60 protein-coding genes and 1 tRNA gene (1 of these 61 running past the window's edge) are annotated in these 55,610 nt (G+C 63.1%); 46 read left to right on the top strand and 15 right to left on the bottom strand.

Annotation, left to right across the window (positions count from 1 at the left end; genetic code table 11):
* Together F3H96_RS14590 and gyrA are read left to right on the top strand one after the other, a co-directional pair.
* Positions 1-104, top strand: the 3' portion of a protein-coding gene (locus F3H96_RS14590) for an AraC family transcriptional regulator (protein WP_149802440.1). It extends 739 nt beyond the left edge of the window; only the last 104 of its 843 coding nucleotides appear in the window; the start codon falls outside the window, past its left edge; its stop codon occupies positions 102-104.
* Between the two features lie 421 nt (positions 105-525).
* Entirely contained in the window at positions 526-3,315 is a 2,790-nt protein-coding gene (gene gyrA / locus F3H96_RS14585) for a DNA gyrase subunit A (protein WP_149802439.1), read from the top strand.
* Between the two features lie 45 nt (positions 3,316-3,360).
* Here gyrA and F3H96_RS14580 read toward each other — a convergent pair whose 3' ends face one another.
* Complete coding sequence (locus tag F3H96_RS14580) at positions 3,361-3,513, bottom strand: hypothetical protein (protein ID WP_149802438.1); 153 nt, start codon at positions 3,511-3,513, stop codon at positions 3,361-3,363.
* 284 nt (positions 3,514-3,797) lie between these two features.
* Here F3H96_RS14580 and coaD point away from each other — a divergent pair, with 284 nt between their 5' ends.
* The 8 genes from coaD to F3H96_RS14540 all read left to right on the top strand — a co-directional run bounded on the left by coaD (position 3,798) and on the right by F3H96_RS14540 (position 9,168).
* The gene (gene coaD, locus F3H96_RS14575; RefSeq protein WP_149802437.1) at positions 3,798-4,298 is read left to right on the top strand and encodes a pantetheine-phosphate adenylyltransferase; all 501 of its coding nucleotides are present in this window, start codon (positions 3,798-3,800) and stop codon (positions 4,296-4,298) included.
* A 111-nt stretch (positions 4,299-4,409) separates the two neighbouring features.
* On the top strand, positions 4,410-4,907 hold the full coding sequence (locus F3H96_RS14570) for a peptidylprolyl isomerase (protein ID WP_244620023.1): 498 nt from the start codon (positions 4,410-4,412) through the stop codon (positions 4,905-4,907).
* 30 nt (positions 4,908-4,937) lie between these two features.
* The gene (locus tag F3H96_RS14565) at positions 4,938-5,450 is read left to right on the top strand and encodes a peptidylprolyl isomerase (protein ID WP_149802435.1); all 513 of its coding nucleotides are present in this window, start codon (positions 4,938-4,940) and stop codon (positions 5,448-5,450) included.
* 10 nt (positions 5,451-5,460) lie between these two features.
* Positions 5,461-5,910, top strand: a complete 450-nt coding sequence (locus F3H96_RS14560) for a DMT family transporter (RefSeq protein ID WP_149802434.1) — start codon at positions 5,461-5,463, stop codon at positions 5,908-5,910.
* Entirely contained in the window at positions 5,910-6,998 is a 1,089-nt protein-coding gene (gene queA, locus F3H96_RS14555; RefSeq protein WP_149802433.1) for a tRNA preQ1(34) S-adenosylmethionine ribosyltransferase-isomerase QueA, read from the top strand. The genes F3H96_RS14560 and queA overlap by 1 nt, the downstream gene beginning before the upstream one ends.
* Positions 6,988-7,257: a hypothetical protein gene (locus F3H96_RS14550; RefSeq protein ID WP_149802432.1), complete on the top strand. Its 270-nt coding sequence runs from the start codon at positions 6,988-6,990 to the stop codon at positions 7,255-7,257. Before queA ends, F3H96_RS14550 begins: the two co-directional genes overlap by 11 nt.
* The gene (gene tgt / locus F3H96_RS14545; RefSeq protein WP_149802431.1) at positions 7,250-8,380 is read left to right on the top strand and encodes a tRNA guanosine(34) transglycosylase Tgt; all 1,131 of its coding nucleotides are present in this window, start codon (positions 7,250-7,252) and stop codon (positions 8,378-8,380) included. The genes F3H96_RS14550 and tgt overlap by 8 nt, the downstream gene beginning before the upstream one ends.
* 62 nt (positions 8,381-8,442) lie before the next feature.
* Complete coding sequence (locus tag F3H96_RS14540) at positions 8,443-9,168, top strand: SDR family NAD(P)-dependent oxidoreductase (RefSeq protein ID WP_149802430.1); 726 nt, start codon at positions 8,443-8,445, stop codon at positions 9,166-9,168.
* Positions 9,169-9,177: 9 nt separating this feature from the next.
* On the opposite strand, the gene F3H96_RS14535 is transcribed toward F3H96_RS14540, so the two are convergent.
* Entirely contained in the window at positions 9,178-9,597 is a 420-nt protein-coding gene (locus F3H96_RS14535; protein WP_149802429.1) for a DUF4864 domain-containing protein, read from the bottom strand.
* A 305-nt stretch (positions 9,598-9,902) separates the two neighbouring features.
* On the opposite strand from F3H96_RS14535, the gene F3H96_RS14530 reads away from it, so the two are divergent.
* The 16 genes from F3H96_RS14530 to F3H96_RS14455 all read left to right on the top strand — a co-directional run bounded on the left by F3H96_RS14530 (position 9,903) and on the right by F3H96_RS14455 (position 26,608).
* Positions 9,903-10,139 (top strand): Lrp/AsnC ligand binding domain-containing protein, encoded by a 237-nt coding sequence (locus tag F3H96_RS14530; RefSeq protein ID WP_112098429.1) that lies wholly within the window; start codon positions 9,903-9,905, stop codon positions 10,137-10,139.
* 169 nt (positions 10,140-10,308) lie between these two features.
* Complete coding sequence (locus tag F3H96_RS14525) at positions 10,309-11,721, top strand: circularly permuted type 2 ATP-grasp protein (protein WP_188131396.1); 1,413 nt, start codon at positions 10,309-10,311, stop codon at positions 11,719-11,721.
* 144 nt (positions 11,722-11,865) lie between these two features.
* Entirely contained in the window at positions 11,866-12,807 is a 942-nt protein-coding gene (locus F3H96_RS14520; RefSeq protein ID WP_149802428.1) for an alpha-E domain-containing protein, read from the top strand.
* A gap of 21 nt (positions 12,808-12,828) precedes the next feature.
* The gene (locus F3H96_RS14515; protein ID WP_149802427.1) at positions 12,829-13,623 is read left to right on the top strand and encodes a transglutaminase family protein; all 795 of its coding nucleotides are present in this window, start codon (positions 12,829-12,831) and stop codon (positions 13,621-13,623) included.
* A 32-nt stretch (positions 13,624-13,655) separates the two neighbouring features.
* Complete coding sequence (locus F3H96_RS14510; protein ID WP_149802426.1) at positions 13,656-14,387, top strand: peptidase; 732 nt, start codon at positions 13,656-13,658, stop codon at positions 14,385-14,387.
* Positions 14,388-14,486: 99 nt separating this feature from the next.
* Entirely contained in the window at positions 14,487-15,899 is a 1,413-nt protein-coding gene (locus F3H96_RS14505; RefSeq protein WP_149802425.1) for an aspartate aminotransferase family protein, read from the top strand.
* A gap of 125 nt (positions 15,900-16,024) precedes the next feature.
* Positions 16,025-16,792 carry a DeoR/GlpR family DNA-binding transcription regulator gene (locus F3H96_RS14500; protein WP_149802424.1) on the top strand — a complete coding sequence of 256 codons (768 nt, stop codon included), beginning with the start codon at positions 16,025-16,027 and terminating at the stop codon, positions 16,790-16,792.
* Positions 16,793-16,919: 127 nt separating this feature from the next.
* Positions 16,920-18,446, top strand: a complete 1,527-nt coding sequence (gene glpD, locus F3H96_RS14495) for a glycerol-3-phosphate dehydrogenase (protein WP_149802423.1) — start codon at positions 16,920-16,922, stop codon at positions 18,444-18,446.
* Positions 18,447-18,485: 39 nt separating this feature from the next.
* The gene (locus tag F3H96_RS14490) at positions 18,486-19,565 is read left to right on the top strand and encodes an ABC transporter ATP-binding protein (protein WP_149802422.1); all 1,080 of its coding nucleotides are present in this window, start codon (positions 18,486-18,488) and stop codon (positions 19,563-19,565) included.
* Positions 19,566-19,575: 10 nt separating this feature from the next.
* Positions 19,576-20,643: an ABC transporter ATP-binding protein gene (locus F3H96_RS14485; protein WP_149802421.1), complete on the top strand. Its 1,068-nt coding sequence runs from the start codon at positions 19,576-19,578 to the stop codon at positions 20,641-20,643.
* On the top strand, positions 20,644-21,510 hold the full coding sequence (locus F3H96_RS14480; RefSeq protein WP_149802420.1) for a sugar ABC transporter permease: 867 nt from the start codon (positions 20,644-20,646) through the stop codon (positions 21,508-21,510).
* Between the two features lies 1 nt (position 21,511).
* Positions 21,512-22,420, top strand: a complete 909-nt coding sequence (locus tag F3H96_RS14475) for a carbohydrate ABC transporter permease (RefSeq protein WP_149802419.1) — start codon at positions 21,512-21,514, stop codon at positions 22,418-22,420.
* Positions 22,421-22,423: 3 nt separating this feature from the next.
* Positions 22,424-22,711 carry a DUF2160 domain-containing protein gene (locus F3H96_RS14470; RefSeq protein WP_149802418.1) on the top strand — a complete coding sequence of 96 codons (288 nt, stop codon included), beginning with the start codon at positions 22,424-22,426 and terminating at the stop codon, positions 22,709-22,711.
* Positions 22,712-22,792: 81 nt separating this feature from the next.
* Positions 22,793-24,520, top strand: a complete 1,728-nt coding sequence (locus tag F3H96_RS14465) for an ABC transporter substrate-binding protein (protein WP_149802417.1) — start codon at positions 22,793-22,795, stop codon at positions 24,518-24,520.
* An 89-nt stretch (positions 24,521-24,609) separates the two neighbouring features.
* Entirely contained in the window at positions 24,610-26,103 is a 1,494-nt protein-coding gene (gene glpK / locus F3H96_RS14460) for a glycerol kinase GlpK (RefSeq protein WP_149802416.1), read from the top strand.
* A 34-nt stretch (positions 26,104-26,137) separates the two neighbouring features.
* Complete coding sequence (locus F3H96_RS14455; protein ID WP_149802415.1) at positions 26,138-26,608, top strand: DUF6882 domain-containing protein; 471 nt, start codon at positions 26,138-26,140, stop codon at positions 26,606-26,608.
* 108 nt (positions 26,609-26,716) lie between these two features.
* Here F3H96_RS14455 and F3H96_RS14450 read toward each other — a convergent pair whose 3' ends face one another.
* Positions 26,717-27,181 (bottom strand): BA14K family protein, encoded by a 465-nt coding sequence (locus F3H96_RS14450; RefSeq protein ID WP_149802414.1) that lies wholly within the window; start codon positions 27,179-27,181, stop codon positions 26,717-26,719.
* Between the two features lie 287 nt (positions 27,182-27,468).
* On the opposite strand from F3H96_RS14450, the gene F3H96_RS14445 reads away from it, so the two are divergent.
* The 3 genes from F3H96_RS14445 to F3H96_RS14435 all read left to right on the top strand — a co-directional run bounded on the left by F3H96_RS14445 (position 27,469) and on the right by F3H96_RS14435 (position 29,103).
* A tRNA-Lys gene (locus F3H96_RS14445) sits at positions 27,469-27,544 on the top strand.
* A gap of 122 nt (positions 27,545-27,666) precedes the next feature.
* On the top strand, positions 27,667-27,873 hold the full coding sequence (locus tag F3H96_RS14440) for a hypothetical protein (protein ID WP_244620014.1): 207 nt from the start codon (positions 27,667-27,669) through the stop codon (positions 27,871-27,873).
* Positions 27,874-27,957: 84 nt separating this feature from the next.
* Complete coding sequence (locus F3H96_RS14435; protein WP_149802412.1) at positions 27,958-29,103, top strand: hypothetical protein; 1,146 nt, start codon at positions 27,958-27,960, stop codon at positions 29,101-29,103.
* Between the two features lie 30 nt (positions 29,104-29,133).
* On the opposite strand, the gene dprA is transcribed toward F3H96_RS14435, so the two are convergent.
* From dprA to F3H96_RS14415, 4 genes are all read right to left on the bottom strand, one after another.
* On the bottom strand, positions 29,134-30,261 hold the full coding sequence (gene dprA, locus F3H96_RS14430) for a DNA-processing protein DprA (protein ID WP_149802411.1): 1,128 nt from the start codon (positions 30,259-30,261) through the stop codon (positions 29,134-29,136).
* Positions 30,258-30,839, bottom strand: a complete 582-nt coding sequence (gene plsY / locus F3H96_RS14425; RefSeq protein WP_149802410.1) for a glycerol-3-phosphate 1-O-acyltransferase PlsY — start codon at positions 30,837-30,839, stop codon at positions 30,258-30,260. The genes dprA and plsY overlap by 4 nt, the downstream gene beginning before the upstream one ends.
* A 67-nt stretch (positions 30,840-30,906) precedes the next feature.
* Positions 30,907-32,193: a dihydroorotase gene (locus F3H96_RS14420; RefSeq protein WP_149802409.1), complete on the bottom strand. Its 1,287-nt coding sequence runs from the start codon at positions 32,191-32,193 to the stop codon at positions 30,907-30,909.
* Complete coding sequence (locus tag F3H96_RS14415; protein ID WP_149802408.1) at positions 32,190-33,155, bottom strand: aspartate carbamoyltransferase catalytic subunit; 966 nt, start codon at positions 33,153-33,155, stop codon at positions 32,190-32,192. The genes F3H96_RS14420 and F3H96_RS14415 overlap by 4 nt, the downstream gene beginning before the upstream one ends.
* Before the next feature lie 178 nt (positions 33,156-33,333).
* Between F3H96_RS14415 and F3H96_RS14410 the strand changes: the two genes are divergently transcribed.
* The 3 genes from F3H96_RS14410 (at position 33,334) to F3H96_RS14400 (ending at position 36,017) form a co-directional block, all read left to right on the top strand.
* On the top strand, positions 33,334-34,962 hold the full coding sequence (locus F3H96_RS14410) for a DNA alkylation response protein (RefSeq protein ID WP_149802407.1): 1,629 nt from the start codon (positions 33,334-33,336) through the stop codon (positions 34,960-34,962).
* 156 nt (positions 34,963-35,118) lie between these two features.
* Entirely contained in the window at positions 35,119-35,676 is a 558-nt protein-coding gene (locus F3H96_RS14405; protein WP_149802615.1) for a hypothetical protein, read from the top strand.
* Positions 35,676-36,017 (top strand): DUF6105 family protein, encoded by a 342-nt coding sequence (locus tag F3H96_RS14400; protein WP_149802406.1) that lies wholly within the window; start codon positions 35,676-35,678, stop codon positions 36,015-36,017. The genes F3H96_RS14405 and F3H96_RS14400 overlap by 1 nt, the downstream gene beginning before the upstream one ends.
* On the opposite strand, the gene ruvX is transcribed toward F3H96_RS14400, so the two are convergent.
* Positions 35,959-36,441 (bottom strand): Holliday junction resolvase RuvX, encoded by a 483-nt coding sequence (ruvX, locus tag F3H96_RS14395; RefSeq protein WP_149802405.1) that lies wholly within the window; start codon positions 36,439-36,441, stop codon positions 35,959-35,961. The two genes, F3H96_RS14400 and ruvX, sit on opposite strands and share 59 nt — an antisense overlap.
* 109 nt (positions 36,442-36,550) lie before the next feature.
* Between ruvX and F3H96_RS14390 the strand changes: the two genes are divergently transcribed.
* From F3H96_RS14390 to F3H96_RS14370, 5 genes are all read left to right on the top strand, one after another.
* Positions 36,551-37,258: a metal-dependent hydrolase gene (locus F3H96_RS14390; RefSeq protein WP_149802404.1), complete on the top strand. Its 708-nt coding sequence runs from the start codon at positions 36,551-36,553 to the stop codon at positions 37,256-37,258.
* Between the two features lie 143 nt (positions 37,259-37,401).
* The gene (gene gatC, locus F3H96_RS14385) at positions 37,402-37,689 is read left to right on the top strand and encodes an Asp-tRNA(Asn)/Glu-tRNA(Gln) amidotransferase subunit GatC (RefSeq protein ID WP_149802403.1); all 288 of its coding nucleotides are present in this window, start codon (positions 37,402-37,404) and stop codon (positions 37,687-37,689) included.
* Positions 37,690-37,692: 3 nt separating this feature from the next.
* Positions 37,693-38,151 carry a GNAT family N-acetyltransferase gene (locus F3H96_RS14380; protein WP_149802402.1) on the top strand — a complete coding sequence of 153 codons (459 nt, stop codon included), beginning with the start codon at positions 37,693-37,695 and terminating at the stop codon, positions 38,149-38,151.
* Positions 38,151-39,716: an amidase family protein gene (locus tag F3H96_RS14375; RefSeq protein WP_149802401.1), complete on the top strand. Its 1,566-nt coding sequence runs from the start codon at positions 38,151-38,153 to the stop codon at positions 39,714-39,716. Before F3H96_RS14380 ends, F3H96_RS14375 begins: the two co-directional genes overlap by 1 nt.
* Positions 39,717-39,746: 30 nt before the next feature.
* On the top strand, positions 39,747-40,544 hold the full coding sequence (locus F3H96_RS14370; protein ID WP_149802400.1) for a YdcF family protein: 798 nt from the start codon (positions 39,747-39,749) through the stop codon (positions 40,542-40,544).
* Here F3H96_RS14370 and F3H96_RS14365 read toward each other — a convergent pair.
* Positions 40,517-41,236: a DUF599 domain-containing protein gene (locus F3H96_RS14365; RefSeq protein WP_149802399.1), complete on the bottom strand. Its 720-nt coding sequence runs from the start codon at positions 41,234-41,236 to the stop codon at positions 40,517-40,519. The two genes, F3H96_RS14370 and F3H96_RS14365, sit on opposite strands and share 28 nt — an antisense overlap.
* Before the next feature lie 172 nt (positions 41,237-41,408).
* Here F3H96_RS14365 and F3H96_RS14360 point away from each other — a divergent pair, with 172 nt between their 5' ends.
* From F3H96_RS14360 to F3H96_RS14350, 3 genes are all read left to right on the top strand, one after another.
* The gene (locus F3H96_RS14360) at positions 41,409-42,812 is read left to right on the top strand and encodes an L-serine ammonia-lyase (protein ID WP_149802398.1); all 1,404 of its coding nucleotides are present in this window, start codon (positions 41,409-41,411) and stop codon (positions 42,810-42,812) included.
* Positions 42,813-42,896: 84 nt separating this feature from the next.
* Positions 42,897-43,334, top strand: coding sequence for a DUF1489 family protein (locus F3H96_RS14355; protein WP_149802397.1), 438 nt, complete (start codon positions 42,897-42,899; stop codon positions 43,332-43,334).
* Positions 43,335-43,454: 120 nt separating this feature from the next.
* Entirely contained in the window at positions 43,455-44,150 is a 696-nt protein-coding gene (locus F3H96_RS14350) for a molecular chaperone DnaJ (protein ID WP_149802396.1), read from the top strand.
* 43 nt (positions 44,151-44,193) lie between these two features.
* On the opposite strand, the gene F3H96_RS14345 is transcribed toward F3H96_RS14350, so the two are convergent.
* Complete coding sequence (locus F3H96_RS14345; protein ID WP_149802395.1) at positions 44,194-45,603, bottom strand: D-alanyl-D-alanine carboxypeptidase; 1,410 nt, start codon at positions 45,601-45,603, stop codon at positions 44,194-44,196.
* Between the two features lie 288 nt (positions 45,604-45,891).
* Here F3H96_RS14345 and F3H96_RS14340 point away from each other — a divergent pair, with 288 nt between their 5' ends.
* From F3H96_RS14340 to clpA, 3 genes are all read left to right on the top strand, one after another.
* Entirely contained in the window at positions 45,892-46,221 is a 330-nt protein-coding gene (locus F3H96_RS14340) for a phasin family protein (protein ID WP_149802394.1), read from the top strand.
* Between the two features lie 277 nt (positions 46,222-46,498).
* A complete protein-coding gene (gene clpS, locus F3H96_RS14335) occupies positions 46,499-46,825 on the top strand; it encodes an ATP-dependent Clp protease adapter ClpS (RefSeq protein ID WP_188131412.1) in 327 nt (108 codons plus the stop codon).
* Positions 46,826-46,831: 6 nt separating this feature from the next.
* Complete coding sequence (gene clpA / locus F3H96_RS14330; protein WP_149802393.1) at positions 46,832-49,297, top strand: ATP-dependent Clp protease ATP-binding subunit ClpA; 2,466 nt, start codon at positions 46,832-46,834, stop codon at positions 49,295-49,297.
* Between the two features lie 296 nt (positions 49,298-49,593).
* Here clpA and F3H96_RS14320 read toward each other — a convergent pair whose 3' ends face one another.
* The 5 genes from F3H96_RS14320 to F3H96_RS14300 all read right to left on the bottom strand — a co-directional run bounded on the left by F3H96_RS14320 (position 49,594) and on the right by F3H96_RS14300 (position 53,881).
* A complete protein-coding gene (locus tag F3H96_RS14320; protein ID WP_149802392.1) occupies positions 49,594-50,736 on the bottom strand; it encodes a phosphatase PAP2 family protein in 1,143 nt (380 codons plus the stop codon).
* Between the two features lie 100 nt (positions 50,737-50,836).
* Positions 50,837-51,274, bottom strand: coding sequence for an HIT family protein (locus F3H96_RS14315; RefSeq protein WP_149802391.1), 438 nt, complete (start codon positions 51,272-51,274; stop codon positions 50,837-50,839).
* A gap of 132 nt (positions 51,275-51,406) precedes the next feature.
* Positions 51,407-52,621, bottom strand: a complete 1,215-nt coding sequence (locus tag F3H96_RS14310; protein ID WP_149802390.1) for a GNAT family N-acetyltransferase — start codon at positions 52,619-52,621, stop codon at positions 51,407-51,409.
* A gap of 55 nt (positions 52,622-52,676) precedes the next feature.
* Complete coding sequence (locus F3H96_RS14305; RefSeq protein ID WP_149802389.1) at positions 52,677-53,405, bottom strand: glycerophosphodiester phosphodiesterase; 729 nt, start codon at positions 53,403-53,405, stop codon at positions 52,677-52,679.
* Positions 53,406-53,416: 11 nt separating this feature from the next.
* Positions 53,417-53,881 carry a RidA family protein gene (locus F3H96_RS14300; protein WP_149802388.1) on the bottom strand — a complete coding sequence of 155 codons (465 nt, stop codon included), beginning with the start codon at positions 53,879-53,881 and terminating at the stop codon, positions 53,417-53,419.
* A 139-nt stretch (positions 53,882-54,020) separates the two neighbouring features.
* Here F3H96_RS14300 and F3H96_RS14295 point away from each other — a divergent pair, with 139 nt between their 5' ends.
* The 3 genes from F3H96_RS14295 to F3H96_RS30545 form a co-directional block, all read left to right on the top strand.
* On the top strand, positions 54,021-54,851 hold the full coding sequence (locus tag F3H96_RS14295; RefSeq protein WP_149802387.1) for a cell envelope integrity EipB family protein: 831 nt from the start codon (positions 54,021-54,023) through the stop codon (positions 54,849-54,851).
* A gap of 83 nt (positions 54,852-54,934) precedes the next feature.
* Positions 54,935-55,213 carry a DUF4031 domain-containing protein gene (locus F3H96_RS14290; protein WP_149802386.1) on the top strand — a complete coding sequence of 93 codons (279 nt, stop codon included), beginning with the start codon at positions 54,935-54,937 and terminating at the stop codon, positions 55,211-55,213.
* A gap of 1 nt (position 55,214) precedes the next feature.
* The coding region (locus tag F3H96_RS30545; protein ID WP_188131395.1) for a hypothetical protein at positions 55,215-55,610 on the top strand (396 nt) is incomplete at its 3' end.

The following is a 55,610-nucleotide window of genomic DNA, read 5'->3' as shown; positions in this document are numbered from 1 at the left end:
TCAGCGACCTGTCGACCTTCAACCGGCGGTTCCGGCGCGAGATGGGCGAAACCCCAGGCGCCTATCGCACCCGCCGAGTCCATGCGGCTCAGAACTTCAGTTAACCACTCTAGCCCTTTGTTTTTGCGCAATTCCTGGCGATGGCCGCGGCGAAGTCGCCGAGCCTGACCGCTACGCACTGAATGCCGTCAATCCGACGTCGGACGGCACCATCCGGGCAGGTGGCGATCGGCGCGAGCGTGACGCGGGCCGTAAGATCGCCGTCGAGGTCCTTGACGCTCCAACCGCTCAGCGCTCGCAAAGGCAGCCATCGGGCTAGGTTCACAGCACGTGCGGCTTTGCCCGATCCATCGCCGACCTTGCCGCTCTGCAGCGAAAATGACCGTGGCCATATCGTCGCAATCAGCGGTATCCATTTGAAATTCCCATCAAAATTGTCTCTGGAAAAATCCGGCCGACATTGGAGTTTCGGCGAGGCTTCCTATATAAGCGGGCAGTGATTCCCGACTGGATTGTGAACCTGATTTGACCGACCAGAAGACACCGCGCGGGCCGGACGGCGGCCCCTCCGGCATCGAGCCGATTTCGATCATCGAGGAGATGCAGCGTTCCTATCTCGATTACGCCATGAGCGTGATCGTCAGCCGCGCGCTGCCCGACGTGCGCGACGGCCTGAAGCCGGTGCATCGCCGCATCCTCTATGCCTCGCATGAGAGCGGCTACCACTGGAACCGCAAATATGTGAAGTCGGCGCGTCCGGTTGCCGACGTGATGGGTAAATACCATCCGCATGGCGACGCCTCGATCTACGATGCCCTGGTGCGCATGGCGCAGGACTGGTCGTTGCGGGTGCCGCTGATCGACGGTCAAGGCAATTTCGGCTCGATCGACGGCGACCCGCCGGCGGCAATGCGCTACACCGAGTCCAGGCTCACCAAGGTCGCGCATGAGCTGCTGGAGGACATCGACAAGGAAACCGTCGATTTCCAGGACACCTACGATGCTTCGGGCAGCGAGCCCAAGGTGCTGCCGGCGCGCTTCCCGAACCTCCTGGTCAACGGCTCCGGCGGCATCGCCGTCGGCATGGCCACCAACATCCCGCCGCACAATCTGACGGAAGTCTGCAACGGCGCCATCGCCATCATCGACAATCCGGCGATCGACCTGCCGTCGTTGATGGAGATCGTGCCGGGCCCGGATTTCCCGACCGGCGGCATCGTGCTTGGCCGTTCCGGCATCTACAGCGCCTATTCGACCGGCCGCGGCTCCATCGTCATGCGTGGCCGCGTCAATATCGAGCAGCGCGGCAATGACCGCGAATCGATCATCATCACCGAGATACCCTACCAGGTGAACAAGGCCTCGATGATCGAGAAGATGGCCGAGCTGGTGCGCGACAAGCGCATCGAGGGCATCTCCGACATCCGCGACGAGAGCGACCGCCAGGGCTATCGCGTCGTCGTCGAACTGAAGCGTGACGCCGTCGCCGACGTCATCCTCAACCAGCTCTACCGCTTCACGCCGCTACAGACCTCCTTCGGCGCCAACATGGTGGCGCTCAACGGCGGCAAGCCGGAAGTGCTGACGCTTATCGACATGCTGAAAGCCTTTGTCGGCTTCCGCGAGGAGGTGATCAGCCGGCGCACGAAGTACCTTTTGCGCAAGGCTCGCGATCGGGCGCATGTGTTGGTCGGTCTGGCGATTGCCGTCGCCAACATCGACGAGGTGATCAAGCTCATCCGCACCGCGCCCGATCCGCAGACGGCGCGCGAACAGTTGATGGTGAGGCGCTGGCCGTCGCACGACGTCGCGCCGCTGATCGAGCTGATCGACGACCCGCGCCACCGCATCAACGAGGACGGCACCTACAACCTTTCCGAGGAACAGGCGCGCGCCATCCTCGACCTGCGCCTGCAGCGCCTGACCGCGCTCGGCCGCGACGAGATCGCCGACGAGTTGAACAAGATCGGCGCTGAGATCGTTGATTTCCTTGATATTTTGTCGTCGCGCGCACGCATCCAGCAGATCGTCAAGGACGAGCTGATCGCCGTCCGCGACGAGTTCGGCACGCCACGCCGCACCGAGCTCGCCGAGGGCGGGGCGGACATGGAAGACGAGGACCTGATCCAGCGCGAGGACATGGTCGTCACCGTCAGCCATTCCGGCTACATCAAGCGCGTGCCCTTGTCGCTCTACCGGGCGCAGCGCCGCGGCGGGAAGGGCCGCTCCGGCATGTCGACGAAGGAAGAGGATTTCGTCACACGGCTGTTCGTCGCCAACACGCACACGCCGGTGCTGTTCTTCTCCTCGCGCGGCATCGTCTACAAGGAAAAGGTCTGGCGCTTGCCGATCGGCAACCCGCAATCGCGCGGCAAAGCCTTGATCAACATGCTACCGCTCGAGCAGGGCGAACGCATCACCACCATCATGCCGCTGCCCGAGGATGAGACCAGCTGGGGCGAGCTTGACGTGATGTTTGCCACAACGCGCGGCACCGTGCGCCGCAACAAGCTGTCCGACTTCGTCCAGGTCAACCGCAACGGCAAGATCGCCATGAAGCTGGAGGAAGAGGGCGACGAGATCCTCGGCGTCGAGACCTGCACCGACAATGACGACGTGCTGCTGACGGCGAATTCCGGCCAGTGCATCCGCTTCTCGGTGAGCGACGTGCGCGTCTTCCAGAGCCGCAATTCCGTCGGCGTGCGCGGCATATCCATGGCCGAGACTGACCGGATCATATCCATGTCGGTGATCGAGCATGTCGATGCTTCGCCGGCAGAGCGCGCCGCTTACCTCAAGCGGGCGGCGGCGGAGCGGCGGCTTGCCCCTGAAACGGGCGGCGAGGAAGAAGAGATCGCGCTCACCAATGAGGAGATTGGCGAGGAGACCGAACTTCCGGACGACCGCTATGAATTCCTCAAGGCGCATGAGCAGCTCGTGCTGACGGTGACCGAATACGGCTATGGCAAACGCTCGTCGTCCTACGATTTCCGCCTGACGGGCCGCGGCGGCAAGGGCATTCGTGCCACCGACGTGTCGAAGACGGCTGAAATCGGCCGCCTGGTCGCGACCTTCCCGGTTGGCAATGACGATCAGATCATGTTGGTTTCGGACGGCGGCACGGTGATCCGCGTGCCGGTCAACGGCATACGTTTCGCCAGCCGCGCCACAAAGGGCGTGACCATCTTCAACACGGCCGAAGGCGAGAAGGTTGTGTCGGTGGAGCGGATTTCGGAGCCGCAGTCAGACGAAGAGGCCGAAGATGTGGCTGCGGACGAGATTGGTGCCGGCGGTGCCGGCGAGAGCGAGACTTGATGTGAATTTTTCACCGGCCCTTGGGCCGGTGCGGTCATGGCGTGATCAGTAGCGACGGTAGACGTTGCGTCGCGCAAAACCATCGAGCCGCTTGGCGTTGGCTTTGACACGCACCCGTTCCGCCTCCTGATGCAACCCCAATGCGGTCGCGATGAGCATCACGATGGTCATTGCAGTGGCAAGCATGTAGATCAGCATTTGCGTTTTCTCCTGCACCTCTAACGATGAGGTGGGGATTTGGTTTCATTCCTTGAAGGGCAACCTAGTGAACGCTGCGTGAAGCGTTCGTGATCGTCGCGTTCATCTGTCGTTCATCGGCGCGAAAAGGTTCACGGCCGGGCAAACGATTGGATTTGCCTTTGCTTGAGAGGCTCGCTAAAGCGTTTCACCGTTAAGAAACGGCGAACCGCTCTATCTTTTTTGTCGCAATTCCGGACGGAAAACCGCTCACACTTTTCCTGGAATTGCTCTAGAAGCCTGCCATGACCGAACGCATCGCCCTTTACGCCGGCTCTTTCGACCCGCTGACCAATGGCCATCTCGACGTGCTGAAGGCGTCGCTGGCGGTCGCTGACATCATTTACGCGGCGATCGGCATTCATCCGGGCAAGAAGCCGTTGTTTTCCTTCGAGGAACGGGTGATGCTGATCGAAGCTGCGACCCAGGCCGAGTTCGGCCGCGATAGCGGTCGCATCAAGGTCGTTGCCTTCGACGGGCTGGTGATCGACGCGGCCCGCAAGCATGGCGCCTCGATCATGATCCGGGGCCTGCGCGACGGCACCGATCTCGACTACGAGATGCAGATGGCCGGCATGAACGAGACGATGGCGCCGGAATTGCAGACGGTTTTTCTGCCTGCCAGCCCTTCGGTGCGCACCATTACCGCCACACTTGTGCGCCAGATTGCCTCGATGGGCGGCGACATCCGCCCATTCGTGCCGGCCGCCGTTGCCGGCGCGCTCACCGCCAAGTTCACCAAATAGGCTTTCCCGGAGATCCCCATGCAGCTGAAGAAGCTCGCTTCGTTCCTAGTCGTGCTTGCCGGCCTTTTCGCGGCTTCCCTGCCGGCCGTGGCCGCCGACAAGGAAAACACCATGGTCATCACGCTGAAGGATGGCGACGTGACCATCGCGCTGCGTCCCGACCTCGCCCCCAAGCACGTCGCGCAGATCAAGAAGCTGGTGCGCGACGGCGCCTATGACAATGTCGCCTTCCACCGCGTCATCGACGGCTTCATGGCCCAGACCGGCGACGTCAAATTCGGCAACATGAAGAAAGGTTTCAACCCGGAGGCCGTGGGCACCGGCGGTTCGGACCTGCCTGACCTTCCGGCCGAATTCTCGCAGAGCGAGCAGTTCGCGCGCGGCGTTGTCGGCATGGCCCGTTCGCAGGACCCGAATTCGGCGAACTCGCAGTTCTTCATCATGTTCGCGCCGGCGCCGAACCTCGACGGCCAGTACACCATCGTCGGCAAGGTCGTCGGCGGCATGGACCTCGTCGACAAGATCAAGAAGGGCGACGAGGCGGACAACGGCACGGTCACCGATCCCGACCGCATGATCAAGGTTCGCATCGCCGCCGACGGCGAATAACACCCTCAATTTTCAACAAGGATTTCTGACATGGCTGAGATCAAGGACCGCGAGAACGCGCTCATCATGGAAACGACCAAGGGCCAGGTCGTCGTCGAGATGTACCCCGAGCTGGCGCCCGGCCACGTCGCTCGCATCAAGGAGCTGGCGCGTGAAGGCGCCTATGACGGCGTGGTTTTCCATCGCGTCATCGACGGCTTCATGGCGCAGACCGGCGACGTCAAATTCGGCAATTCCAGCAAGCCCTCTTTCGCTCCTTCGCGCGCGGGCATGGGCGGCTCCGACAAGCCGGACCTGAAGGCCGAGTTCTCCAACGCCAATCATGGCCGCGGCACCTGCTCGATGGCACGCGCCCAGAATCCGAACTCGGCGAACTCGCAGTTCTTTATCTGCTTCGACGACGCTGCCTTCCTCAACCGCCAGTACACGGTCTGGGGCCAGGTCATCGAAGGCATGGAGAATGTCGACAAGATCAAGCGCGGCGAGCCGGTTCAGGATCCCGACAAGATCGTGTCGCTGAAAGTCGCGGCCGACGTCAAGTAAAGGCAAAACGATGATGGGCGCAGTCTGGTCCCTGCTTGGCATCCTGTCCGGCGCCTTCATCGCCATCCAGGCGCCGATCAATTCGCAATTGGCGCGCGGCCTCGGCCTTCCGGTCGCGGCCGCCGCGTTCTCCTTCCTGTCCGGTGCCATCGTCCTCGGCATCATCTCCATTTCGGTGGTGAAGCTGCAGGGCATCTCGCTCGATTGGAAGGCGCCGGCGCCCTGGCTGTTCATCGCCGGCGGTATGCTGGGCGGCTTCTACGTGACGCTGTCGACGGTACTCACGCCGCGTATCGGCGCCGCAGCGCTGATGGCCTTCCTGGTCGCCGGCCAGCTCATTGCCGGCATGCTGATCGACCGCGCCGGTTTCCTTGGCGTGGCGGTGCGCGAAATCTCGCTTGGCCGCGTCGCCGGCGCCTTGCTGCTGCTTGCCGGGGCGCTGCTCATCCGGCTCTACTGATGCGCGTCGACCTGTTCGACTTCGACCTGCCGGAAGAGCGTATCGCGCTTCGCCCGGCCGAGCCGCGCGACAGCGCCAGGCTGCTCGTCGTCCGGCCGGGCGAAACGCTACAGGACCGCATCGTCAGCGATCTGCCGTCGCTGCTTCGCGAAGGCGACGTGCTGGTGTTCAACGACACCAAGGTCATTCCGGCGCAGCTGAAAGGCATCCGCAGGCGCGGCGAGGCGATGGCGCAGGTCGAGGCGACATTGCACATGCGGGTGGCGCCGGACCGTTGGCAGGCCTTCATGCGGCCAGGGAAACGCATCGCCCCCGGCGACCGCATCCATTTCGGCCATGACCAGAATTCCTGTTTCCTCGGCCAGCTCGACGCGACGGTGATCGAGAAGGGCGAGGCGGGCGAGGTGCTGCTCGGCTTCGATCTTTCCGGCCCCTTCCTCGATGAGGCGCTGCACGCCGTCGGCCACATTCCGCTGCCGCCCTACATCGCCTCGAAGCGCGACGACGATGAGCGCGACCGCGCCGACTATCAGACCATCTATGCCAGGGAAGAGGGCGCGGTCGCGGCACCCACGGCCGGTCTGCATTTCACGCCGGAGCTGTTCGCCGCGCTCGACGCCAAAGGCGTCGAGCGCCGTTTCGTCACGCTGCATGTCGGCGCCGGCACCTTCCTGCCAGTGAAGGCCGACGATACGGCCGATCACAAGATGCACGCCGAGACTGGCTCGGTGAGCCCGGACACGGCGGTGGCGCTCAACGCGGCCAAGGCGCGGGGAGGGCGCATCGTCGCCGTCGGAACGACGTCGCTGCGGCTGCTTGAGAGCGCCGCGCGAGACGACGGCAGGATCGAGCCCTGGTCCGGACCGACCGATATCTTCATCACGCCGGGCTACCGTTTTCGAACGGCCGATATGTTGATGACCAATTTCCATCTGCCGCGCTCGACGCTGTTCATGCTGGTCTCGGCCTTCAGCGGGCTGGAGACGATGCGTTCAGCCTATGCGCACGCCATCGGGAACCGTTACAGGTTCTACTCCTATGGCGACGCCAGCCTGCTTTACCGAGCGGAGACGAGCGATGGACGATGATCTCGACAGCATGGACCGCGATGTCCTGATCGCGGAAGTGAAGAAGCTGCGCGCCGGCATCCGCGCGCACCGCGATACGACCGGCCATGATTTGTGCTGGCATCATCCTGAGCTCTGGAACCTGCTGCCTGAAAAGACCGAGCCGGCGATCGCGGTGCCGCCCTGGCCTAAATTCATGCGCGGCTGCATCCGCTACCGGCAGTCTCTGGACGAGCAGGCACCCGACGCGCCGGTGCACGACAAGGAATTCAATGGCTGAGATTTTTTCTTTCAACGTCCTGGCCACCGATGGCAAGGCCAGGCGCGGCCTGGTATCGATGCCGCGCGGCGAAATCCGTACGCCGGCCTTCATGCCGGTCGGCACCGGCGGCACGGTCAAGGCCATGTATATGGACCAGGTGCGCGGCGTCGGCGCCGACATCATCCTCGGCAACACCTATCATCTGATGCTGCGGCCCGGCGCCGAGCGCGTGGCGCGACTTGGCGGACTGCATGAATTCGCCCGCTGGCCATACCCGATCCTGACCGACAGCGGCGGCTTCCAGGTGATGTCGCTGTCGAAGCTCAGGAAACTGACCGAACAGGGCGTCACCTTCCGCTCGCATATCGACGGCGGGCCTTACGAAATGTCGCCGGAGCGGTCGATCGAGATCCAGGGGCTGCTCGATTCCGACATCCAGATGCAGCTCGACGAATGCACAGCGCTGCCGGCCAAGCCGAAAGAGATCGAGCGCGCCATGGAATTGTCGCTGCGCTGGGCCGAGCGCTGCAAGACGGCGTTCGGCGACCAGCCGGGCAAGGCGATGTTCGGCATTGTCCAGGGCGGCGACAGTGCGCCGATGCGAGTGCGCTCGGCGCAGGCATTGAAGGCGATGGATCTGAAAGGCTATGCCGTGGGCGGCCTGGCGGTCGGCGAGCCGCAATCGGTGATGCTGGAGATGCTCGACATCACCTGCCCGGAACTGCCGGCCGACAGACCGCGCTATTTGATGGGCGTCGGCACGCCGGACGACATCCTGAAATCGGTGGCCCGCGGCATCGACATGTTCGACTGCGTGATGCCGACCCGCGCCGGCCGCCATGGCCTCGCCTACACCCGGCGCGGCAAGGTCAATCTGAGGAACGCCCGTCACGCCGACGATCCGCGGCCGCTCGACGAGGAAAGCGACTGCCCGGCCGCGCGCGACTATTCGCGCGCCTATCTGCATCACCTCGTGCGCTCGCAGGAATCGCTCGGCGCCATGCTGCTGACCTGGAACAACCTGTCCTACTATCAGACGCTGATGCATGAGATCCGGGCGGCCATCGAGGAGCAGGCTTTTGACACGCGCGCGGCGGAGATCACCGAGGGTTGGGTAAGGGGCGATATCCCGGCCTTCTAGCCCGCTTCGCCTGATTGACGGAGGTTCCGCCGGGGAGCAGAGTCATATCTCGGGGATCAGCCATGGCTGTGACATTCGACTTCGCCGGCAAGACGGCGATCGTGACCGGTGGATCGAGGGGCATCGGCAAAGCCGTGGCCAGACAGCTGGCACGGTCGGGATGCGATGTCTGGATATGGGATGCCGATGCAGTTCCAGTCGATGGAACCCACAGCCAGACGGTCGATGTAGTGAAGGCGGGTGATATCGGGAACGCTCTCCGCGAGGTCATCGCCGAGAGCGGTCGGGTCGACATTCTCGTCAATAATGCTGGCTATCTCGGCCCGTATTGCAGCTTCGAGGCATTCGATCCGGCCGAGTGGCAGCGCATCATCGGGGTCAATCTCATCGGGACGTTCGAGGTCACGCACCAGGTTCTACCGGTCATGCGCAGGGCCGGCAGCGGCCGCATCGTCAATATGGGGTCGCTGGCAGGCAAGGAGGGGTTACCGAACCTGGCGGCATATTCGGCGGCGAGCGCGGGCATCATCGCTTTCACCAAAGCCTTGTCGCGCGAAGTGAGCGACACCGATATTCTCGTCAATTGCGTCGCGCCCGGCCCGATCGACACCGACCTCATCAGGCGGCTTGGCAATGAAGTCGTCAGCGATATGATCGGCGCCAGTCCGCTAAAGCGCCTTGGGGCGGTCGACGAGGTCGCGGCGCTGGTGCTCTGGCTTTGCTCGGATGCCGTCAGTTTCAACACGGGCGCGGTGTTCGACATGTCTGGCGGCAGGGCACGCTACTGAAGAGCCGCCTCATGTGCTGACCGACGTCGCGGCGCGCAGGCTGCAGCCGGTGATCTTGAAACTGCCATCGGATTGCTGCTGCAGCGTATAGACCGCCTCGTAGTCCTTGCCGTCGGGGCCGACGATCAGCACCTGCTGGACGATCGAACCGGGCCCGGTCTGCTCGACCTTGCCGAAGGCATAGGATCGCGGCCTTCGCACCGGCGCGTAGCCGTTGGTCACCATGTTCATGAAGGTGTCGACGGTCGGGAAGATCTGCTTCACGTTCGGCGCGGCGAAACTATAGGCGGTGGCGCCGTCATTGGCGATGAAGGCCTTCAACTGGCTGTCGATGACCGTCTGCGCGGACTTGATCTCGGCATCGCCGGCGAAGGCAAGCGAGGCCATCAACATTGGAACAAGAGCTAATGCGAACAATGCGCGGCGCATGGCCTGCCTCCCCGGAATTCGCTTGGCAAACGCAATCTAACATACGCGGTTCGGCATGGCGTGGTTTCACGGACCTGCGAAGATTTCGCCATTTCGGCACCACGGGGTGGGATTGGGCACTCTTTGAGGCGATGCGTGATGCTTGAAAGCTGGGCAGCAGTCTGCCACAAGGGCCGCTTGTTCGCTTAGGCGTTTCACCGTTTCGTGGGAACGGCGAACCGCCCCATCTCTTGTTTTTACGCAATTCCGGACGGAAAACCCTTTCACACGTTCCCTGGAATTGCTCTGGACTGGCAGGACCGGCAATGAAGGCATTTTTCGTGCAGATTAAATGCGATCTGGGCAAGTCCTATGAGGTCGCCAGCGCGCTCGCCGATGCCGAGATCGCCTCCGAAATCTACTCGACCGCCGGCAATTTCGACCTGCTCGCCAAATTCTATATCGACGACGAGGAAGACGTCGGCCACTTCGTCAACGAGCGGGTGCAGATTCTGCCCGGAATCAAGGACACCTTCACCATCGTCACGTTCCGGGCGTTCTGACCGGCTTGGCGATGCCCCACCGGGAAGCAGGAACTGACCCGGATCGGGGTATGCATGCCTTAAATTTAGGCAATTCGCATAGAGTGGCCGCCACTGTTTCCTAAATCACCGATTGCGCTTGATTTTCTCCGGCGACGCCAGTGAAATGGTCGCAGAGGGGAGTACGCGATTGGCAGCGTTCGACGAAATGCTTCCGGAAGTCTCCGGATTGAGAAGACCTTATGAGGCCTACGATCGCTGGCTGAAGGAGCAGGACCCGGCCAGGCTCACCCAGAAAATGCAGGACGCCGAGCGCGTCTTTCGCAAGACCGGCATTACCTTTGCCGTCTATGGTGAGCAGGAAGCGTCCGAGCGGCTGATCCCTTTCGACATCGTGCCGCGCATCCTCTCCGGCCAGGAATGGCGCCGGCTGACGCAAGGCATCGAGCAGCGTGTGCAGGCGCTGAACGCCTTTCTCGACGACATCTACCACCGCCAGGAGATCCTGCGCGCCGGACGCGTGCCAAGGGACCTTGTCGCCAAGAACGAGGCCTTCCTGCCCGAGATGATCGGGGTGAAGCCGCCGGCCGGCGTCTACACGCATATCATCGGCGTCGACATCGTGCGCATCGCCGAGAACGAGTTCTACGTGCTGGAAGACAATGCCCGCACGCCGTCGGGCGTCTCCTACATGTTGGAGAACCGCGAGACGATGATGCAGCTCTTCCCGGAGCTGTTCCAGAAGATCAAGGTGCGGCCGGTCGAGAACTACCCGCAGCTGCTGCGCCAGTCGCTCGCCGCGGTGCGGCCGCAGAGCGCCAAGGGCGCGCCAACCATCGCCGTGCTGACGCCGGGCTCCTACAACTCGGCCTATTTCGAACATGCCTTTCTCGCCGACCAAATGGGCGTGCAACTGGTGGAGGGACAGGATTTGCGCGTCGTCGACGGGCATGTCGCGATGCGCACCACCGAAGGCTACAAACAGATCGACGTGCTCTATCGCCGGGTAGACGATTCTTTCCTCGATCCGCTGACTTTCCGACCGGACTCTGCGCTTGGCGTGCCGGGCATTATGGATGTCTACCGCGCCGGCAACATCACCATCGCCAACGCGCCGGGCACCGGCATCGCCGACGACAAGGCGATCTATTCCTACATGCCCGAGATCGTCGAGTTCTACACCGGCCGCAAGGCAATCCTCGGCAACATCCCGACCTGGCGCTGCTCGGAGCCCGACAGCCTCAAATATGTGCTCGAGCACATCAACGAGTTGGTGATCAAGGAAGTGCACGGTTCCGGCGGCTACGGCATGCTGGTCGGCCCAGCGGCGACCAAGAAGGAATGCCAGGAGTTCGCCAAGAAGCTGCAGGCCAAGCCTTCGAATTACATCGCCCAGCCCACGCTGGCGCTGTCGACCTGCCCGATCCTGACCGAAAAGGGCCTGTCGCCGCGCCATGTGGACCTTCGGCCCTACGTGCTGGTCTCCGACCGTATCCAGATCGTGCCAGGCGGCCTGACCCGCGTGGCGCTGAAGGAAGGCTCGCTGGTCGTGAATTCCTCGCAGGGCGGCGGGACGAAGGACACGTGGGTGTTGGATGATTGAAGTGAGTAGGAAATAGGCAGTAGGCAGTAGGCAGTAGGCAGTAGTTGAATATAGAGGACGGGGAAATGCCACATTCTATTGGGATTCAAATGCTTACTACTGCCTACTGCCTATTCCCTACTCACTAGCCCGAAGGGCGCGCTCATGCTTCTCGGCCGCACCGCCAACGGTCTCTATTGGATGAACCGCTATATCGAGCGGGCCGAAAACATGGCGCGCCTCGTCGACGCCGGTTTGCGCATGGCGCTGACACGCACGCAGAACGCGTCGGAGGAATGGAATTCGGTGCTGCTCAGCGCCGGATCGGACATCGCCTTTTCCCAGAAATATCAGGACTATACGGCCGCCAACGTCTCCGATTTCCTGCTGCGCGACACCTCGAACCCGTCGAGCACGATGTCGTCTATCGAGACGGCGCGCAACAATGCCCGCATGGTGCGCACGGCGCTGACGCGCGAGACCTGGGAAAGCATCAACGAAGCCTGGATGTCGCTGAAGCGCATGCTGGCGAGGCCGATCGACGAGCGCGACCTGCCGACGGTGCTCGACGCCATCAAGCGCGAGACGGCGCTGATCCGCGGTTCGTTCTACGGTACGATGTTGCGCAACGAGATTTTCGATTTCTCGCAGCTCGGCACCTATGTCGAGCGCGCCGACAACACGGCGCGCATCCTCGACGTGAAATATTACGTGCTGTTGCCTTCGCTGTCCTGGGTCGGCTCGACGCTCGACAACTACCAGTGGGAGTCGATCCTGCGCTCGGTGTCGGCGCACCGTTCCTATCGCTGGGTCTATGAAGCCGACTACAAGCCGACGAACATAGCCGACTATCTGATCCTCAACGTGCGCATGCCGCGCTCGCTGACCTTCTGCTACCGCTTCCTCGGCGAGCACCTGAAATTCCTCGCCGACGACTACGGCGAACGCCATGCCTGCCACGGCACGGCCGAGAAGATCCAGGCGATGCTCAAGCGGGGCTCGATCAAGGATATTTTCGATCACGGCCTGCACGAGTTCCTGGCCGAGTTCATTCGCGACAACACCAGGCTGGGCGACGAGATCGCCCAGGATTACCGGTTCTATTGAGCACAACTGAGGGCAGGCGTGATGCGGCTCAAGATCTCCCATCGCACCCAGTACCATTACGATGCTCCGGTGCAGTATCTGCTGCAGCGGCTGCGCCTGCTGCCTCCCAGCGGGCCCACGCAGACCGTCGGTTCCTGGACGATCAAGGTCGAAGGCGCGCGCGAGGAAGTGCGCTTTACCGACCATTTCGGCAACGAGACGCGGCTGGTGAGCGCCGAGGGCGGCCACAGCACGATTGCTGTCGAGGCTGCGGGAGAAGTAACGACGCATAACACGGCGGGCGTAACGGGTCCGCACCACGGCTTTGCGCCGCTCTGGCTGTTCGCGCAGCAGACGCAACTCACCACCGCCGGCGAAGGCATCCGTGAACTGGCCGGCACGCTCGGGCAGGGAACCGAGATCGAGCGGCTGCACCGGTTGATGGGCGCTATCCACGAGCGCGTCGCCTACAGACCGGGCACGACCAGCGTGGTGACGCCGGCGGAGGATGCCCTGGCGCAGAAGTCCGGCGTCTGCCAGGACCACAGCCATATCTTCATCGCCGCGGCCGGCGTGCTTGGCTTTCCCGCCCGCTATGTCAGCGGCTACCTGATGATGGATGCGACCATCGAGCAGGCGGCCAGCCACGCCTGGGCCGAGGCCTATGTCGTGGGGCTCGGATGGGTCGCCTTCGACCCGGCGAACGGTATCTCTCCCGACGAACGCTATGTGCGGGTGGCTATGGGACGCGACTATCGCGATGCCTCGCCGGTGTCGGGAATACTGCTGGGACAGGCGCAAGAGAAGCTTGCCGTCACCGTCACGGTAGAGCAGTAATCTCCGCAAGATTCTGTGCCAGAAGAGATGCCATGACCTATTGTGTCGGCCTCAAGATCGATCGCGGCCTCGTGTTCATGTCGGACACGCGCACCAATGCCGGCATGGATTCGATCTCGACCTTCAAGAAGATGCATGTCTGGGAACAGCCGGGCGAGCGCGTGATCGTGCTGATGTCGGCGGGCAACCTTGCCACGACGCAAGCCGTGGTCAGCCTGCTCGACGAGCGCAACAAGGCGGTCAGCGACCGCCACGAGAAGCTGCTCGATACGCCGTCCATGTACCAGACGGTGCGGCTGGTCGGCGACACGGTCAAGGAAGTGATCGCGCATGCGTCGCCGGACGGCGAGAAGGCGGATTCCTATTTCAACGCCTCCTTCATCCTCGGCGGCCAGATCAAGGGCAGCCCGCCAAGGCTGTTCATGATCTATCCGGAAGGCAATTTCATCGAGTCGACCGACGACACGCCGTTCTTCCAGATCGGCGAGACGAAATACGGCAAGCCGATCATCATCCGTGCCTATGACCGGGCAATGAGCCTGGCCGAGACGGTGAAGCTGCTTCTGGTGTCTTTCGATTCGACGCTGAAATCCAATCTTTCGGTCGGGCTGCCGCTCGATCTGCTGTTCCTGGAAAAGGACGTGTTCAAGGTCGGGCTGAATCGGCGGTTCGGCCAGGACGATCCTTATTACCGCACCATTTCCGACGGCTGGTCCAGTGCGCTGAAGGCCGCCTTTTCAAATCTGCCGGATTTCCCGGGGTAGGGGCCATCGGCCCCGTTGTTGCCTCATTATATTTAACGTGTTAATCAAAAACGGAGCAGTCAGGCTGCCGGTGCGTCGGAGCGCCGCTGGGAGGTAAATATGGACAATGAGGAATTCCGCGACTGGTCGAGGCGGGCGGCGGACTGGGGCGCCGATTACCGTGCCGGACTGCGCGACCGCCCGGTGCGGCCGGCAATCGCGCCGGGGGAGATTTTCAGGAGCATCGAGGCCTCGCCGCCCGAAATGCCCGAGCCGATGGAGAAGATCTTCGCCGATTTCGAAGCCAAGATTGTGCCGGGCATGACGCATTGGCAGCATCCGCGCTTCTTCGCCTATTTTCCAGCCAATGCGGCGCCGGTTTCTGTCGTGGCGGAGTATCTGGTCTCGGCGATGGCCGCGCAGTGCATGCTGTGGCAGACCTCGCCGGCGGCGACGGAGCTCGAGACACGCATCGTCGACTGGATGCGACAGGCGCTCGGCCTGCCCGAAGGCTTTTCCGGCGTCATCCAGGATTCGGCTTCGTCGGCGACGCTTGCCGCGGTGCTGACCATGCGCGAGCGGGCACTCGACTGGCAGGGCAACAAAAAGGGCTTGGCGGGGCAGGGCAGGTTGCGCGTCTATTCCTCCGACCAGGTCCATACATCGATCGACCGCGCCATCTGGGTCTCCGGCATCGGCGAGGAAAATCTCGTCCGCATCCCGGTTAGCGGGCGCTTCCGCGCCATGGACACGGCGGCGCTGGAGGCAGCGATCGTTGCCGATCGCAAAGCCGGCATGCTGCCTGCCGGCATCATCGCCTGCGTCGGTGGCACGAGCACGGGCGGCACGGACGACATCGCGGCGGTGGCCGCGGTCGCGAAGCGGCATGGGCTTTACCTGCATGTCGACGCGGCCTGGGCGGGATCGGCGATGATCTGTCCGGAATACCGGCATTTCTGGGCCGGCGTCGAAGGCGCCGACTCGATCGTCTTCAATCCCCACAAATGGCTAGGCGCCCAGTTCGATTGCTCGATCCAGTTCGTGCGCCAGCCGGAAGACCTGGTGCGCACGCTGGCTATCAAGCCGGATTATCTGAAGACCCGAGGTCATGACGGTATCATCAACTATTCGGAATGGTCGGTGCCGCTCGGGCGTCGCTTCCGCGCGTTGAAACTGTGGTTCCTGCTGCGCGCCCATGGTCTTGAGGGCTTGCGTGAAATGATCCGCAACCATGTCGCCTGGAGCGAAGGGCTTGCCGCGCGGCTGGCCAAGGAAGCGGATTTCGAGCTCAGCAGCGAGCCGATGCTGTCGCTTTTCTCGTTCCGGCATCGCGCGGGAGCCGGCATCGACCCTGACGAGCACAATCTGCGCCTGGTCGATGCCATCAATGCCGATGGCCGCATTTACCTGACGCAAACGCGGGTCGACGGGCGCGTGGCGATCCGCTTCCAGGCCGGGCAGTTCGAGTCGACGGCAGCCGATGTCGACGCGGCGTTCGACGTCATAACCGAAATTGCCCGACGCCCGTCCTGAAGAGGAGACGTGTTACGCATGGGTTTGCCTTTTGCAATCAGGTGATTTTCGTTAGCCGGCTTATGCCTTTTCTTCGCTTTCGTTTTCCGGTATAGACGGAAAAAACGAAAACGGGAGGACGCGCGATGTTTCTTTCGCCACGACATGCCGAGATCATCCAGATGGCGAAAGACCATGGCCGGATTCTGGTCGATGACCTCGCGACGCATTTCAATGTGACGCCGCAGACGATCCGCAAGGACCTCAACGATCTTTGCGATCAGCGCCTGCTGACCCGTATCCATGGCGGCGCGCTGTTCCCGTCCGGCATCGAGAACATGGAGTATGAGGCGCGGCGCAAGATTGCCGCCGAGGAGAAGGAGGCGATCGGTAGCGCGGCGGCGCGGCTGATCCCCGACAATGCGTCGCTGTTCATCAATATCGGCACCACCACCGAGGCCGTCAGCAAGGCGCTTCTCGGCCATAACGGGCTCATGGTCATCACCAATAACATCAATGTTGCCAACAGGATGCGCATTTATCCTACGATCGAGGTGGTGATCGCCGGAGGCGTGGTGCGTGGCTCCGACGGCGGCGTCGTCGGCGAAGCGGCGGTCGATTTCATTCGCCAGTTCAAGGTTGATTACGCCGTCATCGGCGCTTCGGCGATCGACCATGACGGCGCGCTGCTCGACTTCGATTTCCGCGAGGTGAAGGTGGCGCAGGCCATCATCGCCAATGCCCGCCACGTCATTCTGGTCTCCGACCGGACCAAATTCGAGCGCACGGCGCCGGTTCGGATCGGCCACCTCTCGCAGGTGAATACCTTCATCACAGATCGTTGCGAAATTGCTTCGATCCGTAAGATCTGCGAGGAGACCGAGGTCCGACTGATCGAGACGGCGCTCGATTAGGCTCGTATCACGGCTGTCTCACACGGCAGTGATATTTCGTTTGACATTCGGTTTGAGTTCGAAATAATTCCGTCACGGTTTCGTAAAAACACAAAAGTGGTGCAATGCGAAATCGTTGGAGGAATCTTTGGACGCATCTCCGATCCATGACATTTTCGTCATAGGCGGCGGCATCAATGGCTGCGGCATCGCCCGCGACGCCGTTGGCCGCGGATTTTCAGTATACCTCGCCGAGATGAACGATCTGGCCAGCGGCACCTCGTCAGGCTCGACGAAGCTCATCCATGGCGGCCTTCGCTATCTCGAATTTTACGAGTTCCGGCTGGTGCGCGAAGCGCTGATGGAGCGCGAGGTGCTGTGGAAGAACGCGCCGCACATCATCTGGCCGATGCGCTTCGTGCTGCCTTACGCCAAGGGGCAGCGGCCCGCCTGGCTGATCCGGCTCGGGTTGTTCCTCTACGATCATATCGGTGGTCGCAAGCTGCTGCCGCCGACGAAGACCCTGGACATGGCGCGCGATCCGGCCGGCAAGCCGCTGAAGCCACTGTTTCGCAAGGCGTTCGAATATTCGGACGGCTGGGTCAACGATGCCCGCCTGGTGGCGCTCAATGCCCGCGACGCGGCCGACCGCGGCGCGACCATCCGCACTCGCACCAAGGTCGTCAGCGCGCGGCGGGACAGCGGGCTTTGGATCATAAAAGTGCAGAATGTGCTTACCGGTGAAACCGGAGAGGTTCGTGCCAGGCTTCTCGTCAACGCCGCCGGCCCCTGGGTCGATCAAGTGCTGCAGACGGCGGTCGGCCAGAACGACGTCCACAACGTCCGCCTGGTGCAGGGCAGCCACATCGTCATAGGCAAGAAGTTCGACGATCCGCGCGCCTATTTCTTTCAGAACAAGGATGGCCGCATCATCTTCGCCATTCCCTACGAGGAAGAATTCACGCTGATCGGCACCACCGATCGCGACTATCCCGGCGATCCGCATGACGTGAAGATCAGCGACGCCGAGATCGACTATCTGTGCGCCGCGGCAAGCGAATATTTCGCGCAACCGGTCAATCGCTCCGACATAGTCTGGACCTACTCGGCGGTGCGCCCGCTCTATGACGACGGCGCCTCCAAAGCGCAGGAAGCGACGCGCGACTATGTGCTGAAGGCCGAAGCCGGGGAGGGAGCGGCCCCCTTGCTCAACTCATTCGGCGGCAAGATCACGACGTTCCGCCGGCTGGCGGAATCGATGCTGGAGAAGATCGAAGGTTTTCTTGGCAAGCGCGGCAAGCCGTGGACGCACGACGCGCCGCTGCCGGGCGGCGATTTTGCGGCCACCGGTTTCGATGCACAGGTCGCCCGGCTGAAGAACGCCTATCCGTTCCTCGACCAGCGGCTGGCGCGCCGGCTCACCCGGCTTTACGGCACGCGCGCCGAACAGCTGCTCGGGCTTGCCAAGTCGAACGCCGATCTCGGCCGCAATTTCGGCGCCGACCTTTTCGAGGCGGAAGTTCGTTACCTGGCCGAAAACGAATGGGCGGTCACCGCCGACGACGTTCTGTGGCGCCGCACCAAGCGCGGCTTGCATTTCAGCCGCGAGGAGGCGGCGGCCCTGGAAGAATTCATGAGCGGGCTGAGCAGCCGCCACGTCGCTGCGGCGGAATGAAGATCGACCGCTGATGCGCAAGGCCTGGGAGGAGGCGTGATGCTGGAACTGAGGAACGTGACGAAGACGGTCGGCGCGCAGGAGCATATCCGCGACGTGTCGCTGACGCTTCGGCATGGCTCGCTGAACGTCTTGCTTGGGCCGACGCTGTCCGGCAAGACCAGCCTGATGCGGCTGATGGCCGGTCTCGACACGCCTTCCACCGGCTCGGTCTGGTTCGACGGCAAGGACGTCACCGGCCTGCCGGTGCAGAAGCGCAACGTCGCCATGGTCTATCAGCAGTTCATCAACTATCCGGCGATGACGGTCTACGAGAACATCGCCTCGCCGCTCAGGGTCGCCGGCACCGATCGGGCCAAGATCGACAGGGAGGTGCGCAACGCGGCGGCGCTGCTGAAGCTCACGCCCTATCTCGACCGCACGCCGCTCAGCCTGTCGGGCGGCCAGCAGCAGCGCACGGCGCTCGCGCGCGCCATCGTCAAGAACGCCAGCCTGGTGCTGCTCGACGAGCCGCTGGCCAATCTCGACTACAAGCTGCGCGAGGAATTGCGGGCCGAGCTGCCGAAGATCTTTGCCACCACCGGCACCATCTTCGTCTATGCCACGACCGAGCCGCATGAGGCGCTTTTGCTCGGCGGCAACACGGCAACGCTCTCCGAGGGCCGCGTCACCCAGTTCGGCCCGACCATCGAAGTGTTCCGCAAGCCGGTCGATCTTGTGACGGCACGGACCTTCGCCGACCCGCCGCTCAACGCCATCGTGCTGGCCAAGAAGGGGTCGGATTTCCTGCTGGAAGGCGGCGTCAAGCTGCCGGTTCCGCCGGAATCGCTCGGCATTCCTGATGCCAGCTACACGATCGGCTTCCAGCCGCATCATCTGTCGCTGGAGCGGCCGAACGCCAGTGCGGTGCCGGTGCGGGCGAAGGTCACCATCACCGAGATCACCGGCTCGGAAAGCTTCGTTCATCTCGACTTCGCCGATGCGCGTTGGGTGATGCTGGCGCATGGCATCCTCGATTTCGAGACCGACGACGAGGTCGAGGTGTTCATCGATCCGCGCCACATCATGGTGTTCGACCAGAACGGCCGCGCCGTGACGGCGTCGAAGCTGGCGGCCTGAGGAGGAAGCGATGGCGCGCATCGACGTCAACCACATACGCCACTCCTACCTGCCCAATCCGCAGAAGGACTCGGATTTCGCGCTGAAGGAAGTGCACCACATCTTCGAGGACGGCGGCGCCTATGCGCTGCTCGGGCCGTCGGGCTGCGGCAAGACCACCTTGCTCAACATCATTTCGGGGTTGCTTTACCCCTCGCACGGCCGGCTTCTGTTCAACGGCAGGGACGTGACCAGGCTGTCGACGCAGGAACGCAACATCGCTCAGGTGTTCCAGTTCCCGGTCATCTACGACACCATGACGGTCTACGACAATCTGGCCTTCCCGCTGCGCAATCGCCGCGTCCCGGAGGCCGACATCGACCGCAAGGTGCGCGAGACGCTCGACATGATCGATCTCGCCTCGATGGCGAAGAAGAAGGCACGCGGGCTCACCGCCGACCAGAAGCAGAAGATCTCGCTTGGACGCGGCCTGGTGCGCTCAGACGTCAACGCCATCCTGTTCGACGAACCGCTGACCGTCATCGACCCGCACATGAAGTGGGTGCTGCGCTCGCAGCTGAAGCAACTGCACCGCCGCTTCGGCTACACCATGGTCTATGTCACGCATGACCAGACCGAAGCGCTGACCTTCGCCGACCGCGTGGTGGTGATGTATGACGGCGAGATCGTGCAGATCGGCACGCCGGCGGAACTCTTCGAGCGGCCGCGCCACACCTTCGTCGGCTATTTCATCGGTTCGCCGGGTATGAACGTTCTGCCGGTTGCCCTCGAAGGCAAGACGGCGATGCTCGGCGCGCAGCGCATCGAGCTGCCCGGCGTGCCGAAGGCCGGAGCCGGGACCGTCGAGCTCGGCATCCGCCCCGAATATGTGCGACTCGGCCGCGAAGGCATGACCGTCCAGGTCAGTAAGGTCGAGGACGTCGGCCGCCACAAGGTCGTGCGCGCCAACCTTGAAGGCAGGGAGATAGCCGCGGTGATCGGCGAGGACGACGAGGTCCCGGCCGAACCGAAGGTTCGCTTCGATCCCGCGGGGATCAACATCTATGCCGATTCGTGGCGCGTCGAGATGGGGGCATAGATGGACAAGACCTGGAACAACAAGGCCTGGTTCCTTGTCCTGCCGGTGCTGGTGCTGGTGGCGTTCTCGGCCGTCATCCCGCTGATGACCGTCGTCAACTATTCGGTGCAGGACACATTCGGCAACAACGTCTTCTTCTGGGCCGGCACCGAATGGTTCGAGGAGTTGCTGCATTCCGACCGCTTCTGGGAAGCGATGGTGCGCAACCTGATCTTCTCCTTCATCATCCTGGCGATCGAGGTACCGCTCGGCATCTTCATCGCGCTCAACATGCCGAAGAAGGGCTGGGGCGTGCCGGTCTGCCTTGTGCTGATGGCGCTGCCGCTGCTCATCCCGTGGAACGTCGTCGGCACGATCTGGCAGGTGTTCGGCCGCAACGATATCGGCTTGCTCGGCTATTACATCAACGCGCTCGGCATCGACTACAACTATGTGCAGGACCCGTTCGACGCCTGGGTCACCGTGATCATCATGGATGTCTGGCATTGGACCAGCCTGGTCGTGCTGCTCTGCTATGCCGGCCTGGTCTCGATCCCCGACGCCTTCTACCAGGCGGCCAAGATCGATGGCGCATCGCGCTGGGCGGTGTTCCGCTACATCCAGCTGCCGAAGATGCAGCGCGTGCTCCTGATCGCGGTGCTGTTGCGCTTCATGGACTCCTTCATGATCTACACCGAGCCCTTCGTCGTCACCGGCGGCGGCCCCGGCAATTCGACGACCTTCCTGTCGATCGACCTCGTCAAGACGGCGCTCGGCCAGTTCGATCTCGGTCCGGCGGCCGCCATGTCGCTGGTCTACTTCCTGATCATCCTGTTGTTGTCGTGGGTGTTCTACACCGTGATGACCAACTACGACGCGGAGCGCTGAGATGGCTAGCGCCAATGAGACGACACGCGTGAGCGAGACGGCGGTGACGGAAGTCGGCAGCATGCTGTCGCAGGACGAGGTGGCGAAGCTGATGCGTCGTCGCGGCGAGGAGTCGCGCTGGTGGTGGGTCGTGCCGACGATCTACATCATCCTGCTTCTGCTGCCGATCTACTGGCTCATCAACATGAGCTTCAAGACCAATGCGGAGATCGTCTCGTCGCTGACGCTGTTCCCGCACAATCCGACATTGGCGAACTATCGCACCATCTTCACCGATGCCTCCTGGTACTCGGGCTACATCAACTCGATCACCTACGTGGTGATGAACATGGTGATATCGGTCGCCGTGGCGCTGCCGGCGGCCTATGCCTTCTCGCGCTACCGCTTCCTCGGCGACAAGCACCTGTTCTTCTGGCTGCTCACCAACCGCATGGCGCCGCCGGCGGTGTTCGCGCTGCCCTTCTTCCAGCTCTATTCGGCGTTCGGCCTGATCGACACGCATATCGCGGTGGCGCTCGCTCACTGCCTGTTCAACGTGCCGCTGGCGGTGTGGATCCTCGAGGGCTTCATGTCCGGCGTGCCGAAGGAAATCGACGAGACCGCCTATATCGACGGCTATTCCTTCCCGCGCTTCTTCGTGAAGATCTTCATGCCGCTGATCGCCAGCGGCATCGGCGTCGCCTGCTTCTTCTGCTTCATGTTCTCCTGGGTGGAACTCCTGATCGCGCGCACGCTGACCACGACCGCCGCCAAGCCGATCGCCGCCACCATGACCCGCACGGTCTCCGCCGCCGGTATGGACTGGGGCCTGCTCGCCGCTGCCGGCGTGCTGACGCTGATCCCCGGCGCTTTGGTCATCTGGTTCGTGCGAAATTATATCGCCAAGGGCTTTGCCCTGGGGAGGGTCTAAGCCATGAACCTCGACTTCTCCTGGATGGCGTGGACGTGGCCGACGGCCGCCTTCTTCATCGTCATTGCGCTGATGCTCTGCGGAATGGGCGTTTGGGAATATGTCTCGCCCGGCGGCAATCCGCGCATTGGCGTGCTGCGCTTCGAGACGACGCGCGGCGACCGCCTTTTCCTGTCGCTGCTCGGCAGCGCCTTCATCCATCTCGCTTGGCTGGGTCTGATAGGACCCAACCTGTGGTGGGCTCTCGCTCTCTCCGTGGTCTACGCCATTGGCGTGTTCCGATACGTATAGAGGGGGAAATAGCCGGAGCGGCCGCGTGCTGGCGGCCGCCACGGATCGCACTTGAAACAAACCGAAGACTGGAGGAGACACATGCGACGCCAATTTCTAACATCCACGACCGCCCTTGTCCTATTGCTCGGCGTGGGCAACGCCTATGCCGGTATGGACGAGGCAAAAGCCTTTCTCGACAAAGAGATAGGAGACTTGTCGACGCTTTCGCGCGCCGACCAGGAAAAGGAAATGCAGTGGTTCATCGACGCGGCCAAGCCGTTCGCCGGCATGGAGATCAAGGTCGTTTCGGAAACCATCGCCACGCACCAGTACGAGTCACAGGTGCTGGCGCCGGCCTTCTCCGCCATTACGGGCATCAAGGTGACGCATGACGTCATCCAGGAAGGCGACGTCGTCGAGAAGATCCAAACCCAGATGCAGACCGGCCAGAACCTCTATGACGGCTGGGTCAACGACTCCGACCTGATCGGCACGCACTGGCGCTACCAGCAGGTGCGCAACCTAACCGACTGGATGGCGAATGAGGGCAAGGACGTCACAAATCCGAACCTCGACCTGAAGGACTTCATCGGCACCTCGTTCACGACGGCGCCCGACAAGAAGCTCTATCAGCTCCCCGACCAGCAGTTCGCGAACCTCTACTGGTTCCGCTACGACTGGTTCAACGACGAGAAGAACAAGGCCGACTTCAAAGCCAAATACGGCTACGATCTCGGCGTTCCCGTCAACTGGTCGGCTTATGAGGACATCGCCGCCTTCTTCACCGGCCGCGAGATCGACGGCAAGAAGGTCTATGGCCACATGGACTACGGCAAGAAGGACCCGTCGCTCGGCTGGCGGTTCACCGACGCCTGGCTGTCAATGGCCGGTAATGGCGACAAGGGCCTGCCGAACGGCCTGCCTGTCGACGAATGGGGCATCAAGGTCGACGAGAATTCGCGGCCGGTCGGCTCCTGCACGGCACGCGGTGGCGACACCAATGGCCCTGCCTCGGTCTACGCCATCCAGAAGTACCTCGACTGGCTGAAGGCCTACGCTCCGGCCGAAGCCCAAGGCATGACCTTCTCCGAATCCGGCCCGGTGCCGGCGCAGGGCGCAGTCGCGCAGCAGATCTTCTGGTACACCGCCTTCACCGCTTCGATGGTCGACGCCGGCGCCAAGGCGGTGCTGAACGACGACGGCACGCCGAAGTGGCGCATGGCGCCGTCGCCGCACGGTGTCTACTGGAAGGACGGCATGAAGCTCGGCTACCAGGACGTGGGCTCCTGGACGCTGATGAAGTCGACGCCGGACGATCGCGCCAAGGCCGCCTGGCTCTATGCGCAGTTCGTCACCTCGAAGACGGTCGACGTGAAGAAGAGCCATGTCGGCTTGACCTTCATCCGCGAGAGCACGATCCACGACAAGAGCTTCACCGAGCGCGCTCCGAAGCTCGGCGGCCTGATCGAGTTCTATCGCTCGCCGGCTCGCGTCCAGTGGTCGCCGACCGGCACCAACGTGCCCGACTATCCGAAGCTGGCCCAGCTCTGGTGGCAGGCGATCGGCGACGCATCGTCGGGTGCCAAGACGGCGCAGGAAGCCATGGACTCGCTCTGCGCCGAGCAGGAAAAGGTCATGAGCCGCATCGAGAAGTCGGGCGTCCAGGGCGATATCGGCCCGAAGATGGCCGAAGAGCATGACCTGGCCTACTGGAACGCAGACGCGGTCAAGAAAGGCAATCTCGCTCCTCAGCTCAAGATCGAGAACGAGAAGGAAAAGCCGGTCACCGTCAACTATGACGAGCTGGTCAAGAGCTGGCAGAAGTAACGGCATGACGTGGGCGTGCTCGCCCATGTAGGAAATGCAGGGGAGGCGGCGTTGCCGTCTCCCCTGTTGCATGAAAGTGGAGGAGCGGAATGAGCGGTTTTGTGCTGGCTATCGACCAGGGGACGACATCGACCCGGGCGCTCCTGTTCGACGACAGGATGAAAGTCGCCGGCACCGGGCAGCAGGAATTCGCGCAGCACTATCCCGCTTCCGGCTGGGTGGAGCACGATCCGGAAGACATCTGGGCGAGCGTTCTGGCCACGGTGAAATCGGCGTTGAAAGCCGCCGGCCGCACGGCCGCGGATGTGGCCGCTATCGGCATCACCAACCAGCGCGAGACCGTGGTCATCTGGGACAAGGCGACGGGCAAGCCGATCCACAACGCGATCGTCTGGCAGGACAGGCGCACCGCGCCGCTCTGCCAGAAACTGAAGAAGCAGGGGCTCGAGAAGACATTCACCCGCAAGACCGGCCTGCTGCTCGATCCCTATTTCTCCGGCACCAAGATCGCCTGGATGCTGGACAAGGTGAAAGGGGCGAGGAAGCGCGCCGAAAAGGGCGAGCTGCTCGCCGGCACCATCGACAGCTTCCTCATCTGGCGCCTGACCGCTGGCCAAGTGCACGCCACCGACGCCACCAATGCCTCGCGAACGCTGGTCTATAACATCGAGAAGAACGCTTGGGATGACGAGTTGCTCTCGATCCTGAACATACCGGCCGCGATCCTGCCGCAGGTGAAGGACTGCGCCGATGATTTCGGCGTTACCGAGAAGAGCCTCTTCGGCGCGGAAATGCGGATCCTTGGTGTCGCAGGCGACCAGCATGCGGCGACCATCGGCCAGGCCTGTTTTGAGCCGGGCATGATGAAATCGACCTATGGCACGGGCTGTTTCGCGCTGCTCAACACCGGCGCCGACCTGGTGCGCTCCAGGAATCGTCTGCTCACCACCATCGCCTACCGGCTGAATGGCAAGACCACTTACGCGCTCGAAGGCTCGATCTTCATCGCGGGCGCCGCCGTGCAGTGGCTGCGTGACGGCATCAAGGTGATCGGCAAGGCCGAGCAGAGCGGCGCGCTTGCTGCTGCCGCCGATCCCGCGCAGCAGGTCTATCTGGTGCCGGCCTTCGTCGGTCTCGGCGCGCCGCATTGGGACGCGGATGCCCGCGGAGCCGTCTTCGGGCTGACGCGCAATTCAGGCCCGGCCGAGTTCGCGCGCGCGGCGCTGGAATCGGTTGCCTTCCAGACGCGCGATTTGCTCGACGCCATGCGCAAGGACTGGAAAGGCGCCTCGGCCAAGACGGTGCTTCGGGTCGATGGCGGCATGGTGGCCTCCGACTGGACCATGCAGCGGCTCGCCGACATTCTCGACGCGCCGGTCGATCGGCCAACCATCCTGGAGACGACGGCGCTGGGCGCCGCCTGGCTTGCGGGCTCCAGGGCAGGCGTGTGGCCGAAAGCGAAGGAATTCGCCAAGAGCTGGGCGCTGGACCGGCGCTTCAAGCCGGAAATGGATGTAGCGACGCGCTCGGCGAAGCTGGCCGGATGGCGCGATGCGGTGCGTAGAACGCTGAGCGCGCAATAAGCAGCCGTCAGGCGGTGAGTGCCGGAGGGAGAGAATGGATCCAGACTGGTATGCCGCCTGGTGCGAAGAAGCGTTCGAACAACTGCGCACAAAGAACAAGCGCTTGCAGGATGACTTTCGCCTCGGCAGTTGGTCCCGCTATGACTACGACCTGAAGGCTGGAAAGCTCCTTTTCTCGGAAGAAGGCGTCGTCAAGGTCGTCTCGGAAATCCAGATTGCTGGGTCTACGAGCACCAAAGCCGGCAATTGGCTCTGGGCCTGGGCAAATTCGAAATGGCCTCCCGAATTCACAATCGACGCCCAGTCAGCTCGATCTTTCGGTGAGAAGCACGGCATTGAAGAGCTGACCCAAGACTATGTGAAGGACGATGATCTAAATGCACTCGGCTGGGAACTGACCTCCGTAGTGACTCGGATTTGCAACGCCTGTGGAGCCGACCGTTCTCCTCCTGATGACGGCGTAGGTCTCTATCTAATCTTCAAGACCATTAGCTGGGCCAGCTGACCCGCACTGACTCGCAGCTAAATCTTGGGCTCAGCGAATGGCAACGAGAGAGCCCGTGCTCGAGAGGCACGGGCTCAGTCAACGGCCCTGGGTACTGACTGGAGGCCGTCAGTAGGGCGAAACGCACTGCTGACGCGGGCCGTTGTAAGGCTGGAAGGTGTTGTCCGAGGCGCGGTACGAGCGATAGCGGTCATAGCACCATTGAACATGCGCGTTGCCGCGATAGACGCGGTTGTTCTCGCTGTTGACGATGGCGCCGGTGATCAGCGCGCCGGTCGCGAAAGCGGCCAGCGGGAACCAATAGTCGCCATGGCGGCGATAGCCGCGGTGATATTCACGATAGCCGCGACGGCCGTTCCACCAGATGCCGCCGTCATTGCGCGAAAAACGCTGACCGCCGCGCCAATGGCCATGTCTCCATCGGAAATCGCGCTCCGCGATGGTTTGGACGTTGGAGGAGGCTGGCGAAGCCTGCGGGACGAACACCTGCGCCGAATTGGCGGGCACCGCCGCGGCTGCGGCGAACGAAACCGACAAAGTGGCCGCAAGCAACCCCGACACGATCTTTTTCATTGGTCTTCTCCTTGAAGGGTGGTTGACGTCCCTGTGCGGGGAACGGAAAAATGACCGCGATGGTTCCCGTTCGAATATCAAACCATTGTTATTCTGAGGATTTCTCCAAATATCCGGGCGGATGAGTGCAGGCGTTGGTCTCGACAGGGCGGATGGCGCACCATCAGTCGCTAAATTCTCCAAAACCCCGGAAAACTCTGGCTGAGCACCATCTTTTTCCGGTTGACCGGCCGCGGCACTCTCCCTATGTTCCGCGCAATTTCGAGGGCGGCGTTTCGAGCCCGCGGGAGCGCGTAGCTCAGCCGGTAGAGCAACTGACTTTTAATCAGTAGGTCATGGGTTCGAATCCCATCGCGCTCACCAATTATCTAAAAAAATCAAATAGATACCAGCTCAAGTCGGTTGAGGCTGCCAAATCTAGGCGGAACCGAAGGCTATCCGCGACTGTTCCCTCTTCGAAGGGACTGCAGTTCGGGATGCCAACAGTGGATGTATTGAATCTGGAACTGGCCAAGGCCAGGCAGCGCGTCAAGCGCGCGGAGACTGCTCTCAATCGCGCAAAAGAAATGTTGGACGAAGACTGTGGCGTCGGGATCAATCTCGCGCTGTGCGGTCGGATAAGGTCGGAACAGAGGCGAGTGGCAGAGGCCAGAAAACGGCTGATGAAGATCGCGCTCGTCGCCTCGGCCTGAGTGTGGCCTTCCAAAGGCCGCAGCCAAGCTTGTCCCGGTAAGGGGTCAGTGGTTAGACTTGGAGCCTACGAGGGAGGCTCCAGGATGGCACTCGACCTTTCGTTAGATGCTCAGGCCTCCAAGGCAACGGCGCCGCCCTCCAGATATCTCTTCGGTCCGGTCGCCGACTTCCTCATGCTCGGGGGCAGCGCCTTTCTGATCCTGCCGGTGCTGTTTTTCGTGCCGCGCGACTATGAAGGCCCGTTGGCCGCGACGATGGTCGTTGTCGCCTATCTGGTGAACTATCCGCACTTCGCCCATTCCTACCAGATTTTCTACCGCAACTTCGGGCGGAAGGTACGCGGCGACGGATACGACAGAAGCTTGCAGCTTCGCTACATTTTCGCCGGAGTCGTCGTTCCGGCGATCATGGCCCTGTTCTTTGCCTATGGCGCGGCGACGTCGAACACGCGCCTGCTCGGATTTGCGGCCAACGCGATGTTCTTCTTCGTCGGCTGGCACTACGTCAAGCAAGGCTACGGCATGCTGATGGTCGACGCCGTGCTGAAGCGCAAATTCTTCGACGGCCGGGACAAGAAGGTGCTGCTGGTCAACAGCTATGCTGTGTGGATCCTGGCCTGGCTGCAGACGAATGCCGCAGTGACACAGGGCCAGTATTACGGCCTGCAATATTATACCTTCGTGGCACCGTCCTGGATCACCGGCATTGCCATTCTGGCGGCCGTCGGATCGACAGCGGCCACGCTTTTGATGCTGGTCAACCGCTGGCGAAGGAACGGCGGCGGCCTGCCCTACAATGGCATCGTGGCTTATGTCGCCTCGCTCTATCTCTGGATCCTGATTGCCAGGATAAACCCGCTCTGGCTGCTCGTGGTGCCGGCGCTCCATTCGCTCCAATACCTGGCTGTGGTGTGGCGCTACCAAACAAATGTCGAGCGTGACGTCCCGGATGCCGCGCGGGACCCCGAGCCGAAAATACTATCGGTATTTGGGCCGCGTTACAGGCTGCGGGTTTTGGGATTCGTCATCGGGGGAGCAGCCCTCGGCTATCTCGGCTTCTGGCTGATCCCGTTCGTGCTGACGGCCCTGATCCCCTACGACAGCCAAGTCCTCGGTTCGTCGCTGTTCTTCTTCATCGTGCTGATTTTCATCAACGTGCACCACTATTTCCTCGACAATGTCATGTGGCGCCGCGGCAATCCGGAAGTGTCCAAATATCTGTTTCGTTAGGGAAATCCGAACCTGTGGACCTGCGCCTGGTCACCCGACCAGCGACACATTCCCGCCGGCGTGACGCTCCAGCCGTCCCGCGAGGTCGAGTTCGAGCAGCACCATGGCGATCTGCGCGGCGCTCAATCCGGTGTGGCGGATGATCTCGTCGATGCCGACCGGCGTGGGTCCGAGCGCCTCCAGCACATCGGCGCGCTCGTTTTCGCCGGGCGGCGGCGTGGCCGACATGTCTGGCGCTTCGGCGAGCGGCGCGGTTCTTGGAGGGCGGATGCCGGCAAGCGGCGCCAGCGCGCCCAGCACATCGGCGGCCTCGGTGACGAGCGTGACGCCGTCCTTGAGCAGCGCGTTGCAGCCGGCGGCGCGTGGGTCGAGCGGTGAGCCCGGCACGGCAAAGACCAGCCGGCCCATCTCGTTGGCGAGGCGGGCGCTGATCAGCGAGCCGGAGCGCTGCGCCGCCTCGACGACCACCAGCCCAAGCGCCATGCCGGCAACCAGCCGGTTGCGGCGTGGAAAATCCTGGGCGCGCGGTTGCCAGCCGAACGGCATCTCAGAAACGATGGCGCCGCCACGGTCGGCGATCTCGTCGCACAGGCCGGCATTCTCGGGCGGGTAGGGGACATCGAGCCCGCCGGCCAGCACGCCGACCGTGCCGGTCGAAACGCTGCCTTTGTGCGCGGCCGTGTCGATGCCGCGCGCCAGACCGGACACGATGGCGTAGCCGTCGCGGCCAAGATCGGCCGCCAGCATGCGCGCCATCTTGACGCCGGCAAGCGAGGCGTTGCGGGCGCCGACAATCGCCACCGCCGGCAAGCGGAAGACCGCCCCTTCGCCTTTGATCGCGAGCAGCGGCGGCGGGTTGTCCAATGTCTTGAGCAAGGGCGGATAATCGGCTTCCCCGATCCCGACGAAGCGGGCGCCGAAGCGCCGGGCGGCATCGAGCTCGGCTTCGGCTTCGGCGACGGCGGGGACACGGACGATACGAGTGGCGCCGCCGGAAATCATCAACTCGGGAAGCATTTCCAGCGCGGCTTCCGCCGAGCCGAAGCGGTTGATCAACTCGCGAAACGAAGCCGGGCCGACATTGGGCGTGCGGATCAGGCGAAGCCAGGCAAGCCGCTGCCGGTCGCTGAGGCGCGGGCCGGCCGCCGGCGCGCTCATCCCTTCGCCCCGATCTTGCCCTCGGTGCCGGCGACGAGCCGCGAGATGTTGGCGCGATGCTTGACGATGACGATCAGGCTCATCACCGCGAACAGGCCGGCGATCTGCGGCGTGCCGCTAAGATAGAGCGCGATCGGAACGACCACCGCCGCCGCCAGGGCGGCCAGCGAGGAGTAGCGGAACAGAAAGGCCATTGCGAGCCAGACGACGGCGAAGACCAGCGCGCCTTGCCAGGCAAGCCCGAGCAGCACGCCGAGATAGGTTGCGACGCCCTTGCCGCCCTTGAAGCCCAGCCAGACCGGGAAGAGATGGCCGAGGAAGGCACCGAAACCTGCAAGAAGCCCGAAGTCCGGCGAAAAATGCCCGGCGATCAGGGTGGCGGCCGTGCCTTTTAGCGCATCGAGCAGCAGCGTGGCGGCGGCAAGGCCCTTGTTACCCGTCCGCAGCACGTTGGTCGCGCCGATATTGCCGGAGCCGATGTTGCGCACATCGCCGAGGCCGGCCGCGCGGGTGAGCAGGAGCCCGAACGGAACAGAACCGAGCAGATAGCCGAAGATGAGCGCGATCGCGTAACCCATTGTTTCCCCCGCTGTTCTTGTCGCGCGTGCTCGACCGCGCCACAGCCTGGCCGCACCGGTTGGATGCTCAGGCCGAAAACACTGTGCGGCCCGCCACCATCGTTTGCAAGACCTTGCCCTGCAGCCGCGCGCCTTCGAAACAGGTGTTCTTCGAGCGCGAGCGCAAACCGCTTTCGCTGACGATCCAGGGCTCGTCGAGATCGACCACGGCAAGGTCGGCCGGCGCGCCCGGCTTGAGCGTGCCGCCCGGCAGGCCGAACAACCTTGCCGGCGCCGTGGACAGCGTCTCGATCAGCCTCAGCAGCGGAACGTCGCCATTGTGGTAGAGCCGAAGCGCCGCGCCGAGCAGCGTCTCAAGCCCGATGGCGCCGGCTGCGGCATCGGCGAAGGGCAGGCGCTTGGTGTCGACATCCTGCGGGTCGTGCGAGGAAACGATGACGTCTATCGTGCCGTCCTTGATCGCCTCAATCATCGCCAGCCGGTCGTCCTCGGCGCGCAAGGGTGGCGTCAGCCGGAAGAAGGTGCGGTATTCGCCGACATCGTTCTCGTTGAGCGACAGATTGTGGATGGCGACACCGGCCGTGACATTGGCGCCGTCCGTTTTGGCCCGGTTCACCGCGCCGGCCGCCATCGCGCACGAGATTTTCGAGGCGTGATAGGCGCCGCCGGTCAGCCGGGCCAATGCCAGGTCCCGCTCGAGAGGGATGAGCTCGGCCTCGCGCGGAATGCCCGACAGGCCGAGCCAGCTTGCATAAAGTCCCTCATTCATCACACCGGACGAGGCGAGGTCGGCGTCCTGGGTCTCATGCGCGACCACCCCGCCGAAATCGCGGGCGTAAGTCAAAGCCCGGCGCATCACCAGCGCATTGGCAATCGTGTGACGGCCGTCGGTGTAGGCGACCGCGCCAGCCTCGCGCAGCAGGCCGAATTCGGTCATCTCGCGGCCCTCGAGGCCCTTGGTGATCGCTGCCGCCGGGAAGATGTTGACGCTCGCCGTGTCCCTGGCGGTGCGCAGCACGAATTCGACCAGCGCCACATTGTCGATCACCGGGTCGGTGTCCGGCATCATGACGATGGAGGTGACGCCGCCGGCGGCCGCCGCCACACTTGCCGAGGCGATGGTTTCGCGGTGTTCGCCGCCGGGTTCGCCGATGAAGACGCGCGCGTCGACAAGCCCTGGAACGATCGTCTTGCCGGCGCAGTCGACGACGGTGGCGCCTTCCGGCGCGCCCTGGTTCAATGCAGCTTTTCCGGCCGCGGCGATCCTGCGGCCATCGACGATGACGCTGCCGATCTCGTCGACACCGCGCGAGGGATCGACAATGTGCGCCTTGCTGAAGACCGTTACGCTCATTCGCCGCGCCCTTCGTGGTTGCGGCGCGGATCAAGCAGCGCTTCCATGACCGCCATGCGCACGGCCACCCCCATCTCGACCTGTTCCTGGATGACGCTTTGCGGCCCGTCGGCGATCTCGGAGGCGATCTCGACGCCGCGGTTCATCGGCCCCGGATGCATGACCAGCGCATCGTCCTTGGCGGACTTCAGCTTTTCGGCGTCGAGGCCGAAATAGTGGAAATATTCGCGGATCGACGGCACGAAGGCGCCTTCCATGCGCTCGCGCTGCAGGCGCAGCATCATCACCACGTCGGCGTCCTTCAGGCCTTCGGCCATCGAGCGCGACACGATCACGCCCATCCGGTCGATTCCGGACGGCAGCAGCGTCGATGGCGCCACCACGCGCACCTGCGCGCCAAGCGCGTTGAGCAGCATGATGTTGGAGCGGGCGACGCGCGAATGCAGGATGTCGCCGCAGATCGCCACGATCAGCTTCGACAGCGGTCCCTTGGCGCGGCGGATCGTCAGCGCATCGAGCAGCGCCTGCGTCGGGTGCTCGTGCGCGCCGTCGCCGGCATTGATCACGGAGCAACCGACCTTCTGTGCCAGAAGGGCGGCGGCGCCCGCCGATTGGTGACGGATGATCAGGATATCCGGCCGCATGGCGTTGAGCGTCATGGCCGTATCGATCAGCGTCTCGCCCTTCTTCACCGAGGAACTCGCGACCGACATGTTCATGACGTCGGCGCCGAGCCTTTTCCCGGCCAGCTCGAAGGACGACTGCGTGCGCGTCGATGCCTCGTAGAAGAGATTGATCTGGGTGCGGCCGCGCAGAGTTGAGGTCTTCTTTTCCGATTGCCGCGAGATCGCCACGGCCTGGTCCGCCCGGTCGAGCAACAGCTCGATATCGGCGGGGGAAAGGTCGCGGATGCCCAGAAGATGGCGGTGAGGAAAAAGTGGCAGTGATGAAGCGTCGGTCATCTCAAGGCGCTGCTATAGGGTGCGGTCCGGCCAGCCGCAAGCGCCAGCTTTGGATTGCCGGCGTTCTCCCCGGTATTTTCGTCGCGCGCCTTCGTTGGCTTGGGCTATAAGGCCCACTGGCTTCGGATTCGCGGCCGTGAAGATGATAAGGACCCTTCTGTCAACTAAAGGAATGGGCGTGACCGACGAGGTGATCAACCAGCCGCCGCCGTTGGCGGGCGGCAACGCATGGCGGGGCGATCCGTTGCTCATCCAACTCGCCGAGCGTTTTTCCGATCCGGTGCGCAAGGACCTCGACGCTCTCGGCAAGTTCGTGATGACGCAGGAGGCGCAGGAACTCGCTCGCCTCGCCAACACCGATACGCCGAAATTGAGGACGCATGACCGACAGGGCCGTCGCCTCGACCTTGTCGAATATCATCCGGCCTATCACGCATTGATGCGCCGCTCGGTTGCAGGCGGCTTGCATTCTTCCGTGTGGGAAAACGGCGATGCCGAGATCGGCCGCCGCCATCAGGTGAGGGCGGCACGCTTCTACCTGACCGCGGAACTCGAGACGGGGCATCTGTGTCCCATCACGATGACCAGCGCCTCGCTGGCGGCGCTGATGGCGAGCCCGAAACTTTTCCGCGAATGGGCGCCGCGCGTGACGACACGCAAATACGACCAGACGCAAAAGCCGCCGGTGCAAAAGACCGGGCTGACGCTCGGCATGGGTATGACGGAGAAGCAGGGCGGCACGGATGTGCGCGCCAACACAACCCGGGCCGAGCGCACCGGCAGCGGCTTTTACCGATTGACGGGCCACAAATGGTTCATGTCGGCGCCGATGTCGGATGCCTTCCTGGTGCTCGGCCAGGTACCGGAGGGACTGTCCTGCTTCCTCGTTCCGCGCATCCTGGGCGACGGTTCCGGCAATGGTTTCCGCTTTCAGCGGCTGAAGGACAAGCTCGGCAACCGCTCGAACGCCTCGTCGGAAGTGGAGTTCGTCAATGCGATCGGCGAAATGGTCGGCGACCCGGGCGCCGGCGTCAAGACGATCATGGACATGGTGACGCTGACCCGGCTCGACTGCGCGGTCGCTTCGTCGGCGCTGATGCGGGCGGGCCTCGCCGAGGCGGTCCACCATGCGCGCCATCGCCAGGTGTCCGGCTCGAACCTGATCGACCAGCCGCTGATGCAGCGGGTTCTGGCCGACATGGCGCTCGACGTCGCCGCGGCCACGGCGCTGTCGTTCCGGCTGGCGCGCTCTTTCGACGAGGCGGCGAGCGATCGCGGCGAAGCGGCTTTTGCCCGCGCCATGACGCCTGTCGTCAAATACTGGGTCTGCAAGATCGCGCCGGGGCTGCTTTACGAGGCGATGGAATGCCTTGGCGGCAACGGCTATGTCGAGGAAGCGCCGCTTGCCCGGTACTATCGCGAGGCTCCCGTCAACGCGATCTGGGAAGGCTCGGGCAACGTCATGGCGCTCGACGTGTTGCGTGTGCTCGGCCGTGCGCCCGGCCTATTCGAGGACGTGCTGGCCGGCATCGACCGCGATCTCGGCGCCGGCGGCCGCGGAACCATCGGCGTGCTGAAGGCGGCCATGCAGGTCGCCGCAACCGACCAGGGCTCGGCGCGCTTACTGACGGAGCAACTGGCGCTTTCCGCCGCCGCCGCGGAACTTCGCCGATTGGGAGCAGGGCGGATCGCCGACGCCTTCGTCGAGACCCGGCTCGGCGGTCAGTGGCGGACCACCTACGGCATGCTCGATTCGCGCCACGATGCGCGCATGATCATCGACACGCTCTATCCGCCGGTGACCTGATCCGGTCATCCACAGGCCGGATTGCCGTCCTGTGGATGGCCATTAACCTTAACAGATGGTTTCCATTGCGGGCCGCTCGCGCAAAGCCCACTCTGCATGCGCTGGAGTAGGGAAAGGTTAACCATGACCTTCCGCTCTCCGCCAAGCGAGAAGCGCATGCGGCACGTGTTGAGCTCATTTCTGGCCTTGCATTGGACGATTGTTTTCGCCCTGCTCGCCTATATCTGCATGGCCGGCAGCCGTGGCATAACCACGGCGCTCGGGGTGCTTGGCCTTCCAATCCAGGGCAGCAAGTTTCCGGCGCTCGAAAATATCGCCGTGGTGGCGCCGCTTTCGATCGCGCTCCTGATCGTCGCGGTGCTGTTCTGCTGGGCCTTTGTCGAAACGCTGCTCAACACGGCGGCAAGGCCGGACGCGGGCGAGAGCGTGGCGCGGATTGCTTTCATCTCCGCATCCATCCTGCTTTCGCTGATCCTCATCGGCGGCGTGGCGCAAGGTATCGACGGCCTGTTCATGATCGTCGCCATTCAGTTGACGGCGCTGCTTGCCTCCTACGTCGCCGTGTTGGCCGAACGCCGCTCCGCCCTCGTTGCGATGAACCTGCACGAGGCCGATGTTCGCACCGCGTCGCGCATGGCGATGGCCGCCGCGCACGGTTCGCTTCTTTCGCGGATATCCGGTCGTCCGGAGACCAAGCCTGGAGGCAGCCGCTGATGCGCACGCTGTTCGCACTGTGGGCCGCTCCGATGGCGATCTTCTGGGGCTGGTTCTTCCTGTCGCTCAACGACATCAATTTCGGCTACGTGATGCTGAGCCGGCAACTGCACGATCTGGTCTTTCAGCTCTATGGCCAGATGCTCGGCATCGATCCGGCGATCATCCCGGGAATGGTGGCGCGGACCTGCATTTTCGACTTCTTCCTGCTCATGGGGCTATGGGCCTTCCGCCGCCGGCGCAACATCGCCGAGTGGATCAGGCAGCGACGGCAAGCCACGATCAGTGATCATCACCTCGGCCGAGCGACTGAAGCCGGTCCAACGCTCCCTGCAGAATAAAGGCGGCCGCCGCCGAATCGATCTTGCCGGCGCGCTTCTTGCGCGAGAAATCCATCTCGATCAGCGTGCGTTCCACTGCCACCGTCGACAACCGCTCGTCCCACAGCACAAAGGGGAGGTCGGAAAGCGTGGCCATGTTGCGGACGAAGGCGCGGGATTTCTGGGCCCGCGGCCCTTCCGAGCCGTCCATGTTGACGGGAAGGCCGAGCACGACGGCGCCGACATTGTCCTTCTCGAGCTGAGCCAGCAGCAGGGCGGCATCGAGCGAAAATTTCTTGCGCAAGATGACCGGGCGCGGATGGGCGAAGGACAGCCCTCGGTCCGACACAGCCACACCGATCGTCTTGTCGCCGAGATCGAGGCCGGCAAGCGTCTTGCCGGCAGCAAGCCGCTCCGGCAACTCCTCGATTGAAATAATACCCAACTGCTTCCTCTGACATCCGGGGCGCGCACATCCTTTTGAGGCGTTGCACCACTTTCAATTTGCCGACAGCGTTCTATCTTCCGGCAACAGAAAAATCGAGGAAGCATTCATGAAACTGACCTGGTACGGACATTCGGCATTCCGCGTCGAGACCAAGGACGCCACCATTCTCATAGACCCTTATCTGGTGGGCAATCCGTCCTGGAGCGGCGGCTGGGAAGGACCGGCTGAAGGGGTGACCCATGTGCTCCTGACTCACGGCCATAACGACCATGTCAGCGGCGCGGTCGAAGTGCTGAAGAAAAGCGGCGCCATGCTGGTCGCCAATTTCGAGATCTGCATGTATCTCGTCGGGCAGGGCGTCGGCGGCGACAAGATCAATCCAGGCAATATCGGCGGCACCGTCGATTGCGGGCCGTTCACCACGACCTTCGTCCAGGCGCTGCACTCGTCCTCTTTCGGCGGCGAAGGCGGCGCCAACACCTATCTCGGCAATCCGGGCGGCCTCGTTCTGCATTTTCCCGAGGACAAGACGCTCTATCACATGGGCGACACCGACATCTTCTCCGATATGGCGCTGATCAACGAGCTGCATGAGCCGAAGATCGGCCTCGTGCCGATCGGCGACCGCTTCACCATGGGCGGCGCGGTGGCGGCCCTTGCCTGTCGGCGCTTTTTCGGCTTCGATACGGTCGTTCCCTGCCACTTCGGCACCTTCCCAATGATCGACCAGACAGCCGACAAGTTCGTCGCCGGCATGGAAGGCTCGGGCGTCAAGGTGGCACTGCCGCAGATCGGCAAGGCGATCGCCATCTAAGACGCTTCGCCCTCTGCGATAGGGGCCGCGCCGCCTAAGGCGGCCCCGAAGCATCCGTGTGCCGGTCAACCCGGCATCATCCATGTTGCGCGCTGAGCGCGGCGCCGCTATAGCCCGCACTGGTTTTCCCGAGGCGATAGAACATGTCCGTTGATCTTCAGACCGTGAAGCGCGTCGCGCACCTTGCCCGTATCGCGGTGAGCGAGGAGGATGCCCAGCGCATGACCGGCGAATTAAACGCCATCCTTGGCTTCGTCGAGCAATTGAACGAGGTCGACGTCACGGGCGTCGAGCCGATGACCTCGGTGACGCCGATGGAGATGAAGAAGCGCCAGGACGCCGTCACCGATGGCAACAAGGCCGCCGACATCGTGGCCAACGCGCCGGCCACGGACGAGAATTTCTTCCTCGTTCCGAAGGTGGTGGAGTAGGCCGTGGCTGTCGAGATCGCCGTCGAGACGCCCTTGCAGGACGACGTGCGCGAGTTGGTCGCTGAACTCAACGCCGCGCTGCTCGAACTGACGCCGCCCGAGCATTGCTATCATCTGACCGTCGAGCAGATGGCCGGCAGGGATACCACGGTGTTCATCGCCCGCGACAATGGCCTGGCCGTTGCCTGCGGTGCGCTCAAGCGCCATGACGATACGGTCGGCGAGGTCAAGCGCATGTATACGCGGCCCTCGCACCGTGGCCGCAAGATCGGCGCCGAGATCGTCGCACGAGTCGAGGCCCTTGCCCGCCAGGAAGGGCTGGCCCGGCTGGTTCTCGAAACCGGCGATCGGCATCCCGCCGCCTGGACCGTCTATGAGCGCGCCGGATTCTCGCGTTGCGGACCGGTGCTGGATTATCCCGACTCCGAGTGGTCGGTGTTTTACGAAAAGAGCCTTGCCTGATGAGCGATCTCACACATCTCACCATTTCCGAGGCCCGCGCCAAGCTGCGCGGCAAGGAGATCAGCGCGGCCGAGATCACCGAGGCCTATCTCTCGGCGATCGATAGCGCCAATCCGGTGCTCAATGCCTATGTGACGGTGACCGCCGACAAGGCGCGCGACATGGCGCAGGCCTCCGACGCCAGGCTCGCCAAGGGCGAGGGCGGAGCGCTGGAGGGCATTCCGCTCGGTATCAAGGACCTGTTTGCCACCGAAGGCATCCACACCCAGGCCTGCAGCCATGTCCTGGACGGCTTCAAGCCGCGCTATGAATCGACCGTGACCACTAATCTGTGGGCTGACGGCGCCGTCATGCTCGGCAAGCTCAACATGGACGAGTTCGCCATGGGCTCGTCCAACGAAACCTCCTATTACGGCCCGGTCATCAATCCGTGGCGACGCTCGCGCGTCGATACGGTCGTCATGCCGACGACGCATCAGGGCGATGGCGGCTTTGTCTCCGCCGGCGGCACGAGGACCGCGCGGACCTTGGACAATGCCCAGCTGGTGCCGGGCGGCTCTTCCGGCGGGTCGGCATCGTCCGTGGCCGCCTTCCTGTGCGCCGGCGCAACCGCGACCGACACCGGCGGCTCGATCCGCCAGCCGGCGGCACTCACCGGCACGGTCGGCATCAAGCCGACTTATGGGCGCTGCTCGCGCTGGGGTATCGTCGCCTTCGCGTCCTCGCTCGACCAGGCCGGGCCGATCGCGCGCGACGTGCGCGATGCCGCGATCCTGTTGAAGTCGATGGCCTCCGTCGATCCGAAGGATACTACCTCGGTCGACCTTCCGGTGCCGGATTACGAGGCGGCGATCGGCAAGCCGATCAAGGGCATGAAGGTCGGCATTCCGAAGGAGTATCGTGTCGACGGCATGCCGGAAGACATCGAGGCGCTTTGGCAGCAGGGCATTGCCTGGCTCAAGGACGCTGGCGCCGAGATCGTCGACATTTCCCTGCCGCACACCAAATATGCCTTGCCGGCCTACTATATCGTGGCGCCTGCCGAGGCCTCGTCGAACCTCGCCCGCTATGACGGCGTGCGCTACGGCTTGCGCGTGCCCGGCAAGGACATCATCGACATGTATGAGAAGACGCGCGCCGCCGGTTTCGGCCGCGAGGTCAAGCGCCGCATCATGATCGGCACCTATGTGCTGTCGGCCGGCTATTACGACGCCTATTATCTGCAGGCGCAGAAGGTGCGCACGCTGATCAAGCGCGACTTCGAGAACGTCTTTGCCGCGGGCGTGGACGTCATCCTGACGCCGGCGACCCCGTCGGCCGCCTTCGGCATCGCCGACGAGGACATGGCCTCCGATCCGGTCAAGATGTATCTCAACGATATTTTCACCGTGACGGTCAACATGGCCGGCCTTCCCGGCATTTCCGTGCCGGCCGGCCTCGACGGCAAGGGCCTGCCGCTCGGCCTGCAACTGATCGGCCGCCCGTTCGACGAGGAAACGCTGTTCCAGACCGCGCATGTCATCGAGCAGGCGGCGGGTAGGTTCCAGCCGGAAAAGTGGTGGTAGCGTCGTCCCTCATCTGAGAAGGGGTGAGGGATGTTCTACCTCCTTTCCAAGATCTTCTGGTTCTTCGTCCAACCAGTCAATCTGGCGATTTTCCTGCTGCTCGCCGGTCTGCTGGCGGCGCTGTTCGGCCGCCGGCGGCTGGCTGCGAGCGGCAGCGTGCTCGGTTTCGCGATCCTGGTTCTTTCAGCCTGGACGTCGATCGGCGCGATGATGCTGAACCCGCTCGAAGAGCGTTTTCCAAAGCCGCCATTGCCCGAAAAGGTCGACGGCATCGTCGTGCTCGGCGGTGGCCTCGAGGGCGTCATCAATCGCGCGCGCGGCGGCTATGAGTTGAACGCCAGCGGCGACCGCATGGTTGAGACGGCAATTCTCGCCAGGCGCTTCCCGCAAGCGAAAGTGATCGTCTCAGGCGGCAGAGGCTCGTTCTTCCTCGACGGCGAAGGCGATGCCGATAGCGCGCCGCGCCTGCTTGGTGCGCTTGGCGTTTCCGCCGACCGCCTGATCCTCGAGGACAAATCCCGCAACACCTACGAGAATGCGGTCTTCTCGCGACAGCTTGTCGAGCCGAAACCGGGCGAGACCTGGCTGCTGGTCACCTCCGCGTTCCACATGCCGCGCGCCAAGGCATTGTTCGACAAGGCGGGTTTTCCGACCATTCCGTGGCCGGTCGATTATCGCACTTCGGGCAGGGAAGGCGTCGGCTTCTTCCGCGACAATCCGGTCGACTCGGTTCAGGCAACCACCATTGCGGTCCGCGAATGGATCGGGCTTTTCGCTTACCGGCTGTCCGGCAAGATCGATCAGTTCTTTCCCGGACCGGGCGGCTGACCGATCACCGCCTGCCGGGCGGCCGAGAAGAACTGGCGGCGCACCAGCACCGCCAACAGCACCAGCGTCGACATCACGAACACGATCGGGTCGACGAACCAGCCGAGATAACCGATCGAAAAGAAGACGGCGCGCAGGCCGGAGTTGAAGTGCTTGCCGGCAAGCACGTTCATCCGCGTCGCCCGCCACACCGCGATTTCGCTGACCGGATTGCGGGAGGCCGCGCCATGCGGGGTCGGCACCGCGCCGATCAGGATCGAGCAATAGTTGAACAACCGATAGGCCCAGCCGAACTTGAAGAAGGCGAAGGCCAGGATCAGCACCAGACCGAACACCTTGGTCTGGAAGGCTTCGCGCGACACCGCCGCGCCGAAGGGCAGGTCGGCCAGAACCTGCTGCACGCGGTCGGACGCGCCGAGCAGCGCAAAACACCCGCCGAGCGCGATCAGGGAAGAGGACGCAAAGAAGGCGGTGCCTTGCTGCAGTCCGCCCATGATGGCTGTGTCGACGATGCGGATTTCGCGCTCGGCCATGTTGCGCATCCAGGCCTCGCGCTGGGCGTTCATCGCGGTCGTCAGGGAGATGCGGCCGACCAGCTTGCCGTCGGAGGCGAGTGTATGCAGCACCCAGACGACCAGGAAGAAAGCCAGTGCGGCCAGATCTGCCGCTGCAAGATGAAGTGAATCGCCCATGCATTGCTTGTAACACAAGCGGTGCCGGCACTTCGACGGGGAGCAGCAGCACGATGTCGCTGGCGGAGCAGACAAGGTCGGCAGCCGCCGCGCCGCGACATGCAAAACAGCGGAAACATCGCTGGAATTCCTATATGTAAGTTTTGAGCGGCCCTCAGGAGACAACGGCTCCGTGTTCCTTTCGGTTTTCGACCTGTTCAAGATCGGCATCGGCCCATCGAGCTCGCACACGATGGGGCCGATGACGGCCGCGCGCCGCTTCCTCGACGAGGTACTCGCCGGCGACTGGCCACGCCCCGCCGGCGTCAATGTCGATCGCATCGGCGCCAGCCTGCACGGCTCTCTCGCCTATACCGGTATCGGCCATGGCTCCGATCGCGCCGTGGTCCTTGGACTGGCGGGCCAGACGCCGCAGACGGTCGATCCGGACGAGGCCGACGGCATCGTCGCCAATATCGGCGTGGAGAAGCGTATTTCGCCGCCTGGGCATCCGACATACCGCTTCGATCCCGCCAAAGACCTCGTGCTCGACCGCAAGACGCCGCTGACCGGCCACGCCAACGGCATGGCCTTCTATGCCTATGACGCATCCGACCGGCTGCTGCTCAAGCGCGTCTACTATTCGATCGGCGGCGGCTTCGTTGTTTCCGAGGAAGAGTTGCAGCGCATGAAGGCCAAGGGCTCGGCGACGACCGAGGGCAAGAAGGTGCCGTATCCGTTCAAGAACGCCGTCGAGATGCTGGCGATGGCGCAAAAGAGCGGGCTCTCGATCGCCGAGATGAAGCGCGCCAACGAGGAAATGCACATGCCGCGTGAGGAGCTCGATGCGGGCCTCGACGCGATCTGGGGCGCGATGAAAGGCTGCATCGACCGCGGCCTGTCGCAGGACGGCATCATGCCGGGTGGGCTGAAGGTGCGCCGCCGTGCGCGGCAATTGCACGACAAGCTGCAGGAACAGTGGCAGCAGAACCGCCCCAATCCATTGCTCGCCAATGACTGGCTGTCGATCTATGCCATGGCGGTCAACGAGGAGAACGCCGCCGGCGGCCGTGTCGTGACGGCGCCGACCAACGGTGCGGCCGGCACGCTGCCGGCGGTGCTGCGCTACTGGCTGCATTTCCATCCCGAGGCCGACCAGCCGAGCATCCGCGACTTCTTGCTGACCGCCGCCGCCGTCGGCGGCATCATCAAGAGCAACGCCTCGATTTCGGGCGCCGAGGTCGGCTGCCAGGGCGAAGTTGGCTCCGCCTCGGCGATGGCCGCCGCTGGCTTGTGCGCCGTCATGGGCGGCACGCCCGAGCAGGTGGAGAACGCCGCCGAGATCGCGCTCGAGCATCATCTCGGCATGACCTGCGATCCTGTCGGCGGCCTGGTGCAGGTGCCGTGCATCGAGCGCAATGCGCTAGGTGCTGTGAAGGCGGTGACGGCCGCCTCGCTCGCCATCAAGGGCGACGGCACGCATTTCGTGCCGCTCGACGCCGCGATCGAGACCATGCGCCAGACCGGCCTCGACATGAACGAGAAGTACAAGGAAACCAGCCTCGGCGGGCTGGCGGTGAACGTGGTCGAGTGCTGAGGCCTCACCTTCACGCGAGACTGGCCCTGTGGAGAAGTCGCCCGAGCCGTTGACGGCTCGGCCTCCACGGCTAAATCTTGGGGCATGTCTCTTAATCTCATCAAACTGTGCGTCGGCTGCGACAGCGTCGAGGACTTGGAAGAGTGGATTGCCTTCCGCCTCGATGAGCGGCGTCGCGCCGGCGAGCCGGCCGAGCACTGGCACACCACACGCATGGTGCCGTCGCGCGGCGACGAGATCACCGATGGCGGCTCGCTCTATTGGGTGATCAAGGGCAGCGTCCAGTGCCGGCAGTTGATCACCGAGATCCGCCCCTTCGTCGACGGCGAGGGTATCGGCCGCTGCCATCTCGTGCTCGATCCGAATGTCGTGCGCACCGACTGGCAGCCGCGCCGCGCCTTCCAGGGCTGGCGTTATCTGAAGCCCGCCGACGCGCCGGCTGATCTCGGCAAGGGCAGGGCGGCACTCGCCGAGATGCCCCCGAAGCTCAGGCTGGAACTCGCCGAACTCGGTCTCCTGTAGCGGTTTCGCGTCTTAACCGCGGCGCTGGCCCTTCGGATCGTCGCATGTGGGGCTTGCAAGCGCTGGACCTAGGTCCCATCCTATTTCTATGCTCAGTCATCCCTATGGCAGTGCTAGTCGATGGGCGTAATCTTGGCTTTGGCAGCGGTGCTTGTCGTGCTTTTCGGCGCCGCGATGCTCTTTGTGCGCGCGGATCCGGCAAGAATGGCCGATGGTCTGAGATCCCTCGGCCCGGCCTTTCTGGGGCTGCTCGGCGCGCCGATGCTGATCTTCGGTCGAAGCCTTGTCGGCGGACTGCTTTTGCTCGCGGCGCTGGCCTGGGTCGGCTGGATACGCACGAGGCGGCCAGCGGCACGCGCCGCGCCCAAACGTTCGACGGTGCGCACCGCCGCGCTTGAAATGGACCTCGATCATGACACCGGCAAGCTCGAGGGGCTTGTTTTGGCCGGACGCTACGAAGGCAAAATGCTGGGCGCCATGGGGCTGGCGGAGCTGCGCCAGCTTTATGGCGAGCTCAGCCCCGACCTGGAGAGCTGCCAGCTTTTAGAGACGTATCTTGACGGCCGTTTTCCCGTCTGGCGCAAGGACGCGCAGCCGCACGGTGGCGAAAGGCTGGGTGTTGCGCCAGGTGCGGGCGCCATGACTAAGGAGGAGGCCTACAAGATCCTTGGTCTTGAAGCGGGGGCCGCCGCGGCGGACATCCGCAAGGCGCACCGCCGCCTGATGCAGCGCCTGAACGCCGATGTCGGCGGCACGTCTGTCCTGGCGGCGCGGATCAATGAAGCCAAGGACGTCTTGCTCTCCAATCACGATTAGTCTCCTTCGACGCCGGTACCTTCCGGGAGATTCCAACAGCCGCCTATTGCTCGACGGCGTAGCACGAGATTTTCTTGCGCTTCAGGGCATCGCAGGCCTTCCAGGCGGCGTCCTTCGAGCCGAAACCGCCGAAGCGGGCGCGGTAGTAGGTGACGCCGTCCTTGTCGAAGGCGACGGTAAAGCCCGATGCGTCCGCCAGAACCCTGGGCGCCTGCTTGCTCGTCTTTTCGAGCAGCGCCTGGGCGCCTGTTTTCGTCGGCGAAGAGGCAACCTGAACCACCCAGCCGGACGGCACCGACGACGTCTTGACCGGATCGATCGCCGGCGCCGCGGGAGCAGGCTCGGCATAGGCAGTGACGACCTGGGACGAGGTCTCCTGGGATTTGGGAGCCGGCGCCATGGCGGCCACGGCGACCGTCTTCACCTTATTGACCTTGATCACCGGCTTCGTTTCTTCGGCGGCAGGCGCGCTGTCGTCGGTCGAGGCCACGACGGTGTCGTCCGCAGCCGGCTTTTCGTCCGGCGTCGGGGCGTCATGCTTCGGCAGCAGGACCTTGGCCAACGTCCTGATCGGATTGTCGCCGCCCTTGGCAATGAGATCGCCGCCGCCGCGCGTCGAGGCGCGCGGCAGATAGGTGTTGATCAGCGCGGCCATCTGGTTGTCGCGGCTGCGGCCGGAAGCGCCGCCCATCACCACCGCGACCAGGCGGCGGTCGCCATCGGCAACGGAGGAGACGAGATTGTAGCCCGAGGCTCGCGTGTAGCCGGTCTTGATGCCGTCGACGCCCTTGACGCGGCCAAGCAGCCGGTTGTGGCCGTTGATGCGCTGGCGGCCATACAGGAATGAGCGCTGCGAGAAATAGCCGTAATATTGCGGGTAGTGCTCGCGTAGCGCGATGCCCAGCATCGCCATGTCGTGAGCCGTGGTGAACTGGCCGGGGTCGGGCAGGCCGTTGGCGTTGCGGAAAACGGTGCCGTTCATGCCGAGCTGGCGCGCCTTTGCCGTCATCATGCGGGCGAAATTGTCCTCGCTGCCGCCGAGCAGCTCGCCAAGCGCGGTGGCCGAGTCGTTGGCCGACTTCGTCACCATCGACAGGATCGCGGTCTCGACCGGAACCGAGCCGCCGGCGCGCACGCCGAGCTTGGTCGGGGGTTCGGATGCGGCACGGGCCGAAAACGGAACCGGGGTGTTCTTGCTGATCCTGCCCTTCGCCAACGCCTCGAAGGTGAGGTAGAGCGTCATCATCTTGGTGAGCGAAGCCGGATAGCGCCGGCCATTGGCGTCGGCCGAGTAAAGCACCTTGCCGGTCTTGGCGTCGACGACGATGGCTGAGGATCTCGCGGCCATCGCCGAGGCCACGTCGGCGACGACAACCGTCACCGCGAGCGCGGCGATCATGACTGCCTTGAGCGAAAGAGATTTGGAGACGAAGCCCGACAACGCCTGACGCACCGTTACTTACCTTGAATTTTCGTTGCCCCGGAGGCGGCTAAGGGAGTGCCTGCCTCGCTTCCGGCCAAGCTATCGCGCTCAGCGTTACCAATCCGTTTATGGTAACCGCCGCGTTCACCATTTTTCGGCAAATCGAGCTTCTCTTTAATCGAATTTTACCGGCCGCCGGCGCTGAAGCCCCGGCAGGCCAAGGGATTCTTGACTTTTGTGCGTTGCACAATATATTGAGGTGCATTGCACAAGGGCGCCCGGGGCAAAAAGGGCGTTTCAACCAAAGGGAAGTATGAAATGACCCAGACCTATGAGGACCTGACGAAATACGGCAAGGAATTTGCCGACACCGGGCTGAAGAGCCTTGCCTCGCTCACCAAGGGCGCGCAGGCGATCGCTACCGAAGCCGGCGAATACACCAAGAAGAGCTTCGAGGCAGGCAGCGCCGTCGTCGAGAAGCTGTTCGCGGCCAAGTCGATCGAGAAGGCCGTCGAGATTCAGACCGATTACGCCAAGCAGAGCTACGAGAGCTTCGTGGCCGAGGCCAGCAAGATCGGCAATCTTTATGCCGAGCTCGCCAAGGAAGCTTACAAGCCGTTCGAATCGGTGGTTGCCAAGGCGAAGTAATTTCGTCCGATCAAAGCCGACACGGCCAGCCGGCCTGTGGAAAGGACCCGGTCGCGGAAACGCGGCCGGGTTTTTTCATGCCCGATCGCAACCCGATGCGAATTACCGCATTCACGATTGAGAATTTCGCTGAGGTTTGCCCACCTAGCCATATTGTCAGCTAAACAGAAGGGCTTAAAATCGTTCATCGAGAACCTACATGTTGAACTCGCATGAGGAATCGAAAAGGCTGGACTACGTGACGATCGGTTTGACTGCCGCGGCAGGCGCGGTGCGAATGCAAAGTGACGGCAACCGCAACGATCCCGGTCGCGGCACTGCCGTCATCACGCGCACCAAAACCAAGACCAAGAAGCCCAGCCTCTACCGGGTCCTCATTCTGAACGACGACTACACCCCCATGGAGTTCGTCGTTCACGTCCTGGAGCGTTTTTTCCAAAAGGACCGCGAAGCCGCCACACGCATCATGCTTCATGTTCACAATCATGGAGTGGGCGAGTGCGGGGTCTACACATTCGAGGTGGCCGAGACCAAAGTGTCCCAGGTCATGGATTTCGCCCGACAGAATCAGCATCCGCTGCAATGCGTGATGGAGAAGAAGTGAGGTAACATGCCGGCTTTCTCCCAAGGCCTGGAAAAGGCGCTACATCAGGCGCTGACATTCGCCAATGAGCGGCATCATGAGTATGCGACGCTCGAACACCTGCTGCTCGCCCTGATCGACGACACCGAGGCCGCCGCCGTCATGCGTGCCTGCAACGTCGATCTCGACGAGCTCAAGCACACGGTTCTCACCTATATCGACACCGAGCTCGACAACCTCGTCACTGGTTACGACGAGGATTCGAAGCCCACGGCCGGCTTCCAGCGTGTCATCCAGCGCGCCGTGATCCATGTGCAGTCGTCCGGCCGCGAGGAAGTATCGGGCGCCAACGTGCTGGTCGCCATCTTCGCTGAGCGCGAGAGCCATGCCGCCTATTTCCTGCAGGAACAGCAGATGACCCGCTACGACGCGGTCAACTACATCTCGCATGGCATCGCCAAGCGGCCCGGCGCTTCGGAGTCGCGCACGCCGCGCGGGGCCGAGGACGAGCAGGGCGCCCAGAACGGCGCCGAGCCGCAGGAAGAGGGTGGCAAGAAGAAGCAGCAGGACGCGCTGACGGCCTATTGCGTCAACCTCAACAACAAGGCGCGGGCCGGCAAGATCGACCCGCTGATCGGCCGCGACAGCGAGATCAACCGCACCATCCAGGTGCTGTGCCGCCGTTCCAAGAACAATCCGCTCTATGTCGGCGACCCTGGCGTCGGCAAGACGGCGATCGCCGAGGGGCTGGCCAAGCGCATCGTCGAGGGTGATGTGCCGGAAGTGCTGCAGGACGCCACCATCTTCGCGCTCGACATGGGCACGCTGCTGGCCGGCACCCGCTATCGCGGCGACTTCGAGGAGCGGCTGAAGCAGGTCGTCAAGGAACTCGAGGACTATCCGGGTGCGGTGCTGTTCATCGACGAGATCCACACCGTGATCGGGGCGGGCGCCACTTCGGGCGGCGCCATGGACGCGTCGAACCTGTTGAAGCCGGCGCTGTCGTCGGGCGCCATCCGCTGCATCGGCTCGACCACCTACAAGGAATTCCGCCAGTTCTTCGAGAAGGACCGCGCCCTGGTGCGGCGCTTCCAGAAGATCGACGTCAACGAACCGACCATCGAGGACGCCATCGAGATCATGAAGGGCCTGAAGCCCTATTTCGAGGAATTCCACAAAGTCCGCTACACGAGCGAAGCCATCAAGGCCTCGGTCGAGCTCTCGGCACGCTACATCAACGACCGCAAGCTCCCCGACAAGGCGATCGACGTGATCGACGAGACGGGCGCTTCGCAGATGCTGGTGCCGGAGGCCAAGCGCAAGAAGACGATCGGCATCAAGGAGATCGAGGCGACGATCGCCACCATGGCGCGCATCCCGCCGAAGACGGTTTCTGCCGACGACGAGAAGGTGCTGCAGGGGCTCGATGTCGAGCTCAAGCGCGTCGTCTACGGCCAGGACACCGCTATCACGGCGCTGACCTCGGCGATCAAGCTGGCGCGCGCCGGCCTGCGCGAGCCGGAGAAGCCGATCGGCTCCTACCTGTTCTCGGGCCCGACCGGCGTCGGCAAGACGGAAGTCGCCAAGCAGCTTGCCGCCTCGCTCGGCGTCGAGCTGATCCGCTTCGACATGTCGGAATACATGGAGCGCCACACCGTCTCGCGGCTGATCGGCGCGCCTCCCGGCTATGTCGGCTTCGACCAGGGCGGCCTGCTCACCGACGGCGTCGACCAGCATCCGCATTGCGTGCTCCTGCTCGACGAGGTCGAGAAGGCGCATCCGGACCTGTTCAACATTCTGCTGCAGGTGATGGACCACGGCAAGCTGACCGACCACAACGGCAAGCAGATCGACTTCCGCAATGTGATCCTGATCATGACGACCAATGCGGGTGCGTCGGATGCGCAGCGCGCGGCGATCGGTTTCGGCTCGACCAAGCGCGAAGGCGACGACGTCGAGGCGATCAACCGGCTGTTCACGCCGGAGTTCCGCAACCGTCTGGACGCCATCATCCCGTTCGGCTCGCTGCCGGTTCCGGTCATCCATCAAGTGGTGCAGAAGTTCGTCATGCAGCTCGAAGCCCAGCTTTCCGAGCGTGGCGTCACCTTCGACCTGTCGCCGGACGCGATCGCCTGGCTGGCCGACAAGGGCTATGACGAGCGCATGGGCGCGCGTCCGCTCGGCCGCGTCATCCAGGAGCACATCAAGAAGCCGCTGGCGGACGAGGTGCTGTTCGGCAAGCTCAAGAAGGGCGGCACGGTGCGCGTGACCGTCGAGAAGAAGGAAACCGGCGAGTCCGGCCTGAAGCTCGAATCGCTCGCCGACGAGTCGCCCGTGCAGCCGAAGAAGGAAGAGCCGGAAGACGCGCCGAAGCAGCGCAAGGCGGTGGCGAAGAAGCCCGTCGCAAAGAAGGCCGTGGTGCGGAAGCCTGAGCCGAAGGGCAAGGACGGCGGCAAGCGCAGCTTGGTGCCGCAACTGCCGCGCAAGGGCTGATCGGCACTTACTCGAAAAAGCCCCGGAAACGGGGCTTTTTTCATATGAACAATGGGTGGCCATGCCAGGCCATCATCCTCAACGGCGTGCCGAGGCGGGTAGGGGTTACGTCACCGGCTCCCTGGCGATCCCGTGCCTTTGCAGGTGTGTGCCATGGCATTGCTTCGGCCGGACGTTTACGATCTGGAAGTCGACACGTCGCTCCCCAGCCCGGAGCAGTGCGCGGCGATGAGAGCGACTTCCCCAGGGAGGGCGCGTTCGGACGCGTGCCGCAGGTGAGGCCGGAGCGAGATTTCCTATCGGACAGGCAAGGATGCTTGCGTGCACGGCAAGGAGCCCGCGCCCGCGAGAAACCACGCATCCGTCGTCCGAGACAGGACCGCGCCTGTGATTTTCCAGATGGTGATCGAGATCAGCGCGCCGGCATAGCCGTCCAGAGCGTAGTGCCAGCCAAGCAGCACGGAGCCTACCATGATGATCGCTGCGAACGCCCACATTACGATGCCGAGGCTAGTGGACAGCCTTGTCACGTAGAGGGCAAACAGGACGGACGACGCGACGTGAATGGAAGGAAATGCAGATATCCCCATGCGGCCCGAGGTCGAGCCCATTTGGCCGCTCCACAAGCTCTCCTGCACGGACAGGGCCCAGATCGGATATTGGCGATTTGCCGACTGAAGTGCGTCCATCAACGGTTGGAAGAGGTCACCGAGGCCGAGCCTCCCATAATAGCAGGGGCCCGCGGACGAGAACGCCAAAGCAATCACGAAGCCGCCGATCAGCCAGACCAGCATAAAGCTGAGTAGAAACTGATGGCGCAATAGGGAATCGCGAGCCGCGGCGATGCTTGAAAAAACCAGGGCGAGCAGCACCGCAAACCAAAGATTGTAACAGAGATTGAGAAGATAGATGGCCAGCGGACTTTCAACGATCCACCAAAGCCATTGAAAGGCAGCGCGACCGAAATGCAACTCGACGGATGATTGCGCGAGGGTCTGGTCCCACGAGAAGGGCGCCAGCACCGCGATCGCTCCTTTCAACACTGCAAAGCCAGATGCAAATGCCATGATCGCGGCAAGGCCGTTCAAGCCATTGGCAATGCGCCTTCGATCGGCAAGCAACTGGTACAGCGAACCCAGAAGAAGGCGGAGCGGGGATGTGGCGCGCTCGACAAATGCCAACCAGAGCAGCCGGTAGGTTGCGTATGCACATCCCGCGATCCAGAAATACGCCCCCAAGTAGAAGCCGTATTCGCCGAGCAATGCGAAATCCGGCAGATTTCTGACCCGGGTGCCAACCACAAAGGCCAATCCGAGGGTAAATAGCGCAACGGCATGAATGGTCCGGTGCCGAAAAAATGATTCGACAAGAAGTCCCGACAAACTGCCGCCGAAATCAGTGCCAGTGTGCGTGTCTAGCGACCCGAAAGTATTTTGCATCCCCATGCCCTCGCGGCAGGAAAATGCCCCGCGAGGACTTACAAAGCTATTAAAAAATAGGCCGCAAAGATGCGGAGACGGTTCCGCAGTTTACAAAGCCTTAAAACTTCATCGAGAGGGTGGCGCGGATCTTGTCCGCGTTTTGCGCCAGCACTTCAGGCTTCTCCATCTGTCCGCTGTGCGGCTTTAGCGGCACGCCCTCGAAGCGCGGGATGACGTGGACATGCAGGTGAAAAACGGTCTGCCCCGAAGCCGGCTCGTTGAACTGCATGAGGGTGACGCCGTCAGCATCGAAGGCTTTCTTTACCGCCACAGCCACCTTCTGCACGACCGCGAACAGCGGCTCGAACGTTGCCGGATCGGCATCGAGAATATTGCGTGACGGCGCCTTCGGCACCACCAGCGTATGGCCGGTTCCCTGCGGCATGACGTCCATGAAGGCGACGACGGCGTCATCCTCATACACACGATACGACGGGATCTCGCCGCGCAGGATTTTCGCGAAGATGTTGCCGGGATCATAGGCGGCTTCGACCATGGCGGGCACTCCGGATCGTTGTGGTTGCCCATCCCGTGTAGCCGGCTCCCCGCCGACGGGCAAGGCAAGATAGGAAGTCGATCGTTCCGGTTCCAAGCGGCGTGCCGGGAGGGAGTGCCGGTCGGCGGCTAGCTAGTCTTCGAGATCCTTGCGGAACGGGGTGTGCTCTTGGAGATATTCGCCCATACGCTCGACCTCGCGCCGCTCGCGCCGGAGATAGTCGGCAACGGCATTGCGCAAGCCTGGGTGCGAAATGTAGTGCGCCGAATGCATGGTCACCGGCTGATAACCGCGCGCCAGCTTGTGCTCGCCTTGCGCGCCGGCCTCCACCACCTTCAGCTTGCGTTCGATGGCGAAGTCGATCGCCTGATGGTAGCAAACCTCGAAATGCAGGAAAGGGTGGTCCTCGATGCAGCCCCAATTGCGCCCATAGAGCGCGTCGGAGCCAATGAAGTTGATGGCGCCGGCAATGTGGCGGCCGTTACGCTTGGCCATCACCAAAAGGATATCGTCGGCCATGCGCTCGCCGATCAGCGAGAAGAACTGCCGATTGAGGTAGGGCCGGCCCCATTTGCGGCCGCCGGTGTCCATGTAGAAGGCGTAGAAATCGTCCCAGGCGCGTTCGGTGATGTCCTTGCCGGTCAGCCAGTCGATGCTGATGCCGTCGGCCAGCGCTTCGCGGCGCTCCTTCTTCATCGCCTTGCGCTTGCGCGAGGCAAGCGTGGCGAGAAAATCGTCATAGTTCGAAAAGCCTTCGTTGAAGAAATGGAACTGCTGGTCGGTGCGATGCAGGAAGCCCGCCGCTTCAAGCGTCGCGACATCGGGCTCGTTGGCGAAGGTGACGTGCGCGGAAGAGACGCCGAGCCTGTCGGTCACGAGTTTCAGGCCTTCCGCCAGGCCGGCCTTCACGGCACCTTCATTCTCACCTTTGCTGACCAGCAGGCGCGGGCCGGTGACTGGAGTAAACGGCACCGAACATTGCAGTTTGGGGTAGTAGCGGCCGCCGGCGCGCTCGAAGGCATCCGACCAGCCATGGTCGAAGACATACTCGCCCTGGCTGTGCGATTTGAGGTAGCAGGGGACGGCGCCGAGAAGCCTGCCTTGCGCGGTTTCCAGCCGCAGATGATGGCCCTGCCAGCCGGTGCGCCGCACGGCGCAGCCGGAATCCTCTAGGGCGCTCAGAAAAGCGAATGAAACGAGCGGGTTGTAGCCGTTTTCTTTATCGCCGCGCGTGGTACCTGCAAAGCCGTTCCACTCGTCACGGGTGAAGGCGCCGACGCCCGTCGCGACGCGGACCGCATAGTCCGCGCCCACCACCCGTCCATCGTCGTCGTCACCCTGATCCATGGGGCTTATTTAAGCTTCGCCAGAGCCGCTACAAGTCACGTTTCAGGCACTTCGTTCAGGCGACTTTCTCGAGGTCGGGCTCGAACCCCTCGAAGGTCATCTGGTCGGCATATTTGAAGGTGAGGTCGACCGCCGGCTGGTCATGCACGGTCCAGGTGATGACCGGCATCCTGAGCTTTTCGCGCACGAAGCTGACGAACGGGTTCGGCAGATCGCCGGCGGCGTAGGAGACAAAGGCGAGGTCATGCGCGAGCATGGCGAAATGTGCTTCGATCAACTGATTGTCCCTGCCATAGGCGGTGAGCCCGCCGGGGATGCCCGGCGCATCCTTGGCGAAGTCGCGGATCAGCCAGTGGTCGAACGACATGATCGCCACCTTGCCCTTGTAGCGCGCGAGCAGCCGGCCGACGCTGGCCACCAACCCCGCGTCATGACCGGGGACGCCTTTCAACTCGACCACCAGCGGCACGCGGCCGTCGATCAGGTCGAGCGCTTCCTTGAGCGTCGGCACATGGTCTTTGGTGCCGCCGATCCTGAGTGTCGCCAGTTCGGCCGCGGTGCGTTGCCAGATGAATCCGTCATGGCCGGTCAGGCGTTTGAGCTCGCCGTCATGGATGATGACGGGAACGCCATCGGACGAGATATGCACATCGCATTCGATCGCATAGCCGCGCTCGGCCGCCGCGGCGAAGGCCGACAGCGTGTTCTCCCAGCGCGTCTTGTTCATGTCGTGAAAGCCGCGATGCGCGACCGGGCGGGCGATCAGCCAGGAAAGGTCGGTCATGTCAGGCCCGCTCACTCGACTTCGAAGATCGCTTCGATTTCAACCGCGGCGTTGAGCGGCAGCGATGCAGTGCCGACGGCGGAGCGGGCATGCTTGCCGCGTTCGCCGAGAGCGGCGACCAGGAAGTCGGAGGCGCCGTTGGCGACCAGATGCTGCTCGACGAAATCAGGCGCCGAGGCGACGAAGACCGTGATCTTGACCAGCCGGCGGATCTTTTCGAGATCGCCGAGCGCGGCCCTGGCCTGCGCTAGGATGTTGATGGCGCAGAATTTCGCGGCTTCCTTGCCGCCCGCGGTGTCAATGTCGCGGCCGAGCAGCCCGGTTGCCTGCAGCTTGCCGTCCTTTAGCGGCAACTGGCCGGCGGTGAACAGCGTGTTGCCGGTGCGGCAATAGGGCACGTAGTTGGCGGCGGGCGCGGCGGCAGCCGGAATGGTGACGCCAAGATCGCCTAGCCGCTTTTCGATTGTTTCGCTCATTGCTTTTCCCTATTGCTGGAAGACGCCGCGTTGGCCGGGCCGAAATTGCTATTTTTGCCTCGCTTCCGCCACGACTTTTTTTAAGCTGGACCATCTTTACCTGCGGCCTGCCTTGCGGCCGCGACGATCGGAGCAACGCATGCGCGCAACGCGCCTTTTTCTTGCCGTCGCCTGCCTCTCGGCGGCGTTCCCGATGGCGCCGGCCTTCGCGGTGCCCGCGCTGCAGGCGCACCGCGCCGTCTACGACCTGACGCTCAACAAGGCTTCCGACCGTTCCGGCATTACCGGCATAACCGGGCGCATGGTTTATGAGTTCAACGGCTCGGCCTGCGAAGGTTATACCGTCAAGTTCCGCTTCGTCACCCAGATCGCCACCAACGACAACACCAGGTTGACCGACCAGCAGACGACAACGTTCGAGGACGCCGAAGGCAAGACCTTTTCCTTCGTGACCAAGTCCTTCGTCGACCAGAACCTCGACAAGGAGGTGAAAGGCACGGCCACCAGGGAACCGAAGGGCCTCAAGGTCGATATCGACAAGCCGGAGAAGAACAGCCTCGAGCTTGCGGCAACGCAGTTCCCGACCCAGCATCTGGTCGAGCTGATCGGTAAGGCCGAAAAGGGCGAGAATTTCTACCAGACCAATCTGTTCGACGGCTCCGAGGACGCCAACAAGGTGATGACCACCACCGTCATCGTCGGCAAAAAGACGGAGTCCGACAAGACGGATCCGGAAGCGCCGGCGCTGGCCAAGCTCGCCTCGGACAAATACTGGCCGGTCGATATCGCCTATTTCGACGATACCGACAAAAGCGGCGAGGAGGTGCCGGAATACCGCATCAGCTTCAAGCTGCACGAAAACGGCATCACCCGCGACCTGGTCATGGACTATGGCGACTTCTCGATGACCGGCAAGCTGGTGAACCTGTCGCTGTTCGACCAGACGAAACCTTGCCCGGCCTCCAAATAACAACGCTTTGACGGCAACGAACCCCGCTTGCAGGCTTGGTCCCCGAACTCCATGTGTCGGGATCAGGGAATGCAGAGGGGCTGATGGCGGTCTATGTCGATGCGGCGATCTGGAGATGGGCCGGCCACCGCTGGTGCCATCTTCTTGCCGACGACACCGACGAACTGCATCGTTTCGCAGCGGAACTCGGCCTCAAGCTCTCCTCTTATCAAGGCCCGCCCAAGACGTCGGCGCCGCACTATGACATCACCGGCTTCGAGCGCGACCGAGCGGTGCGGCTCGGCGCGATCGAATGCAGCCGCGAGGAGATCGTCGCGATCTTCCGGCGGGTGAGGGTACCGAACGGGAAGATAAAACGCTGATATGCGCGGATCGCCGCAGGCTGAAGCGTTTTCCGGCGCCCCGCTGTCGGTAGCTAATCAAGTTGTCCGGTTTGGTAGCACATCATTTGTCCGCTTCAGTTTGCGTCGAAGCGGTTCACGCAGCTCTGCCGATTTGACGGCAGTTCTGGATTGGGGTGCCATCGGAGCTATATGCCGCAATGCGACGCGGCCCGTGGAAGATTGCGAACGTGCCATCAGGATATTGCCTGATCTTGACCGTGGCTTTGACGAAGTGATGTCGGATCGGACTTTGCGGCAGCTGCAATCTGAGCCGCGCGAAGGCGACTGTGTTGTCGCGAGCGACGACGCGCTCTTCCTGGAGGCACAGGATCTCGGCCAGCGCCGCCGGATCGGCGGCGACGAAGGCGCTGTCCTG

The organism is Mesorhizobium sp. NFR06, assembly GCF_900115245.1.
Taxonomy (GTDB): Bacteria; Pseudomonadota; Alphaproteobacteria; order Rhizobiales; family Rhizobiaceae; genus Mesorhizobium.
This window is presented reverse-complemented; position numbering and strand designations above follow the sequence as displayed.

Bases quoted from the DNA above. Each gene is read 5' to 3' on its own strand.
- F3H96_RS14485 (WP_149802421.1), top strand. From the start codon at position 19,576: ATGGCGCGCATCGACGTCAACCACATACGCCACTCCTACCTGCCCAAT.
- F3H96_RS14405 (WP_149802615.1), top strand. From the start codon at position 35,119: ATGCGGCACGTGTTGAGCTCATTTCTGGCCTTGCATTGGACGATTGTT.
- F3H96_RS14500 (WP_149802424.1), top strand. From the start codon at position 16,025: ATGTTTCTTTCGCCACGACATGCCGAGATCATCCAGATGGCGAAAGAC.
- F3H96_RS14450 (WP_149802414.1), bottom strand. From the start codon at position 27,181: ATGAAAAAGATCGTGTCGGGGTTGCTTGCGGCCACTTTGTCGGTTTCG.
- F3H96_RS14420 (WP_149802409.1), bottom strand. From the start codon at position 32,193: ATGAGCGTAACGGTCTTCAGCAAGGCGCACATTGTCGATCCCTCGCGC.
- F3H96_RS14290 (WP_149802386.1), top strand. From the start codon at position 54,935: ATGGCGGTCTATGTCGATGCGGCGATCTGGAGATGGGCCGGCCACCGC.
- F3H96_RS14550 (WP_149802432.1), top strand. From the start codon at position 6,988: ATGGACGATGATCTCGACAGCATGGACCGCGATGTCCTGATCGCGGAA.
- F3H96_RS14515 (WP_149802427.1), top strand. From the start codon at position 12,829: ATGCGGCTCAAGATCTCCCATCGCACCCAGTACCATTACGATGCTCCG.
- F3H96_RS14310 (WP_149802390.1), bottom strand. From the start codon at position 52,621: ATGGATCAGGGTGACGACGACGATGGACGGGTGGTGGGCGCGGACTAT.
- F3H96_RS14520 (WP_149802428.1), top strand. From the start codon at position 11,866: ATGCTTCTCGGCCGCACCGCCAACGGTCTCTATTGGATGAACCGCTAT.
- F3H96_RS14560 (WP_149802434.1), top strand. From the start codon at position 5,461: ATGATGGGCGCAGTCTGGTCCCTGCTTGGCATCCTGTCCGGCGCCTTC.
- F3H96_RS14370 (WP_149802400.1), top strand. From the start codon at position 39,747: ATGTTCTACCTCCTTTCCAAGATCTTCTGGTTCTTCGTCCAACCAGTC.
- plsY (WP_149802410.1), bottom strand. From the start codon at position 30,839: ATGGGTTACGCGATCGCGCTCATCTTCGGCTATCTGCTCGGTTCTGTT.
- F3H96_RS14315 (WP_149802391.1), bottom strand. From the start codon at position 51,274: ATGGTCGAAGCCGCCTATGATCCCGGCAACATCTTCGCGAAAATCCTG.
- F3H96_RS14565 (WP_149802435.1), top strand. From the start codon at position 4,938: ATGGCTGAGATCAAGGACCGCGAGAACGCGCTCATCATGGAAACGACC.
- F3H96_RS14535 (WP_149802429.1), bottom strand. From the start codon at position 9,597: ATGCGCCGCGCATTGTTCGCATTAGCTCTTGTTCCAATGTTGATGGCC.
- clpA (WP_149802393.1), top strand. From the start codon at position 46,832: ATGCCGGCTTTCTCCCAAGGCCTGGAAAAGGCGCTACATCAGGCGCTG.
- dprA (WP_149802411.1), bottom strand. From the start codon at position 30,261: ATGAGCGCGCCGGCGGCCGGCCCGCGCCTCAGCGACCGGCAGCGGCTT.
- F3H96_RS14470 (WP_149802418.1), top strand. From the start codon at position 22,424: ATGAACCTCGACTTCTCCTGGATGGCGTGGACGTGGCCGACGGCCGCC.
- queA (WP_149802433.1), top strand. From the start codon at position 5,910: ATGCGCGTCGACCTGTTCGACTTCGACCTGCCGGAAGAGCGTATCGCG.
- F3H96_RS14475 (WP_149802419.1), top strand. From the start codon at position 21,512: ATGGCTAGCGCCAATGAGACGACACGCGTGAGCGAGACGGCGGTGACG.
- F3H96_RS14365 (WP_149802399.1), bottom strand. From the start codon at position 41,236: ATGGGCGATTCACTTCATCTTGCAGCGGCAGATCTGGCCGCACTGGCT.
- F3H96_RS14570 (WP_244620023.1), top strand. From the start codon at position 4,410: ATGGTCATCACGCTGAAGGATGGCGACGTGACCATCGCGCTGCGTCCC.
- F3H96_RS14455 (WP_149802415.1), top strand. From the start codon at position 26,138: ATGGATCCAGACTGGTATGCCGCCTGGTGCGAAGAAGCGTTCGAACAA.
- F3H96_RS14580 (WP_149802438.1), bottom strand. From the start codon at position 3,513: ATGCTGATCTACATGCTTGCCACTGCAATGACCATCGTGATGCTCATC.
- F3H96_RS14355 (WP_149802397.1), top strand. From the start codon at position 42,897: ATGTCTCTTAATCTCATCAAACTGTGCGTCGGCTGCGACAGCGTCGAG.
- F3H96_RS14415 (WP_149802408.1), bottom strand. From the start codon at position 33,155: ATGACCGACGCTTCATCACTGCCACTTTTTCCTCACCGCCATCTTCTG.
- F3H96_RS14320 (WP_149802392.1), bottom strand. From the start codon at position 50,736: ATGCAAAATACTTTCGGGTCGCTAGACACGCACACTGGCACTGATTTC.
- clpS (WP_188131412.1), top strand. From the start codon at position 46,499: ATGCAAAGTGACGGCAACCGCAACGATCCCGGTCGCGGCACTGCCGTC.
- coaD (WP_149802437.1), top strand. From the start codon at position 3,798: ATGACCGAACGCATCGCCCTTTACGCCGGCTCTTTCGACCCGCTGACC.
- F3H96_RS14480 (WP_149802420.1), top strand. From the start codon at position 20,644: ATGGACAAGACCTGGAACAACAAGGCCTGGTTCCTTGTCCTGCCGGTG.
- F3H96_RS14295 (WP_149802387.1), top strand. From the start codon at position 54,021: ATGCGCGCAACGCGCCTTTTTCTTGCCGTCGCCTGCCTCTCGGCGGCG.
- F3H96_RS14510 (WP_149802426.1), top strand. From the start codon at position 13,656: ATGACCTATTGTGTCGGCCTCAAGATCGATCGCGGCCTCGTGTTCATG.
- F3H96_RS14390 (WP_149802404.1), top strand. From the start codon at position 36,551: ATGAAACTGACCTGGTACGGACATTCGGCATTCCGCGTCGAGACCAAG.
- F3H96_RS14340 (WP_149802394.1), top strand. From the start codon at position 45,892: ATGACCCAGACCTATGAGGACCTGACGAAATACGGCAAGGAATTTGCC.
- F3H96_RS14465 (WP_149802417.1), top strand. From the start codon at position 22,793: ATGCGACGCCAATTTCTAACATCCACGACCGCCCTTGTCCTATTGCTC.
- F3H96_RS14540 (WP_149802430.1), top strand. From the start codon at position 8,443: ATGGCTGTGACATTCGACTTCGCCGGCAAGACGGCGATCGTGACCGGT.
- F3H96_RS14435 (WP_149802412.1), top strand. From the start codon at position 27,958: ATGGCACTCGACCTTTCGTTAGATGCTCAGGCCTCCAAGGCAACGGCG.
- F3H96_RS14300 (WP_149802388.1), bottom strand. From the start codon at position 53,881: ATGAGCGAAACAATCGAAAAGCGGCTAGGCGATCTTGGCGTCACCATT.
- F3H96_RS14530 (WP_112098429.1), top strand. From the start codon at position 9,903: ATGAAGGCATTTTTCGTGCAGATTAAATGCGATCTGGGCAAGTCCTAT.
- F3H96_RS14505 (WP_149802425.1), top strand. From the start codon at position 14,487: ATGGACAATGAGGAATTCCGCGACTGGTCGAGGCGGGCGGCGGACTGG.
- tgt (WP_149802431.1), top strand. From the start codon at position 7,250: ATGGCTGAGATTTTTTCTTTCAACGTCCTGGCCACCGATGGCAAGGCC.
- F3H96_RS14400 (WP_149802406.1), top strand. From the start codon at position 35,676: ATGCGCACGCTGTTCGCACTGTGGGCCGCTCCGATGGCGATCTTCTGG.
- glpK (WP_149802416.1), top strand. From the start codon at position 24,610: ATGAGCGGTTTTGTGCTGGCTATCGACCAGGGGACGACATCGACCCGG.
- F3H96_RS14305 (WP_149802389.1), bottom strand. From the start codon at position 53,405: ATGACCGACCTTTCCTGGCTGATCGCCCGCCCGGTCGCGCATCGCGGC.
- F3H96_RS14490 (WP_149802422.1), top strand. From the start codon at position 18,486: ATGCTGGAACTGAGGAACGTGACGAAGACGGTCGGCGCGCAGGAGCAT.
- F3H96_RS14350 (WP_149802396.1), top strand. From the start codon at position 43,455: ATGGGCGTAATCTTGGCTTTGGCAGCGGTGCTTGTCGTGCTTTTCGGC.
- gatC (WP_149802403.1), top strand. From the start codon at position 37,402: ATGTCCGTTGATCTTCAGACCGTGAAGCGCGTCGCGCACCTTGCCCGT.
- F3H96_RS14375 (WP_149802401.1), top strand. From the start codon at position 38,151: ATGAGCGATCTCACACATCTCACCATTTCCGAGGCCCGCGCCAAGCTG.